Origin of the sequence: Bacteroides finegoldii DSM 17565 (assembly GCF_000156195.1) — a bacterium.
Lineage (GTDB): Bacteria > Bacteroidota > Bacteroidia > Bacteroidales > Bacteroidaceae > Bacteroides > Bacteroides finegoldii.
Genome location: NZ_GG688323.1, coordinates 20,463 through 78,133, shown reverse-complemented (window position 1 = coordinate 78,133; position 57,671 = coordinate 20,463). Strand labels below are relative to the sequence as shown.

The following is a 57,671-nucleotide window of genomic DNA, read 5'->3' as shown; positions in this document are numbered from 1 at the left end:
GAACGTGTTATGAGCCGGATAGTATTCAGAAAGTGCATCAGAGTTATGGACGTCCCTATCAGTTGCCGAATAGTACTGCTCACAATGAAACGTGTGCCAATATCGGTAATATGTTGTTCAACTGGCGGATGCTAGAAGTGACAGGGGATGCGAAATATGCCGATCTTGTGGAGACTTGTCTTTATAATAGTGTATTGAGCGGTATTAGTCTGGATGGAAAGAAGTATTTCTACACGAATCCGCTTCGTATCAGTGCCGATCTTCCTTACACGCTTCGCTGGCCGAAGGAACGGACAGAATATATCAGTTGTTTCTGCTGTCCTCCGAACACATTGCGTACGCTGTGTCAGGCACAAAACTATGCATATACATTGAGCCCGGAAGGGATTTATTGCAATTTGTATGGGGCAAATACATTGACAACGACTTGGAAAGAGAAGGGAGAAGTAGCTCTGACGCAGGAAACGGATTATCCTTGGGATGGAAATATACGTGTAACGTTGGATAAAGTTCCTCGTAAGGCAGGTACTTTCTCGCTCTTCTTACGCATCCCTGAATGGTGTGAAAAGGCTACGCTTAGGGTGAATGGACAGCCGTTGCAAGTCAATGCGAAGGCAAATTCGTATGCGGAAGTAAATCGTGCATGGAAGAAGGGGGATGTAGTGGAGTTAGTGATGGATATGCCTGTGCGTTTGCTCGAAGCTCATCCGTTGGCAGAGGAGATTCGTAATCAGGTGGTCGTGAAGCGCGGACCGTTGGTTTATTGCCTGGAAAGTATGGATATTGCAAACGGGGAAAAGATTGATAATGTATTGATTCCTGCTGATATAAAATTGACTCCGAAGAAAATCACGATTGAGGGTAGTCCGATTGTAGCGCTCGAAGGTAAAGCGCGTCTGGCACCTGCAATTTCTTGGGAAGGAGTACTTTATCGTCCGGTGGTTCAGACAGAGAAAACGGTGGATATTCGTTTGATTCCTTATTATGCCTGGGGAAATAGAGGAAAAGGAGAGATGACCGTATGGATGCCTCTTGCCAGATAATCATGATACAGAAATGAAGAAATCAGGAGGAAAAATAAAGAAATGAGGATGAGAAAGTTATTTTTAACGGCTATATGTATTTTGTGTAGTCATTGGTTATGGTCCGGTGAGATATGGGTTTCTCCCAAAGGTAATGACTTTAATGATGGAACCCGCCAGTCTCCCAAAGCAACGCTGACTGCTGCTTTACGGCAGGCACGTGAATGGCGGAGGACGGGAGATGACCGTATGCAGGGAGGAATCACTGTTTATATGGAAGGGGGAACGTACGCTCTGTATGAGCCGGTTTTTATTCGTCCGGAAGATAGTGGGACAAAGGAATCCCCGACTGTGATCCGTTCGGCGATCAATGAAAAGACTGTGATCCGTTCGGCAGCCGATGAAAAGGCGGTGTTGAGTGGGGGAGTCCGTATCAAGAATTGGAAGAAACAAGGAAAGCTCTGGGTAGCAGATGTACCGGTATTTAATGGACGTCCATTGGATTTCCGCCAGTTGTGGGTGAATGGAAAAAAGGCAGTTCGTGCCCGTGATGTGGAGGATTTCGAAAAGATGAATCGCATTTGCAGTGTGGATGAGAAGAATGAAATTCTTTATGTACCTGCAGTTTCCATTCGCAGACTTATTGATAATAAAGGGAATTTGAAAACTAAATATGCCGAGATGGTATTACATCAGATGTGGTGTGTTGCCAATCTTCGGATTCGTTCAGTTGAAGTGCAGGGAGATAGCGTGGCAATACGTTTTCATCAACCGGAAAGCCGGATTCAGTTTGAGCATCCCTGGCCGCGTCCGATGGTGACGACGGACGGACATAATTCTGCTTTCTATCTGACAAATGCCCGCGAATTGCAGGATGTACCCGGAGAATGGTATCATGATATAGATGCCCGTAAAGTATATTATTATCCACGGGAAGGAGAGAAGATGCAGGAGGCGGAAGTGATCGTGCCTGCTGTTGAGACATTAGTACGGGTGGAAGGAACTTTGGATCGTCCTGTGTGTCATATTCGTTTTGAGAAAATTACTTTTTCCTATACTACGTGGATGCGTCCGTCAGAAAAAGGACATGTACCTCTTCAGGCAGGTATGTATCTGACAGATGGTTACCGGATTGATCCGAAAATGCAACGGAACTACTTGAATCATCCGTTGGATAACCAAGGATGGTTGGGACGTCCCGCAGCTGCTGTTCGTGTGGTTGCTGCAAGGCAGATTGATTTCGAACGTTGCCGATTCGAGCATTTAGGCTCAACCGGATTGGATTATGAAGAAGCGGTGCAAGGCGGTGTTGTTCGTGGCTGTCTCTTCCGCGATATTGCCGGAAATGGTCTGTTAGTCGGCAGTTTTTCTCCGGCTGCCCATGAAACGCATTTGCCATACGATCCTGCTGATCGTCGGGAAGTATGCACACAGCAACAAATCAATAACTGCTATTTCACGGAAATAGGCAATGAAGATTGGGGATGTCTTGCCATTGCTGCGGGATATGTAGGGGACGTCAATATCGAGCATAATGAAATCAGTGAAGTGCCTTATAGTGGCATCAGCCTTGGTTGGGGATGGACGCAAACTGTGAATTGTATGCGTAATAACAGAGTACATGCCAATCTGATTCATCATTATGCGAAACACATGTATGATGTGGCAGGTATTTACACACTCGGTTCGCAGCCGAAAAGTTATGTAACGGAGAATTGCGTGCATAGTATTTATAAGCCGGGGTATGTACACGATCCTAATCACTGGTTCTATCTTTATACGGATGAAGGTTCTTCCTTTATTACTGTACGTGATAATTGGACAGAAGGAGAGAAGTATCTGCAAAATGCCAATGGTCCGGGAAATGTATGGGAAAACAATGGCCCGAAAGTGGATAGTGTTATTCGTGAACGTGCAGGACTGGAAGCAGGATATAAGGATTTACTAAATATTCAGTAGGTATTGACAAGTCATTTAACTGTAATACGTGATTCGTTCCACAGATATGGAACTAAAGGAAAACAATTGTAGAACTAAAGGGAAACAGATGTGGAACTAAACGTCAACCACTGTGGAACGAATTATTTCTTATGATTCAGTTTGTTAGTAATAGAAAGAAAAATGAAAAAGAAATATATGATATTGCTTAGTGCCTTGTCTTTGGCAAGCAGCACATTTGCCCAGACTTGGATATGGTATCCGGGAGACTACGAAATCTGGTTGGGAAATCAAATGAATAACCGTCGTACGGAACGAGGTGCATTTTTCCCTCCTTTTTGGAAAACGGACAGCCATTATGTTGTCGTAGAATTCAGCAAGCAACTGAATCTTTCCGAGCCGGAAGAAATCTTTATTGCTGCCGAAGGAAAGTACAACGTCAAACTGGATGGAAAGCTCCAGTTCGGTATGCCGGAAACCATGTTGCTTCCGGCCGGAAAACATAATCTGAACATTAAAGTCTGGAATCAGGCTACTCCTCCCACAATTTATGTGAAGGGAAAAACAGTGAATTCAGACTCTTCCTGGCGTGTGACTTACGAAGATAAAGAATGGATTGACGAGAGCGGAAAAGCCAGTGACACATCTGCCACTATCTATATGGATGCCGGATGCTGGAACTTTGACGGAGCTACCCAACGTCCTTCCCAATTCAGTCTGATGCGTGAACCGCAGCAACCTGTTACGAAGTCAGAACAGTCCGAAGGAGGTATCCTTTATGATTTTGGAAAAGAAACATTCGGATTCATCACATTGAAAAATCTTTCCGGAAAAGGAAAAATAGAAATTTATTATGGTGAAAGCCCGGAAGAAGCAAAAGATAAAGCATATTGCGAAACTTTGGACAAACTGTTGTTAGAGCCGGGACAAATGACTAACCTCGCCATCCGCAGCACTTCTCCCTTAAATAGTTCTGATAACGAATATACGTTGGAGAACAGTAAAGCTTTTCGATATGTCTACGTTACCCACGAACCGGGTGTACAAATAGGAGAAGTATCCATGCAATATGAATATCTTCCTGAAGAGTATCGTGGAAGTTTCCGTTGCAATGATGAAGAATTGAACCGTATTTGGGAAGTGGGGGCCTATACCATGCATCTCACTACCCGCGAGTTCTTTATTGACGGTATCAAACGCGACCGCTGGGTATGGAGTGGTGATGCTATTCAAAGTTATCTGATGAATTATTATCTTTTCTTCGATAGTGAATCCGTGAAACGTACAATCTGGCTGCTTCGTGGCAAAGATCCTGTGACCAGCCATAGCAATACGATTATGGACTATACTTTCTATTGGTTTCTTAGTGTATATGATTATTATATGTATAGTGGCGACCGCCACTTTGTCAACCAACTGTATCCACGTATGCAAACGATGATGGATTATGTATTGGGACGTACAAATAAAAATGGCATGGTGGAAGGTATGACCGGTGACTGGGTATTTGTGGACTGGGCGGACGGCTATCTGGATAAAAAAGGAGAACTTTCTTTTGAGCAGGTTTTATTTTGCAGAAGTCTGGAAACAATGGCTTTGTGTGCTGATTTAGTTGGGGATGAGATTGAGAAGCAGAAGTATGAGAAGCTGGCCGCTGCTCTGAAAGCAAAGTTAGAACCTACTTTCTGGAACAATCAGAAACAGGCATTTGTACATAATCGTGTGAATGGTCGGCAAAGTGATGCTGTGACGCGTTATGCCAATATGTTTTCTGTATTCTTCCAGTATCTGAACGCAGATAAGCAGCAAGCCATCAAGAAGTCTGTTCTTTTGAATGACAGCATTCTAAAAATCACAACACCTTATATGCGTTTTTATGAATTGGAAGCTCTTTGTGCTTTGGGTGAACAGGAGGCTGTCATGAAGGAAATGAAAGCTTACTGGGGTGGTATGTTGAAGGAGGGTGCTACCTCTTTCTGGGAAAAATACAGCCCTGAAGAAACCGGAACACAACATCTTGCCATGTACGGCCGTCCATACGGCAAGAGTCTATGTCATGCCTGGGGAGCAAGTCCTATCTATTTGCTCGGCAAATATTGTTTGGGTGTGAAACCTGTGAAAGAAGGGTATAAGGAGTTTGCTATTGCTCCTGTATTGGGAGGACTGAAATGGATGGAGGGTACTGTACCCACTCCGAATGGCGATATCCATGTCTATATGAATGGCAAAACGATGAAAGTGAAAGCTACAGAAGGGGAAGGGTATTTGACGATCAATAGTCATCGTCCACCCAAAGCAAATATCGGAACACCGGAGAAAGTATCGGAAGGAGTATGGCGTCTCTGGATTGATTCACCCGAAGAAAGAATTGTTACCTATCATTTATAATTCATGGTTAATTAGTGGAGTACTGCTATTCATTTCGCAGGCTATAACCCTCTCAAACTGTCGGACAATAGACCAATTAGCGGTGATTCTTCGGAGTTGCCGCTAATTTTATATTTATACTAAAATAGTAAGCCCCTTGTTCTCTTGATTTAAAAAGGAGGTAATATGAAAACAGTAGAAGTGATTGTAGAACATGCAGGAAAAAATTTGAGTGCCTATATTGAAGGTGCTCCGATTATCACTGTAGGCAATGGCATGAAAGAGATTGAGGATAATATGAAGGAAGCAATTGAGTTGTATCTGGAAGATAATCCTAATCCTTGTGAAGTGTTGTCTGGGGAGTTTGAATTGAAGTTCAAAATAGACGCTGCTACATTTATCAACTATTATAGTAGTATCGTAAAAGATAAGATTATTACTGAGCTAAAAAACATTATTGACTGTCTTGTCATTTTTTTAAATCAACAGAAAGACCAGGTGTGGCAAACATTATTAAAAATCTCCAAATGAACAAAGAAAAACTCCATAGGCTATGAAGTTGTAGTGTATCTAAAAGTATTTTTCAAAATCAATTTGTAAATTAATTCATTCTTTATAATTTGTATTACGACGAGTGACAATGATAGTAACTTATGGCAGAACGCAGTAATTAGCACAGTTGCCAAGTCATTACCTCAAAAACGGGTAATTCTCCCAAAGTCCTTTGTATAAGACACTAAGAAAAATCTTCTAGAATTACCAAAAAACAATTGATGTACGAGTCAAACGTACTGACTTCAGTAAATATATACCGGCTTGCATACATGATTTACGATCCATACCAAAATCAAAAAACAAGCAATTCATTAAATACCATACGTACAATACCATAAATGATACTTTACTAAAAAAATACTTCACCAATGGGGAGATGGCTTTGCAATACATTATCCGGTATAAAGAAAAAGAGATAATTGCTGGAAAGACGAAAGTGGAAGTATGGTGTCGAAAAATGAAAAAACAGACAAATGAGTACAAACAGAGGATTATTTCGTCTTTCTCTTAGTGAAGAAGTGAATTATATAATCTATAATATATATCAGAAGAATGAAAAATACCAGATTATTCATGTTTGCGGCATGCACACTTTTTTTGGCAGCGTGTGGCAGGCAAACCGTGAAGATTATGACTCCGCCGGATGCGTCAAATCGTGTTTTGTTTGGTGCGGAGCAGTTACAGACTACCTTGGATAAAGCCGGTTATCAGGTAATGATGCAACAGGGAGACACGACATTCTCCGATCCCGAAATCAAAACGATTCTCTTGACGGAAGTAAATGACACGACGCTCAAGAAAGAAGGTTTTCATATTTCGACGACGGGCAATCTGACCAGAGTGTCCGGCAGGGATGGGAGTGGTGTCATTTACGGATGCCGTGAACTGATTGACCGTGTGAATGATTCGGATGGTAAGTTGAACTTCCCGGAGGAACTGAAAGACGGTCCTGAAATGGTATTGCGTGGCGCATGTGTAGGATTACAGAAGATGACCTACCTGCCGGGACATGGTGTATACGAATATCCGTATACGCCGGAAAGTTTCCCCTGGTTTTATGATAAAGAACAGTGGATTAAATACTTGGATATGCTGGTTGCCAACCGCATGAATTCACTGTACCTTTGGAACGGTCATCCGTTTGCGTCATTGGTGAAACTGGAAGATTATCCGTTTGCACTGGAAGTAGATGAAGAAACGTTCAAAATGAACGAAGAAATGTTCTCTTTCCTCACAGAAGAAGCGGACAAACGCGGTATCTTTGTCATACAGATGTTTTATAATATCATTCTTTCCAAACCTTTTGCTGAACATTACGGACTGAAAACACAGGATCGTAACCGCCCCATTACTCCTCTGATTGCCGATTATACACGCAAGAGTATTGCCGCTTTCATTGAAAAATATCCCAATGTAGGATTACTGGTTTGTCTGGGTGAAGCGATGTGTACAGTGGAGGACGATGTGGAATGGTTTACTAAAACAATTATTCCGGGAGTGAAAGACGGATTACAGGCATTGGGACGTACGGATGAACCGCCTCTTTTGTTGCGTGCGCACGACACGGACTGCAAACTGGTGATGGACGCTGCCTTGCCGCTCTATAAGAATCTTTATACGATGCATAAGTATAATGGTGAATCGTTGACTACCTACGAACCTCGTGGTCCCTGGTCGAAAATTCATACGGATTTGAGTTCGTTGGGTTCCATTCATATCAGTAACGTACATATCCTGGCAAATTTGGAACCGTTCCGCTGGGGTTCTCCGGATTTCGTACAAAAGGCGGTCACTGCCATGCACAATGTACACGGTGCCAATGCGTTGCACCTTTATCCGCAGGCCTCATATTGGGACTGGCCTTATACGGCGGACAAATTACCAAACAATGAACGTGAATTCCAGTTGGATCGCGATTGGATCTGGTATCAGACCTGGGGACGCTATGCGTGGAACTGCCATCGCGACCGTACAGATGAAATGGGTTACTGGGACCATCAGTTGGGCAAGTTCTACGGAACCTCTGACGAAAATGCAAGTAATATCCGTGTAGCATACGAAGAAAGCGGAGAGATTGCTCCGAAGTTGTTACGTCGTTTCGGTATTACAGAGGGAAATCGCCAAACGTTATTACTGGGTATGTTTATGAGTCAGCTTGTCAATCCATACAAATATACGATCTATCCGGGATTCTATGAAAGCTGCGGACCGGAAGGAGAGAAGCTGATAGAGTATGTAGAAAAAGAATGGAAAAAGCAACCTCATGTAGGTGAAATGCCTTTGGATATTGTTGCTCAAGTAATAGAACATGGAGATAAAGCAGTAGCGGCTATTGATAAAGCAGCTGGTTCCGTCTCTTCAAATAAGGATGAATTTGCACGTTTACAGAATGATATGCATTGTTATCGTGAATTTGCGTATGCGTTCAACCTGAAAGTGAAAGCTGCCAAACTGGTATTGGATTATCAATGGGGAAAAGAGATTAAGAATCTTGAAGAAGCTATTCCTTTGATGGAACAAAGCCTGGAACACTATCGCAAATTGGTGGAACTGACGGACGAACATTACTTGTATGCCAACAGTATGCAGACTGCCCAACGTCGTATTCCTATCGGTGGAGATGATGGAAAGAACAAGACTTGGAAAGAACTGCTGGTACACTATGAGAAGGAATTGGAGAATTTCAAAGCCAACCTCGCTTTGTTGAAAGAAAAACAGAATGGAAATGCAGTGACTGAAACTGTCGAGATTGCTGCCTGGACTCCTGCAAACGTGAAACTGATCTCTAATTATCCGACAGTGAAAGTAGATGAGGGTATTTCTTTATTTGTGGATGTTCCAGGTAAGATAGAAGCAATAGCTCCGGAATTGAAAGGAATGAAGGCGCTCCGCTTCAATGGAAATGAGCAGAGAGAGAAAGGCACAAGCATCACTTTCGAAACGGATGCTCCGGTGAAATTGTTAGTCGCTTATTTCAAAGACGACCAGAAAAAATATGCAAAAGCTCCGAAACTGGAAATCGATGCGTCAGCCAATGACTACGGTCAGGCGGAACCTGTATTGACGAATGCTGTCCGTATCAATGGAATGCCTTTGGCAAATGTGCATGCATATAGTTTTCCGGCTGGAAAGCATACGTTGATGTTACCCAAAGGCTATCTGCAAGTGTTGGGATTCACGGCTGCGGAAACGAAAGTTCGTAATGCCGGGCTTGCCGGGGATGAAGAAACAATGGATTGGTTGTTTTATTAATGATAATTTATATTTCACCACAGAGGACACGGAGGACACAGAGTTCTTCTCTCTCTCTTTTCCGCAAGTAAAACAGAGCGATACATACGATTATAAATACGTAAGACTCTTTGTTACTCTATAGTGGATAAAAATGTGTCCTCTGTGGTGAAATATTAAGTATTAAACGATTAGAAAAAGTATCATGAAGAAGTTATTGCTGGCAGTTTTTAGTATAACCACCACTTTCTCTCTGTATGCGCAACGGGAAGTTCCGCAGGAACGAATGGAGCAGATTTATGAGGAAGTAAAGACACCATACAAATACGGGCTTGCAGTTGCCCCGGCAGACAATTATCATAAGATTGATTGTCCTACCGTTTTTCGCCAGGGAGACAAGTGGCTGATGACTTATGTGGTTTACAACGGTAAAGGTGGAACCGATGGTCGTGGTTACGAAACGTGGATAGCAGAAAGTGATAATCTGCTCGAATGGCGCACTTTGGGACGGGTTCTTTCTTATCGGGATGGAAAATGGGACTGCAATCAGCGTGGCGGATTTCCTGCATTGCCGGATATGGAATGGGGTGGAAGCTATGAGCTTCAGACTTATAAAGGTCGCCATTGGATGACTTATATCGGTGGTGAAGGAACGGGTTACGAAGCTGTAAAAGCCCCGCTTTATGTCGGACTGGCATGGACGAAAGGAGATATTTCTACGGCACATGAATGGGAATCTCTGGACAAACCGATTTTGAGCATCCATGATAAAGATGCCCAATGGTGGGAAAAACTGACTCAATATAAGAGTACTGTTTATTGGGATAAAGATAAAACATTGGGGGCTCCGTTTGTGATGTATTACAATGCGGGCGGGCGTCATCCGGAAACGGATTTAAAGGGCGAACGTGTCGGCATTGCGCTTTCCAAAGATATGAAAACATGGAAACGCTACTCCGGAAATCCAGTCTTTGCGCATGAAGCAGATGGAACCATAACAGGAGATGCGCATATCCAAAAGATGGGAGATGTGTATGTGATGTTTTACTTCTCTGCTTTTGAACCTTCGCGTAAATATAAAGCATTCAATACATTTGCCGCCAGTTATGATTTGGTGAACTGGACTGATTGGAAAGGGGCCGACCTGATTATTCCCTCCAAGAACTACGATGAACTGTTTGCTCATAAGAGCTATGTGGTAAAACATGATGGAGTGGTTTATCATTTCTATTGTGCGGTAAACAACGCAGAGCAACGTGGCATTGCCATTGCTACCAGTAAGCCGATGGGACGTTCGACTGTCCGTTTCCCGAAACCGGAAATCAAGAACCGCCGGCAGATCACTACATTGAATGAGGGTTGGAAAACCTGGATTACAGAGGCAACTCATTTGAAAGGTAATTTTATGATGCGTGCGAAAACGGTGAACATTCCTCATAACTGGGACGATTATTATGGATACCGCCAGTTGACACATGGAAACCTGCATGGAACAGCTATGTATGTGAAAGATTTCACGGCAGATGTAAAATCCGGGAAACGGTATTTTCTTCGTTTTGACGGAGTGGGTACATACGCCACCATTACAGTGAACGGAAAGAATTTCGGTCGCCACCCCATAGGGCGCACCACATTGACTTTGGATGTCACAGATGAATTAAAACAGGGAGTAAATCGCTTGGAAGTGAAAGCCGAGCATCCTGAAATGATCGCCGATATGCCTTGGGTATGCGGGGGATGTTCGTCGGAATGGGGATTCAGTGAAGGTTCCCAGCCGTTAGGTATCTTCCGTCCTGTGGTATTGGAAGTAACAGATGAGATTCGTATAGAACCTTTCGGTGTACATATTTGGAATGACGAAAAAGCTGCTAACGTATTTGTTGAAACAGAGATAAAAAATTATAGTAAAGCAACAGAAACGGTAGAGTTAGTCAATAAACTAAGCAATGCCAATGGAAAACAAGTTTTCCGTTTGGTTGAGAAAGTTACTTTAGCTCCGGGAGAAATGAAAGTGATTCGCCAGCAGGCTCCTGTTGAGAATCCTGTCTTGTGGAATACGGAAAATCCATATCTCTATAAATTGGCCAGCATGATAAAGCGTGATACGAAGACGACGGATGAAATTTCGACACCCTTCGGTATTCGTACCATTAGCTGGCCGGTAAAACGAAACGATGGAGACGGACGTTTTTACCTGAATGGAAAGCCGGTGTTTATCAATGGAGTATGCGAGTATGAGCATCAGTTCGGACAAAGCCATGCGTTCAGCAATGAACAGGTTGCTGCAAGGGTAAAACAGATACGTGCGGCCGGTTTCAATGCATTCCGGGATGCTCATCAGCCCCATCATCTCGATTATCAGAAGTACTGGGATGAAGAGGGAATCTTGTTTTGGACACAATTTTCCGCTCATGTGTGGTATGACACTCCGGAGTTTCGTGAGAACTTTAAAAAGTTGCTTCGTCAATGGGTGAAAGAACGTCGTAATTCTCCGTCAGTGGTGATGTGGGGATTGCAGAATGAAAGCACTTTGCCTCGTGAGTTTGCACAAGAATGCAGTGATCTTATCCGGCAGATGGACCCGACTGCCAAGACAATGCGTGTCATAACAACCTGCAATGGCGGTGAAGGTACAGACTGGAATGTGATTCAGAATTGGAGTGGTACGTATGGAGGAGATGTGACGAAATACGGTCGTGAGCTCTCTCAAGCGAACCAATTGTTGAATGGAGAATATGGAGCGTGGAGAAGCATCGACCTGCATACGGAGCCGGGAGATTTCCAGGTGAACGGAGTGTGGAGTGAAGACCGTATGTGTCAACTGATGGAAACTAAAATCCGTTTGGCAGAACAGGCTAAAGATAGTGTTTGCGGACAATTTCAGTGGATATACAGCAGTCATGACAATCCCGGACGTCGTCAACCGGATGAAGCGTATCGCAAGATAGATAAAGTAGGTCCGTTCAATTATAAAGGATTGGTTACTCCGTGGGAAGAACCATTAGACGTATATTATATGTATCGCGCCAACTATGTTCCGGCTGCAAAAGACCCGATGGTTTACCTGGTATCACATACATGGGCCAACCGCTTTGAAAAAGGACGTCGCCGTGCCACTATCGAGGCTTACAGCAATTGTGATTCTGTATTGCTATACAACGATCTGACAAATGAAAAGGCAACCTTCCTCGGACGTAAAAAGAACAACGGAACAGGCACTCATTTTATGTGGGAAAACCGGGATATTCGTTATAACGTACTTCGTGCAGTAGGATATTATAAAGGTAAACCGGTAGCAGAAGACCTGATCCTATTGAATGGTCTGGAGCAAGCCCCTAACTTCGAACTTCTTTATCAGGATGATAAAAAGATATTGAAAGGAGAGGCAGGATATAATTATCTGTATCGTCTCAACTGTGGAGGGGATGATTATACAGATAGTTTCGGACAGCTCTGGTTGCAGGACAATACGAATTATTCCCGTTCATGGGCGAAGAATTTCAAGGAACTGAATCCTTATCTTGCCAGTCAACGTACCACCAATGATCCGATTCGTGGCACTCGTGACTGGACGTTATTCCAACATTTCCGCTTCGGACGTCATCAGTTGGAATATCGTTTCCCTGTGGCAGACGGAACATATCGTATTGAACTGTATTTCACGGAGCCGTGGCATGGTACGGGCGGAAGCGCTTCTACCGACTGTGAAGGACTGCGCATATTCGATGTTGCCGTGAATGATTCTGTTGTATTAGACGACTTGGATATTTGGGCTGAAAGCGGTCACGACGGAGTTTGTAAGAAAGTGGTATATGCCACAGTGAAAGGTGGAATGTTGAAAATTCATTTCCCGGAAGTGAAAGCAGGACAAACCTTGATTTCGGGCATTGCTATTGCCAGCACAGATCAGGAACTGAAACCGACGATATTCCCTGCATCCGGTTGGAGCTGGGAAAAAGCGGATAAAGAAGTGATGGAAAAGACTCCGAAAGAATTGCTTCCTGAAGATAAAAATACTCGTGTCAGTATATCATACGAAGCGGAAATGGCTGTACTGAAAGGCAAATTCCAAAAGAAAGAACATCGCAAACAGATCGGAGTGTTTTTTGGTAAAGGAAAAGGCAACAGCATTGAATGGAATGTTTCTACCGGGTTGGCACAAGTGTACGCCCTTCGCTTTAAATATATGAACACTACCGGAAAGCCAATACCTGTCTTGATGAAATTCATTGATTCAAAAGGAGTGGTATTGAAAGAGGACATATTGAACTTCCCGGAAACACCGGATAAATGGAAGATGATGAGCACCACTACCGGAACCTTTATCAATGCCGGACATTACAAAGTATTACTTTCAGCAGAAAATATGGACGGAATTGCTTTTGATGCATTGGATATTCAATAAATAAAAAACGGGACACTTGGAAGTATACATAACTTTTCAGTGTCCCATTATTATTTCTTTCTTTATTTGGTAAGTTTTATCCCATTTATTTGCCAATCTTTTTTGGCTGTTCCTTCCGTGAAATTGAATAATTTAGTTTTGAGAGGTAATGGTTTGAAAGTTAGGGAAAATTCGGCTTCTCCGCTTTCAGGCAGAAAGAAATGCTCACCGGGAGTAATGCCGTCAGCTTTTTGTAATGTGTATGATACACCTTGCTCGTCTACTAATTGGGCGTTTGCACTTACTTGTATCCAGTATTTGGGTATGTAATATGCATAGAAATGAACGATAGTGGCTGTGTCAGTTAATTCTACCTGCTTCACTTCAAGAATATCAGTATTGGTCGATTCAAAACTTGGATGGTTAACGACTTTTCTATTGGTGTCCCCGGTGATACTCATCTCACGCTTTGGCGCATCCAAATATCTACGCATCTTTAATTTCAGGCTGCCTTGACCATAACCCGACCACATTTTCACTATTTTACCTTCAGGAGAGATAAGAACATAATTCGGAATACCGTTGACATCATACACAGCATATAGTCCTGCAGTTTGTTTCAGATCACTTAAGTTTTGCCAAGTCATTTCATGTTGCGCAGAAGCAGCTTTCCATCTATTTTGCGTATCCGAACTCAAACTGATGATAGTGAGTCGGTCTTTATATTGCTCCTGAATCTCTTTCATTTCAGGTAAAGCCATGATGCAGGGACCACAACCACTGCTCCAAAAATCAAGTAACATATATTTCCCTTTGAAGTCAGCCAAATGATGAACTTTTCCATCTAAATCAAAAAGATCGGCATCTGCCATGTCATCTCCTTCTTTCACCGTTTTAGGAGGGAAGAGATTAACCTTGATTTCTTGTCCTTCAATGGAAGCTTTCTGTTCTTCGTTTAATCTGTCATACAAAGCCAATATTTCTTCTTTATGGGTAAACTTGGGATTGTATTTCAAAGATATACTCAAACGGAGCAATTTTTCCATCCAGACACTGGAAATAGGGACTTCCTTCATCAAATTCAATTCCCGCTGGCTGATAATAGCTAATATACTATCACTCTTTGTTTGAAGTGCTTCCCGTTCCGCTTCGGAAGCCGATCGCATGCCACTCTCTTTGATTGCTATACGTTGAAATTCGTCCCATAAATCACGAGAATCCTCGATAAATCTATTATGTTCTTGTTGCTCTTTTACCGGACTGTCTACCCTCCATGTATAAATCAGAGGGTTTGTGCCCGTTACTTTTATTTTTGCGCCCGGAGTTGCATAAACATCTAACGCCATTGGAGGAAAATCCGTATCGCGACACATGAGAGACAGATGATCCATACCACTTTCTCCTGCATTTCGCTTAAAAAAGAAAGTTCCATTACGTATCGTATCCGTGCCAACTACGCTTCCTACACGTCCATCCGTCAAAAATAAGGAAACATGAGTTCCGTCTTTCACTCCTTTTACCTCACCTTTAATTGTGTACTCGTGTTGTGCTTGTGAAACGAGACTGCCTAATAAAAAGAGGCTGCTAAATAGTAGTTTTTTCATCATCATAATATTAGAAGTAATTATACGCCACAAGGTAAAGCTTTTCTTTATAGAGTGTTACTCCTTTTATTGTTCTTTAATATTTCTGTAAAAGAAAGGGGTACAAAATGCCCTTTCGTCCGTCTACTTGATATGAAGAAAAAAGAACGAATGAAAATATATACTTTACTGCTTGGCGCATTGTTTGTAAGTCCTACACAGGCACAAACAATGCATGATTGGGAGAATCATCATGTTCTCCAGATCAACCGTGAACCGGCAAGAGCCGCTTTTACCCCTTTCTCTGTACAGAAAGGAGACGGCTCAATCTCTTTAGACGGAACCTGGAAATTCCGTTGGACTCCCGTTCCCAATGAAAGAGTCGTGAACTTCTATCAGATAAATTTTGATGATAAAGATTGGACGGATTTTCCTGTTCCCGCCAACTGGGAAGTGAACGGATATGGCACGCCTATCTATGTTTCAGCAGGCTATCCGTTTAAAATAGATCCTCCACGGGTGATGGGAGAACCGAAAACTGACTATACCACGTATAAAGAAAGAAACCCGGTAGGGCAATATCGCCGCACTTTTGTATTGCCGACCGGATGGGAAGTGAATGGACAGACTTTTCTACGGTTTGAGGGCGTAATGAGCGCCTTTTATGTTTGGATCAACGGTGAGCGGGTAGGGTATAGCCAAGGCAGTATGGAACCGAGCGAATTTAATGTCACGAAGTATCTGAAATCCGGAGAAAATCAGATTTCACTGGAAGTCTACCGATATAGTGACGGTTCTTATCTGGAAGATCAGGATTTCTGGCGTTTTGGTGGTATTCATCGTAGTATTCATCTGATACATACACCGGATATTCATGTCCGTGATTATGCGGTACGCACTCTTCCCGCATCTGTGGGTGATTATAAAGACTTTATTTTGCAGATTGATCCGCAATTCAGTGTATATCGAGGGATGACCGGAAAAGGGTATGTCTTACAGGGAGTATTAAAGGATGCTTCAGGCAAAGAAGTTGCCACATTGAAAGGCGATGTGGAAGATATTCTTGATTTGGAGCATAAAGCAAGCCGGATGAATGAATGGTATCCGCAGCGTGGCCCGCGTAAGATGGGACGCTTGTCAGCTATTATAAAATCACCGGAAAGATGGACGGCAGAAACGCCCTATCTCTATAAATTACACTTAACTCTCCAAAATGAAGAAAGAAGAGTCGTAGAACAGATAGAACAGGCCGTGGGCTTCCGCTCTGTAGAAATCAAAAAAGGACAACTGTTAGTGAATGGTAATCCGGTTCGTTTTCGTGGAGTGAACCGTCACGAACATGATCCACGGACGGCACGTGTCATGAGCGAAGAACGGATGCTTCAGGATATTCTTTTAATGAAACAGGCGAATATAAATGCCGTACGCACCAGCCATTACCCCAATGTCAGTCGTTGGTACGAGCTATGCGACAGCTTGGGATTGTACGTGATGGACGAAGCGGATATAGAAGAACACGGATTGCGTGGAACACTCGCAAGTACCCCCGACTGGCATGCAGCATTTATGGACCGTGCGGTTCGTATGGCGGAACGTGATAAGAATTATCCATGTATTGTAATGTGGAGCATGGGAAACGAAAGCGGTTACGGACCGAACTTCGCTGCTATTTCGGCATGGCTGCATGATTTCGATCCCACTCGCCCTGTACACTATGAGGGGGCGCAGGGAGTGGACGGAAATCCTGACCCGAAGACGGTAGATGTTATCAGCCGCTTTTATACCCGGGTGAAACAGGAATATTTAAATCCCGGTATTGCAGAAGGAGAGGATAAAGAACGCGCTGAAAATGCACGTTGGGAACGGTTGCTGGAGATTGCGGAACGCACCAATGACGACCGTCCGGTAATGACGAGCGAATATGCACATTCCATGGGAAATGCATTAGGAAATTTCAAGGAATATTGGGATGAGATATATAGTAATACCCGTATGCTGGGTGGTTTTATATGGGATTGGGTAGATCAGGGAATCTACAAGACTTTACCCGACGGTCGTACCATGGTGGCTTATGGTGGTGACTTTGGCGATAAGCCGAACTTAAAAGCTTTCTGCTTTAATGGATTACTGATGAGTGACCGTGAAACTACGCCTAAATATTGGGAGGTAAAGAAGGTATATGCACCGGTTGAGTTGAGAGTTGAGAATGGAGAGTTGAGAGTAACCAACCGGAATCATCATATTGATTTATCACTTTATCGTTGCCTGTGGACATTATCAGTGGATGGTAAGGAGAAAGAACGGGGAGAAATAACATTGCCGGAAATAACTCCAGGCGAAAGTAAAACGATTGATTTGCCGGCTTTCCGATCATTAAAAGATATTTATTCTCTTTCCGATTGCCAACTGAAAGTAAGCATTGTTTTAAAATCGGATGCTCTTTGGGCAAAGGCAGGAAATGAAGTAACTTGGGAACAATTCTGTTTGCAAAAAGGAGATTTAGCTTCTGCTGATTTAATTAATAAAGGAACGCTTCAAGTGGAAGAGGATGATAAATCTTTATTGATTAGCGGACGCGGTTTTTCTGTTCAGTGGGAAAAGAAAGTGAACGGAAGTATGACCTCCCTTATATATAAGGGCAAAGAAATGCTGGCTCACTCCGATGATTTTCCGGTTCAGCCTGTCACTCAAGTTTTCCGTGCTCCGACAGATAATGACAAGAGCTTCGGAAACTGGTTGGCTAAAGACTGGAAATTGCATGGAATGGATCATCCGCAGATAAATCTGGAATCTTTCCACCATGAAAAACGTGCAGACGGGGCGGCCATTGTCCGGATTCAAACAAGTAATTTATATAAAGAAGGAAAAGTGGTGACTACTTCTGTCTATACGGTCTTTTCAGATGGAACGATTGATCTGGAAACAACTTTCTTGCCACAAGGAGTTCTTCCTGAAATTCCCCGTTTAGGTATCGCATTCTGTCTGGCGCCTGCTTATGATACATTTACCTGGTATGGCAGAGGGCCACAGGATAACTATCCTGACCGCAAAACATCTGCTATGATAGGGCTTTGGAAAGGAAGCGTTGCAGAACAGTACGTACATTATCCACGTCCGCAGGATAGTGGGAACAAAGAGGAAGTGCATTATCTGACCCTGACCGACAAACAGAATAAAGGTATTCGTGTTGACGCGGTAGAAAACGTATTTTCTGCATCTGCCCTGCATTACACCGTACAGGACATCTATGAAGAAACTCACGATTGTAATTTAAAACCACGTACGGAAATCATTCTTAGTATGGATGCTGCCGTACTTGGATTAGGAAACAGTAGTTGCGGACCGGGTGTATTGAAGAAATATGCCATAGAGAAAAAAGAACATACGCTGCATATCCGCATCAGTAGTAAACAATGATAGCAATAAATAACTAACACTATTATAAAAGTAACAATGAAAAAAGTAACCACTTTATTATCGACCTTAGCGTTGGCAACTACCCTGGCTGCTCAAAACCTTCCACAAACGGAAAGGCAATATCTCTCCGGTCACGGATGCGACGATATGGTTGAATGGGACTTCTTTTGTACCAACGGACGCAATTCCGGCAAATGGACGAAAATTGGTGTACCTTCCTGTTGGGAATTGCAAGGCTTCGGCACTTATCAGTATGGGATCACTTTCTATGGAAAACCATTTCCTGAAGGTGTTGCTGATGAAAAAGGTATGTATAAGTACGAATTTGAAGTCCCGGAAAAGTTTCGCGGCAAACAGGTCAGTCTTGTATTTGAAGCTTCAATGACAGATACAGAAGTAAAAGTGAACGGACGTAAAGTTGGTTCCAAACATCAGGGAGCCTTCTATCGTTTTTCGTACAACGTCACGGATTTCCTGAAATATGGCAAAAAGAATTTACTGGAAGTCACTGTTGCCAAAGAGAGTGAAAATGCCAGTGTGAACCTTGCCGAACGTCGTGCTGATTATTGGAATTTCGGCGGTATCTTCCGTCCGGTGTTCTTGGAGGTGAAACCAGCCGTAAACCTGCGGCACATTGCCATTGACGCAAAGATGGATGGAACTTTCCGTGCCAACTGCTACACAAATATCTCTAATAACGGAATGAGCATCCGTACACAGATTTTAGATAAAAAAGGGAAAAAGATAACGGAAACCACCGTACCCGTAAAAGCTGGAGGCGACTGGACTTCCCTGCAACTGAATGTATCTAATCCCGCATTATGGACAGCGGAAACTCCGAATCTTTATAAAGCGCAATTCTCTCTATTGGATAAGGCTGGTAAGGTTTTGCATAGTGAAACGGAAAATTTTGGTTTCCGCACGATTGAAGTACGCGAAAGCGACGGACTTTATATAAACGGAGTACGTATCAATGTACGTGGTGTCAATCGCCATAGTTTCCGTCCTGAAAGTGGCCGTACGTTGAGTAAAGAGAAGAATATAGAAGATGTTCTTTTGATGAAAAGCATGAATATGAATTCTGTCCGTTTGAGCCATTATCCGGCTGACCCGGAATTTTTGGAAGCCTGTGATTCTCTCGGACTTTATGTGATGGACGAATTGGGAGGCTGGCATGGCAAGTATGATACCCCCACCGGAGTGCGTCTGATTGAAGGCATGATAGAACGTGACGTGAATCATCCGTCTATTATTTGGTGGAGTAATGGTAATGAAAAAGGATGGAATGCCGAATTGGATGGAGAGTTTCATAAATACGATCCCCAGAAACGTCCGGTTATTCACCCGCAAGGTAATTTCTCCGGTTTTGAAACTATGCATTACCGTTCTTACGGAGAAAGCCAGAACTACATGCGCTTACCGGAAATCTTTATGCCTACGGAATTCTTGCATGGTTTGTACGATGGCGGCCATGGTGCCGGATTATACGATTATTGGGAAATGATGCGCAAGCATCCCCGTTGTATCGGTGGCTTCCTTTGGGTATTGGCAGACGAAGGTGTGAAGCGTGTAGATATGGACGGATTCATTGATAACCAGGGAAACTTTGGAGCAGACGGTATTGTAGGGCCACATCACGAAAAGGAGGGTAGCTACTACACAATCAAGCAGTTATGGAGTCCGGTACAAATCATAAATACTTCTATCGACAAGCAATTTGATGGCAAATTCTCCGTAGAAAACCGTTACGATTATCTGAATCTGAATACTTGCCGTTTCCTTTGGAAGCAAGTAAAATTCCCGTTGGCAACAGATGCTTCCAATGCCGCTGTTCAAGTACTGAAAGAAGGTGAAGTGCAAGGCAGTGACGTGGTTGCTCACTCGGCAGGCATTTTGGATATAAAAACAAATATCCTCCCCAATGCAGACGCCCTCTTCCTGACAGCAATCGATCCATACGGCCATGAACTTTGGCGCTGGACTTTCCCGGTCAACAAACTGAATCAGCAGACAGAACAGCTTTCTCCCTTGTCCAGTCGTCCTACTTATACAGAGACAGAAAATGATCTTACTGTGAAAGCGAATAAGCGTACATTCATCTTCTCAAAGAAAGACGGACAACTGAAAGGGGTATCTGTAGATAACCGTAAGATTAGTTTCGCCAATGGCCCCCGTTTCATTGGAGCCCGTCGTGCAGACCGCTCATTGGATCAGTTCTATAACCATGATGATGAGAAAGCAAAAGAAAAAGACCGTACATATAGCGAATTCCCTGATGCTGCCGTATTTACGAAACTGGACGTAAAACAAGATGGAGGTGATCTGATTGTTACCGCCAATTATAAACTGGGTAATTTGGATAAAGCTCAATGGACAATCAACCCGAGTGGGGATTTGGCTTTGGACTACACCTACAATTTCTCCGGTGTCGTAGACTTGATGGGTATTCGTTTCGACTATCCTGAAGATCAGGTAATCAGCAAACGCTGGCTGGGTGCCGGACCTTACCGTGTATGGCAAAACCGTATTCACGGTACACAATACGATATATGGGAAAACGACTATAACGATCCTATTCCGGGTGAGACTTTCACATATCCCGAATTCAAAGGATACTTTGGTAATGTTTCCTGGATGAATATCCAAACGAAAGAAGGCACTATCAGTCTAACAAACGAAACTCCCGACACGTATATAGGAGTATATCAGCCTCGTGATGGCCGCGACCGTTTGCTTTATACTCTTCCCGAAAGCGGAATCTCTGTCCTGAACGTGATTCCTCCGGTACGTAATAAAGTAAACTCCACCGATTTGTGTGGTCCCTCTTCACAACCCAAATGGGTAAATGGGCCACAAACCGGACGAGTCATTTTCCGGTTTATGTAAATGAATCATATAAAGGTATCCACATTGCGTTGGGTACCTTTTTTATTTAATCTTTTGAAGTTCGGGAATGAAAATGGCTACAAAATTCTTTTCCATAAAATAAATTTTCTATATTTGGAGGCAAGAATTCTTATTTATTGGGGGGGTACGAATTTTCTAATATTCAAGCACGATGAAACACTATTATTCCTTTCTGATAATAACCTCATTGTTATTAGCCGGATGCGGGCAAAAAGACCGGGCAAAATTTCAATTCGAATCATCTGTACAGACAGAAGAAAGTTATCCGTTAGCGAAAGAATATATTAAAGAGGCTGTTATCACAGGAAAAGTGTTGAACCGGGATTTTTATCCTCAAGAAAAGGAATTAACTCTCATCATTCCATTTTTTTGGAAAATGGAAAATCAATATCGTACCCCCATACAAGAAGATGGCTCATTTTCATTCCGCTTTCCGGTTTATGCAAAATTAAGAGAAGTTTCCATTCGCAATTATGCAGAACATTTGTATATCCACCCGGGAGATAGCATACACGTGGAAATAGACTTCAAAGATCTTTTTCATCCCAAAGTAACAGGTGATGCAGAAAAGTTGAATCAAGAAATACTGGCATTTACAGAAAGCGCCTACTATTACATACAGAATTATAGTATAAACCCGAATTTGAATATTAAAAATTTTGAGGCTGAATTAAAGAAGGAATATGATTTTCGTTTGGAGCGGAGAAATGAATATCTGACGAAGTATAAGCCAATGGAAGATGTTACGTTATTTACTGAAGAGTTACTGAAACAGGACTATTATTACGCTTTGTTATCTTATGGTAATCAATGCCAGTTTAAAACAAAAAAAGAAATGGACCGGTATCATAAACTTCTGCCTGCAATCAATAAGCTTTATAATAAAGGGATTCTTTCGGCACGTTTATATGATATTGCCGATGAGGTAGAACGCTATATAGCTTATGGAATAACTTACAAAGATAAAAAAACTCCATCTGTAGAAGAGATAATGTCGGCAGTTGGAGAGAATGAACTGAACCAGTATATATATACCAAAATGACAGTTGGCTCTTTGGGTGCTAATGACACACTTGCTTTGACAACGAGGCATACACAGTTTGATTCGATCGTAAAAATGCCGCATTTGCGTGCACAAGTGATGCAGATATATAATCAGACTAAATCTTACCTGGAAAATCCGCAACCAGTTTCCAATAATTTATTATATGGTGAGTTTCACGAAAACTTAAAGCTAAAAACATCTATGCCTCACATGGAACCCATCTATAATATACTTGAGAAGCATCACGGGAAAGTGATCTATTTCGATTTTTGGGCTAGGTGGTGTCCACCATGCCTGGCAGAAATGGAACCTTTGAAACAATTGCGAAGTAAGTATTCCACCAAAGACCTGGTCATATATTCCATATGTGTAAGTGAACCCAAGGAAGAATGGGAAGAGTGCCTGAATGAGTATTCATTGAAAAACCGGGGAATTGAATGTATTTATGCATCTGATTATTTTGGGAAAGATAACTTACAGAAAATTCGCAAACAATGGAAAATAGATAGAATGCCCTATTATCTGTTGATTAATAGAAAAGGGCAAATTGTAGATTTCGGAACTACAGCACGTCCCAGTAATCCGCAATTTGTATCTCGAATTGAGGAAGCCGTAAAGGACAGCAAATAATGTTGTAAGAGAAATAAGGCAAACAAGAAAAAGTATAACAACCCACACAAAAAACATCAAATACTTCTGATTTATCATATATTAATATATGTTGCTGTGTTGAATTAATTTAGGATAGTTCAAGAACTATCTATCAACACATTGATTCTTTCCATATTGCATCTTCGTCAAATATTTGGTGTGCAATAGGGAAGTGTTGGGACTGTTTTCAATAAGTCACGAAATTATATTAATAGTGAGTACAAAACAGACCTTTTTTCGTCTTCTTTATTGTAAAAATATAGATTGGAATGAAAAATCGACTGAAACAACGAATATTTGCACTTTCTCTATTAGCATGGACAGCCGTATGCCCTGCCGATGCACAACAAACACGCTCACTTAGGGAGCAATTTCAAAATCCGTCAGACGAAGCAAAACCCTGGACCTTTTGGTATTGGATGTATGGTGCCGTGTCTAAAGAAGGGATTACAGCAGATTTGGAGGCAATGAAACATGCTGGATTGGGAGGTACTTATCTGATGCCGATTAAAGGTATTCATGAAGGCGCCCAATACGATGGCAAGGCGCAGCAGCTAACTCCCGAATGGTGGGAGATGGTACGTTTCAGTATGGAAGAAGCAGATCGTTTGGGGCTGAAATTGGGAATGCACATCTGTGATGGTTTCGCATTGGCGGGAGGTCCCTGGATTACTCCTGAAGAATCTATGCAGAAAGTGGTTTGGAGCGATACGATTGTAAACGGAGGAAAGCTGATGGCTATTCGTCTGCCACAACCGGAAGCCTATGAAAATTATTATGACGATATTGCATTATTCGCTTTGCCGGTAGAAGACGCAGCGGATGAGATGCCGACAAAAATCACCTGTGTCAACCTAGCTACGACAGGAAACGTAAAAGCTGCTCAAACAGTGAATATGGACGCGGCAGGAGTGATCCGTTCATCCTATCCATTCTATATCCAGTATGAATACGGACAACCTTTCACTTGCCGGAACATCGAAATCGTTTTAAATGGTAATAATTATCAGGCACACCGCTTGAAAGTAATGGCCAGTGACGACGGAGTGAATTATCGTTTGGTTAAGCAGTTGGTCCCTGCCCGTCAGGGATGGCAGAATACGGATGAGAATTCAACTCATAGTATTCCTCCGACTACCGCCCGTTTCTTCCGTTTCTACTGGACTCCTGAAGGGAGCGAACCGGGAAGTGAAGATATGGATGCTGCCAAATGGAAGCCCAATCTGAAAATAAAAGAATTACGCCTGCACCGGGAAGCCCGTCTGAACCAATGGGAAGGAAAAGCCGGACTAGTATGGCGTGTCGCTCAAGCTACTAAAGAAGAGGAAGTCGGGAAACAGGATTGCTATTCACTTTCACAAGTCATTAATCTGACAGAGCAATATACCGGTCATTTGAATGGAAAAACATTGACTGCCACTCTCCCCAAGGGAAAATGGAAATTACTACGCATGGGACATACGGCTACCGGGCATACCAATGCAACAGGCGGCGGAGGAAAAGGACTGGAATGTGATAAGCTCAATCCTCGGACCGTCCGGAAACAGTTTGACAACTGGTTTGCACAGGCTTTTGTAAAGACTCATCCGGAGGTGGCACGTCGGGTACTGAAATACATGCACGTAGATAGTTGGGAGTGTGGCAGTCAGAATTGGAGTGATAGTTTTGCAAAGGAGTTCCGTACACGTCGCGGGTATGACCTGCTACCTTATTTGCCTTTGTTGGCAGGCATTCCGATGGAGAGTGCCGGACGTAGCGAAGAGATTCTGAGAGATGTCCGTACGACTATCGCTGAACTGGTAGTGGATGTATTCTATCAGGTGTTGTCTGATTGTGCCAAAGAATATGATTGCCAGTTCTCGGCAGAATGTGTAGCTCCGACGATGGTAAGCGATGGTCTACTGCATTATCAGAAAGTAGATCTTCCTATGGGAGAGTTCTGGTTGAACAGTCCCACTCATGACAAACCGAATGATATGCTCGATGCCATCAGCGGAGCGCATATCTATGGAAAGAATATTATTCAGGCGGAAGGATTCACCGAAGTGCGTGGAACATGGGACGAATATCCTGCTATGTTGAAAACATTGCTGGACCGTAACTATGCGCTAGGTATCAACCGACTTTTCTATCATGTCTACGTACATAATCCTTGGCTGGACCGTCAGCCGGGCATGACTTTGGATGGTATCGGACTTTTCTTTCAACGTAACCAGACTTGGTGGGATAAAGGAGCAAAAGCATTTTCCGAATATGCTACCCGTTGCCAGTCGTTGTTACAATATGGTCATCCGGTAACGGATATTGCTGTGTTTACTGGAGAAGAGGTTCCCCGACGTTCCGTATTGCCGGAGCGGTTGGTTTCCTCACTTCCGGGACTTTTCGGTACGGAACGGGTAGAAAGTGAACGTATTCGTTTGGCGAATGAAGGTCAACCTTTGCGTGTGCGTCCGGTAGGCGTCACTCATTCCGCTAATATGGCTGATCCCGAAAAATGGGTGAATCCGCTTCGTGGATATGCTTACGACAGTTTTAATAAGGATGCGTTACTCCGTTTGGCAAAGGCGGAGAATGGCAGAATGAAGTTGGCGGAGGGAATGGGTTATAAGGTGGTCGTCCTGCCGCTTTCACGCCCTATGAATCCGGAGCCGGTGCTTTCTCCGGCAGTGCGGAAAAAGATGGATGAATTAAAAGCCGCGGGAGTCATTGTACCTGCTCTTCCTTATACAGAAGAAGATTTCTCGGCATACGGACTGGAACGGGATATGATTGTGCCGGAAGATGTCGCTTGGATGCATCGGAGTGGCGAACTCGGTGATATTTATTTCGTTGCCAATCAGCGAGAAGAAACACGTACGTTTACGGCAAGTATGCGTATTAATGGAAGAAAGCCCGAATGCTGGAATCCAGTAACGGGGGAAATGAATACTCATCCTTCTTATCGCATCCACGACAACCGGACAGAGGTTACGCTGACGTTGGCTCCGAATGAATCCGTATTCATTGTCTTTCCGACAGAAGAAGCTGCTGATAAAGAGAGGACATCGACAGATAAGAGAGAACCGTTGAATAGGACATTGGAAACAGAAGAATATACCGTAACATTTCTGGCTACGGGAAAGACTGTGGTCAGGAAAGATCTTTTCGATTGGAGTAAAGAAGAAGACGAGCAGATCCGCTATTATTCGGGAACAGCCGTTTATAAGGCCACTTTCCGCTGGAAGGATAAACTCAAGAAAGGACAACCCGTGTATCTGAACCTGGGGAAAGTCTGCAATCTGGCTACGGTTCGTGTAAACGGAATAGATTGCGGGACTGTCTGGACGGCTCCGTATCGAGCAGACATTACGTCCGCTTTGAAAAAAGGAACGAACGAACTGGAGATAGAAGTCACCAATACATGGGCGAATGCGCTGAAAGGAGTGGACGAAGGAAAAGCACCGTATGACGGTATCTGGACAAATGCCAAATACCGAAAAAAAGAAGATACTTTGCTTCCGGCAGGTTTACTGGGCATATTGACAATAGAAAATTAGGATAGACTTGAAAACTTATATAAATAGAATGATGAGAAGTTCAGTAATTAAAAAAGGCACATGGCTGGCTAGCTTTATGTTGGCTGTTTGCTTATGCGCACATGCAGAAGTAAAGCTGCCCGCTATATTCTCCGATGGGATGGTGATGCAGCAACAGACAAAAGCGAATCTTTGGGGGACGGCCACCCCTAATAAGAAAATAACGGTTACTACCGGATGGAATGGAAAACAATATGTGGCAACAGCGGACAAGAACGGCGCATGGAAACTTTCTGTTTCCACTCCCGAAGCAGGAGGTCCTTATTCCATTACTTTCAACGATGGAAGCAAAAAAACATTAAATAATATCTTGATAGGCGAATTGTGGCTATGTTCCGGACAAAGCAATATGGAAATGCCCATGAAAGGATTCAAGAATCAGCCTGTAGAGAATGCCAACATGGATATTCTTCGTAGCAAGAATCCGAATATTCGTTTGTTTACGGTAAAACGTACTTCTACCTTCACTCCGCAAACGGACGTAGCCGGCACATGGAAAGAAGCCACACCGGCGAATGTCCGCGATTTCAGTGCGACAGCTTATTATTTCGGCAGATTAATCAATGAAATACTGGATGTTCCTGTGGGATTGGTGGTCGCCGCTTGGGGCGGTTCGGCTTGCGAGGCATGGATGACAGCCGACTGGCTGAAAGCGTTCCCCGACGCAAAGATACCCCAGTCCGAAGCGGATATCAAATCGAAAAACCGGACGCCGACTGTCCTCTACAACGGCATGTTGCATCCCTTGATTGGCATGACGATGAAAGGGGTTATCTGGTATCAGGGAGAAGATAACTGGAATCGCGCGCACACGTATGCGGATATGTTTACTACCTTGATTAACGGATGGCGTGCCGAATGGAAACAAGGCGATTTTCCTTTCTATTATTGTCAGATAGCTCCCTATGATTATGGAATTATTACGGAAAAAGGAAAAGAAGTGATAAATTCTGCTTATCTTCGGGAGGCGCAGGCAAAAGTAGAACATCGTGTGCCTAACAGTGGCATGGCGGTATTGCTGGATGCAGGCATGGAGAAAGGGATTCATCCCGCCAAGAAACAAATAGCAGGAGAGCGGCTGGCACTGCTGGCGCTGACAAAGACCTACGGAATAGAAGGGGTGAACGGTGAAAGTCCATATTATAAGAGTATGGAAATAAAGAATGATACGGTCATTGTGAGCTTTGAACGGGCAAAAATGTGGATTAGCGGCAAGAATTGCTTTGAATCGAAGAACTTTGAAGTAGCCGGTGAAGACAGAGTATTCTATCCTGCCAAAGCATGGATTGAACGCAGCAAGATACTTGTGAAAAGCGAGCATGTCCCGCATCCGGTAGCCGTTCGTTACGGATTCAAGAATTATGTAGAAGGAGATGTTTATTGTGACGGACTGCCTTTGGGATCTTTCCGTTCGGACAATTGGTGATCCTGCTCACCACACTGTGGTGAGCGAAACAAACTAATGAAGTGATAAATTTATGAATTATTTACGTCACATTTTTGTTCTTTTATTCGTATTTGTTAGCGTGTCAGCTCTTTGGAGTCAGCATGCTAATGTCATTTGGAACACTCCCAGTCGGAATTCCTCCGAATCCATGCCCTGCGGTGGTGGTGATATCGGCATGAATATATGGGTAGAGGAAGGTGATATACTATTCTATCTGAGTCGTAGCGGTACATTCGACGAGAATAACTGCCAACTGAAACAAGGACGTTTTAGGATTCGTCTGTTTCCTAGTCCATTCAAAGATGCAAAAGATTTCCGACAGGAACTGAAATTGAAAGACGGGTATGTAGAAGTATCGGCAGGAGGCACACAGATACAGTTGTGGGCAGATGTCTATCATCCGGTAGTCCATGTGGAAATCACCAACGCACAACCTTTGCGGACAGAAGTCTCTTATGAGAACTGGCGGTATAAGGAACGAATGATCAGAAAAGGAGAGGGGCAACAATGCTCTTACAAATGGGCACCCCCGAAAGGAGCTGTTACCACTGCCGACTTTGTTTCTTTATCTTCCAAAAGGGAACTACCAGGAATGACAAAAAAAGAAAACTTGCTTTTATTCTATCACCGCAATCCCGAACAAACAGTTTTTGACATTGTCGTAGCGCAACAAGGAATGGAAAATGTCAAATCTCAAATGATGAATCCTTTAAAGCATCTGACTTTTGGTGGCTATCTTTTCGGGGATAATCTGGAATATACAGGTACAACAGATAATATCTATGCCGGTACAGACTACCGTGCCTGGAACTTTCGCTCCTCAAAAGTTTCCCGGAAGGAGCAGTTCTGTATCGTCCTGCACACAGAACAGACGGCAACAGTAGAACAATGGGAACAAGACTTGCAAATCAATCTGCAAAGAATAGCCCCACAAGGAAAGATTTCGTCAAAAATTGTATCACAGGATAAAAAACAAACTCGCCTGTGGTGGAATGCCTTTTGGCAACGTAGCTTTATCGAACCTATTGGAGATACAGAAAACAAAAATGATAGCGATATAAAAGAAATTACCCGAAACTACACTCTTTTCCGCTATATGCTAGGTTGCAATGCTTACGGTAGTGTCCCGACCAAATTCAATGGTGGATTATTTACCTTTGATCCCTGTCATATAGACGAAAAACAGGCGTTCACTCCTGATTACCGCAAATGGGGAGGAGGTACAATGACCGCACAGAATCAGCGACTTGTATACTGGCCGATGTTGAAAAGCGGAGACTTCGATATGATGTCTTCCCAATTCGATTTCTACAACCGAATGCTAAAAAATGCAGAACTCCGTACCCAAGTATATTGGCAACACAATGGAGCATGTTTCTGTGAGCAAATAGAGAACTATGGTTTGCCTAATCCTGCGGAGTATGGCTTCAAACGTCCGGAATGGTTTGACAAAGGAGTGGAATATAATGCATGGCTGGAGTATGAGTGGGATACTATACTGGAATTCTGTCAAATGATATTGGAAACCAAGAATTATGCAAATGCAGACATTACTCCATATCTGCCTTTAATTGAAAGCTCGCTGACATTCTTTGACGAACATTATCGCCAACTTGCTTCCCGTCGAGGACGGAAAGCGCTGGATGGTAACGGACAGCTTGTCCTGTTTCCGGGCTCTGCCTGTGAAACATATAAGATGACTAACAATGCCAGCAGTACAATTGCCGCTTTGCGGACTGTATTGGAAAATTATGGGAAGAAAGATGAAATGCTGAAAACGATTCCTCCGATTCCATTGCGGTACATAGAAATCAAGGATTCCTTGAATCCCACAGCTTCACCCGAACTGAAGCAAACGATTTCTCCTGCTGTAAGCTGGGAACGAATCAATAATGTAGAAACTCCGCAATTGTATCCTGTATTTCCCTGGCGCATCTACGGAGTAGGAAAAGAAAATCTTGAATTGGCCCGTAATACTTATTTCTATGATCCGGAAGCAATCAAATTCCGTTCTCATGTCGGGTGGAAACAAGATAACATTTGGGCAGCTTGTCTGGGATTGACCGAAGAAGCCAAGAGGTTGACCCTCGCCAAACTGTCAAACGGACCACATCGTTTTCCTGCTTTTTGGGGACCGGGATATGACTGGACACCCGATCACAATTGGGGAGGTAGCGGTATGATAGGACTTCAAGAAATGTTATTGCAGACGAATGGTGAGCAAATACTCCTTTTTCCCGCATGGTCTAAAGAATGGGATATACATTTCAAACTTCATGCACCAGGTGAAACGACAGTAGAAGCAACCTTGAAAGACGGAAAAGTTACAGACTTGAAAGTTCTTCCCGAAAGCCGGAAAAAGGACATAATAATAATGATTTAAAAAGTCTACATCCCTATATTATGAAATGAAAGAAGCCATAAATAAAAGTATTATGAATAAAAGACTGTTTTTAATTTTATCAGCTTTTCTATTGTTATTCTCACTGATAGAGAAAGGGTGGACAATAGAAACTTACCGCCCCGAAACATCAGTTGCCGGATTCATTCAGCTCCCCGGTAGCGGACGACAAGTGTATAACTTCAATCCGGGATGGAGATTTTTCAAGGGGGACATTTGTGGAGCCGAATCCGTTGATTTCGACGATTGTTCCTGGACAATTGTTTCCACCCCTCATACAGTAGAGTTAATGCCTGCCGAAGCTAGCGGCTGTCGTAACTATCAAGGCCCTGCCTGGTATCGCAAGCATTTCGTACTTCCTGCGGAAACCAAAGGAAAACAGGTCCTGCTCCACTTTGAGGCAGCGATGGGAAAGCAAATCCTTTACTTAAACGGAAAGCGTATTCAAGAACATATTGGCGGTTATCTTCCTTTTACTTTGGATTTGACAGCCAATGGTGTACAGGCAGGAGACTCTTGTCTGCTTGCCGTTTTTGTAGACAATAGCAATGATAAATCCTTTCCTCCCGGCAAGCCCCAATATACGTTGGATTTTGCCTATCATGGCGGTATCTACCGTGATGTATGGATGATAGCTAAATCACCGGTATCCATTACTGACGCAATAGAGTCCCAAACTATTGCAGGTGGTGGAGTTTTTGTTCATTTCGACAAGATCAGTGAAAAGAGCGCACAAGTTTATGTAAATACGGAACTACAAAATAAGGATCAGCATTCCGAAACCGTTACTGTGGAAACGGCTCTGACAGATACTGATGGAAAGGTTATCAGACGAGCTTCCGGCAAGCTTTTCCTAAAACCCGGAGAAAAGAAAACGATCCGGCAGCAGATAGAGATAAAGAACCCTAAACTGTGGTCACCCGATTCACCTTATTTATATAGAGTGCAATCACGGGTTAAAAAAGGTAATCAGTCCATTGACGGAGGCATCACACGTATCGGAATCCGCCAAGCGGAATTTCGTGGTAAGGATGGTTTCTGGCTGAACGGAAAGCCCTTCGGTCAATTAGTAGGCGCCAACCGCCATCAGGACTTTGCATACGTAGGCAATGCCCTGCCTAATTCTCAGCAATGGCGGGATGCAAAACGCCTGCGGGATGCCGGTTGCACAATTATCCGGGTAGCACACTATCCACAAGATCCTGCTTTTATGGATGCTTGCGATGAACTCGGTATGTTTGTTATCGTAGCTACTCCGGGATGGCAATATTGGAACAAGGATGTGAAATTCGGAGAATTGGTTCATCAAAACACCCGCGAAATGATTCGCCGTGACCGTAATCACCCATCTGTTTTGATGTGGGAACCTATTCTGAATGAAACCCGCTATCCGCTCGACTTTGCCTTGAAAGCACTCGAAATAACCAAAGAAGAATTTCCTTATCCGGGACGTCCCGTAGCTGCTGCCGATGTGCATTCCGCCGGTGTGAAAGAACATTATGACGTAGTTTACGGTTGGCCGGGAGATGACGAAAAGACTGATAGGCCGGAGCAATGTATTTTCACCCGTGAATTCGGAGAGAATGTAGACGATTGGTACGCTCACAACAACAATAACCGTGCGAGCCGCAGTTGGGGGGAACGTCCGCTGCTCGTACAGGCGCTGTCTTTGGCTAAAAGTTATGATGAGATGTACCGTACTACCGGTCAGTTTATCGGTGGAGCACAATGGCATCCGTTCGATCATCAGCGCGGTTATCATCCCGATCCTTATTGGGGAGGTATATATGATGCTTTCCGACAAAAGAAATATGCCTACGAAATGTTCCGTAGTCAATCACCCGCCAATCTTCACCATCCGCTGACAGAATGTGGACCAATGGTATTCATTGCTCATGAAATGTCACAGTTCTCCGATAAAGATGTAGTGATATTCAGTAACTGCGACTCGGTGCGTCTTTCTATCTATGATGGGACGAAATCATGGACTAAGCCTGTAATTCATGCCAAAGGGCATATGCCGAATGCACCTGTTATATTCGAAGATGTATGGGATTTCTGGGAAGCACGCGGATATAGCTATACACAAAAGAACTGGCAGAAAGTAAATATGGTTGCTGAAGGTATCATTGACGGAAAAGTGGTGTGTACACAAAAGAAAATGCCTTCCCGTCGGTCTACCAAACTTCGTTTGTATGCAGATACTCAAAAAGTAAATTTGATAGCGGACGGTTCGGATTTCATTGTGGTAGTTGCCGAAGTGACAGATGATAGCGGTAATGTGCGTCGTCTGGCAAAAGAAAATATTGTGTTCACTGTAGAAGGAGAAGGACAAATTATTGGTGACGCTACCATTGGCGCCAATCCTCGTACTGTAGAATTCGGTTCGGCTCCTTTGTTGGTCCGGTCTACTCGGAAAGCCGGAAAGATTAAAGTGAAAGCTCATGTACAATTTGAAGGAACACAGGCTCCTATGGCTGCCGAATTGGAGTTTGAAAGTATCCCGGCCGAATTTCCTTTCTGCTACAAAGAACAAACAATCACTTCACCTACAATGAAAACCGGTTTGTCGGAAAGGAAATCGGAAGGAAAGCTACAGCTCACCGAAGAAGAACGCCAACGAGTATTGGACGAAGTAGAACGCCAACAGACCGAATTCGGAACTGAAAAATAGCACAAGAAACAATAAGAAGATAGTGATTCCAGTCACTATCTTCAAAAAAAAGACTACCTTTGGGAGCATTAAAACCTCTATTATTATCATAAATGAGAAAACGGAATATTCTAATACTATTATTATCGTTGGCGGGTGTATGTGCTTTTGCCTATCCAAATATGATTGTAGAACATTATACGGCTGAACGTGGTTTGCCCAATAACATCGTCAACTGCACTTTAAAAGGGACAGATGGATTTGTCTGGTTTGGCACATGGTACGGATTATGCAGCTTTGACGGAGCTAAATTCCGTTCGTATGATAATCGGGACGGTTTTTATTCTGCAGATATTCCTCCTCGCAAGATTCAGCGTATTGTAGAAGATAAGAATGGTTTTCTATGGCTCAAGACTATTGACCGCAAACTATATTTATTTGACAAGAAGCATGAAACTTTTCATGCCGTCTATGATGATGTAAAAGAATACTCCGAGAATATTCAGATTATCAAGATTCAAACGACAGAAGACGGAGACGTTCTACTGTTGACTAAAGATAAAAGTTTGTTGCGTGCACATACCGATAAAACAGGCAAGATTACAATGAAGCAGTTGCACGACTCACGCCCCAATGTGAACGTATATGATATGCGTTTGAAACATAATGTGTTTTGTGAAACTGCTGAATTTATTAATTGGATAGGTATGGATTACCAGATTCTGTCTCTTAGAAAAGGAAGTGCCTTGAAAGATAAACCTTCCGATTTTATACAAAAAAAAGTTTCTGCCGATCCCAAATTGTTCACTTGCGCTTCTTATAATTCCAAGTTCCTGTGGCTGGGAGATCAAAACGGGCATATCTATAGCATTGATCCTCAAAATGGGGTTGTGAATCGTTACGAGATACCGGAGATCAAACAGGCTATCTCTCGTTTACTGGTCACCGAGTCCGGCTTGATGTATATAACTACCAATGACGGAGCATACGAATACAACATCGGTTACAAACAGCTAACCAAACTACCGTTTACAATCCCCCAAGAGGATAGTGGCATCATATTCTATGACAAATATGATAAAATATGGTTTCAGGAAGGCAATCACGCATTGATATATTATGATCCTCTGAATAAAAGTAGTCATCGTTTTACTTTTCCCAATCAGAATACCATTGGCAATTTTGAGATGCAGGATGCAGGTGAGCAAGGAATGTTTTTTCTCACTCCGGGCGGAGAAATTCTTCTTTTCGACAGGGATAAGCTGGAAATGACCCGTATCAATCAAATGAAACCTTTCTCTGAGGATCTTCCCAATCAACTTTTTTTTCATTTGTTATTGGATAAAGATGGAATCCTTTGGTTAGCATCTACCGGTAGCGGGGTGTATCGAGTGAATTTCCCCAAAAAACAATTCCAGTTACTGACCGATATATCTCCCGTTCCAGTTTCTACAGAAAAACAGACATCCTGGAATCAAGGAATCCGTGCTCTCTATCAGGCACAAAACGGAGATATTTGGGTAGGAACCCGATGGCAGGCTCTATACCGTCTTGATCGTAACGGACAAGTGAAGCAGATTTTCTCGGACCATAACTACCTGTTGGGAGCAGTCTATCATATTATGGAAGATAAAGACGGAAATCTATGGTTCTCTACCAAAGGTAATGGATTGGTGAAAGCTGAACCGGATATGAACTCACCTCATGGACTGCGTTTTACCCGTTACAAGAATGATCCGAAAGATTCAAACTCCATTAGTAATAATGACGTATACTTTACTTACCAAGATAGTCAGGAACGCATTTGGGTAGGATTATTGGGAGGAGGATTAAATCTGATTGCCGAAGAAAACGGAGAAGTTGTTTTCAAACATAAATACAACGGACTGAAACAGTATCCTCCTTATGGACTATATATGGAGGTACGCACAATGACAGAAGATGAAGACGGTCGGATATGGGTAGGAACAATGGATGGTTTAATGTCTTTCGACGGACATTTTGCAACACCCGAACAGATACAATTTGAGACTTACCGTCAAGTCAGCGAACGATCCAATGTCGCTGATAATGATATTTATGTGCTATATAAGGACACTGACTCGCAAATCTGGGTAAGCGTATTTGGTGGAGGTCTGAACAAACTTATTCGATATGATAAAGAAAAGCATGAACCGATCTTTAAATCATACGGCATACGTGAAGGAATGAATAATGACGTAGTCAAGTCAATTGTAGAAGATAAAAACGGAAATCTCTGGTTTACAACAGAAATCGGTTTGTCCTGCTTTAATAAAGCTACCGAACAGTTCCGCAATTATGATAAATATGACGGTTTCCTAAACGTAGAATTGGAAGAGGGAAGTACACTTCGTACATTAAACGGAGATTTATGGCTCGGTACACGACAAGGTATATTGGCATTTTCTCCGGATAAGTTGGAAACACAACACATGGACTATGATACACGTATTGTCGATTTCAAAGTATCCAATCGCGATCTGCGGAGTTTTCAGGATTGCCCCATTCTAAAAGAATCCATTATTTATACCGATGCGATTCAACTGAAATACAACCAGTCCATGTTCACAATAGAATTCGCTGCTCTGAATTTTTATAATCAGAACAGGGTATCTTATCGTTACATACTTGAAGGATATGAAAAAGAATGGCATTATAATGGAAAGAACCGGATTGCTTCTTATACTAATGTGCCTCCCGGTGATTATACTTTCCGTGTAGAAACGCTGGATGAAGCCAATCCCGAACTTGTTTCGAGCCGAACTTTAGCCGTTACGGTTCTTCCACCCTGGTGGCTGAGTTGGTGGGCAATGATTATTTATGTCATACTTGGATTGGCAGCTCTTTATTTCGGTTTGCGCCTGGCTTTCTTCATGATCAAAATGAAGAATGATATCTATATCGAGCAAAAAGTATCGGAAATGAAAATTAAGTTCTTTACCAATATTTCCCATGAACTTCGCACTCCCTTGACATTGATAAAAGGACCTATACAGGAACTGAAAGAACGGGAAAAATTATCCCCGAAAGGATTGCAGTATGTTGATCTGATGGAGAAGAATACCAATCAAATGTTACAATTGGTGAATCAGATATTGGATTTCCGGAAGATTCAGAATGGCAAGATGCGCTTGCATGTTTCTTTGATTGATTTTAATGAAATGATAGCTTCTTTCCAGAAAGAATTCCGTGTACTTTCAGAAGAGAATGAAGTTAGTTTCACTTTCCAGTTACCGGACGAATCTATTATGGTATGGGCAGACAAGGAAAAATTAAGTATTGTCATCCGCAACATTATATCCAATGCGTTTAAGTTCACGCATTCCGGTGGAAGTATCTACGTCACTACCGGATTGACGGATGACGGAAAACGCTGTTTCGTACGGGTAGAAGATAATGGAGAGGGCATTCCACAAAGTAAGCTGACTGAAATATTCGAACGCTTCTCACAAGGAGAAAATACTAAGAATCCATACTATCAAGGTACAGGCATTGGTCTGGCACTTTCTAAAGAAATCGTAAACCTGCATCATGGTTCTATTTATGCTGAAAGTCCCGAAGGACAGGGAGCCGTATTTACAGTTGAACTTCTGATGGATAAGGAACACTATCGTCCGTCGGAAGTCGACTTCTATGTCAGCGACACGGAAACTGCTCCAACCGCTTCCGAAGAAGAAGCTGTTACGAATATTTCTTCGGTAGAAACTACAGAAGAAGAACCGGAAATAGACTCTTCACTACCGACCCTGTTATTAGTAGAAGATAACAGAGATCTTTGTCAACTGATAAAATTGCAATTAGAAGACAAATTCAACATCCATATTGCCAATAATGGAGTAGAAGGTTTGAAGAAAGTCCATCTTTACCATCCGGACATTGTGGTGACAGATCAGATGATGCCTGAGATGGACGGGTTGGAAATGTTACAGTCTATCCGTAAAGATTTCCAAATCAGCCATATTCCTGTAATAATACTGACTGCAAAGAATGATGAAGGTGCCAAGACAAAAGCCATAACTTTGGGTGCCAATGCTTATATAACTAAACCATTCAGCAAAGAATACCTGTTGGCACGAATCGACCAGTTATTGTCTGAGCGAAAATTATTCCGTGAACGTATCCGGCAGCAAATGGAGAACCAGACAACGACGGAAGAGGATAGTTATGAACAGTACCTGGTAAAGAAAGATGTACAGTTCCTCGAGAAAATCCATCAAGTGATCGAAGAGAATATGGATGATAGTGATTTCAATATAGATACAATAGCTTCCGGTATAGGTTTGAGTCGTTCGGCATTCTTTAAAAAGTTGAAGAGCCTAACCGGGTTAGCCCCCGTAGATTTGGTTAAAGAAATTCGTCTGAACAAATCTATTGAATTGATTAAGAGTACGGATTTAAGTGTCTCTGAAATTGCTTTTGCTGTCGGATTCAAGGATTCCGGCTATTATAGTAAATGTTTCCGGAAGAAATATAACCAAACTCCCCGCGAATATATGAATGAATGGCGGAAAGGAGAGAAATAACCGGTTACAAAACGCTTTCTTAATCGTCTTTTTAGAAAACCTATTAAGATTCGAAAGAATGAACAACATCAAGAAAGTATTATCAGCATGGATGCTGGTTGCCTGTATATTACCTGTGGCAGCGCAGTATCCGGTGATTCCGGACTCTGTAAAGGCAAGAGGGGCAAAACAAGAAGCCGAGTTTGAACATCAATCAAATGTAGCATGGGAAAAAGCTCTGCCGACAGTTTTGGAAGAGGCACAAAAAGGACGTCCCTATAAACCGTGGGCTTCAAAACCGGAAGATTTGGTAAAAAGTAATATCCCCGCTTTTCCCGGTGCGGAGGGAGGGGGAATGTATACTCCCGGTGGTCGTGGAGGGAAAGTAATCGTAGTCACATCGCTCGAAGATTCCGGTCCCGGAACATTCCGTGAAGCTTGTGAAACGGGGGGGGCACGTATTATCGTTTTCAATGTATCGGGCGTAATACATCTCAAGAGTCCTATCAGTGTACGTGCACCGTATGTGACCATTGCCGGACAAACGGCTCCGGGAGACGGCATATGTGTGGCAGGACAGTCTTTTCTGATTGATACACACGATGTTGTTATCCGTCATATGCGTTTCCGTCGTGGTGCACAGGATGTTGCCTTTCGTGATGATGCGGTAGGCGGAAATGCAGTCGGGAATATCATGATAGACCACTGTTCGGCAAGTTGGGGACTGGATGAAAATATGTCTATCTACCGACACGTATACAATAGAGGTGCAGATGGACACGGACTGAAACTTCCGACTGTAAATATCACTATTCAGAACTCTATATTCTCCGAAGCGTTGGACACTTACAATCATGCTTTCGGCGCTACCATCGGCGGGCATAACAGTATGTTCTGCCGTAATCTATTTGCTTCCAATATCAGCCGTAACAGTTCGGTAGGGATGGACGGAGATTTCAATTTTGTTAATAATGTCGTATTTAATTGGTGGAATCGTTCTGTGGACGGAGGAGATAATAAAAGTTTCTATAACATGATTAATAATTACTTCAAACCGGGCCCCATTACTCCATTAGACAAACCGATCTCATATCGTATCCTTAAACCGGAAGCCGGACGTGACAAAAACCGTCCTTTATCTTTTGGAAAAGCTTATGTCAACGGAAATATCATTCATGGAAATGCAAAAGTGACAAAGAACAATTGGGATGGCGGTGTACAGCTTAAGGATGGCGTAGACTCAGAAAAGTTCCTTCCGCAAATTAAATCGGACGAAGCATTCAAAATGCCTCCTGTCACTATAATGGATACTCCAAAAGCCTATAGCTTTGTATTGGACAATGCAGGAGCTAACTTTCCAAAACGTGATGCAGTCGATTCCCGTGTGATCAAAACAGTACGAATGGGTAAAGCCATTTATGTAAAAGACGCTCCGGAATTTGTGTCACCATATGTAAAGAGACGTTTACCGGCAGACTCTTATAAACAAGGAATTATTACAGACATCCGTCAAGTAGGCGGACTTCCCGAATATAAAGGAGAACCGTATGCCGATACAGATAATGACGGGATGCCGGATGTTTGGGAAGTTGCTAACGGGCTGAATCCGAACGATCCTTCCGACGCAGTGAAAGATTGTAATGGGGACGGCTATACTAACATTGAGAAATATATCAATGGTATCGATACAAAGAAGAAAGTGGATTGGACAGATTTGAAAAACAATCATGATACACTTTCTAAAAGGAAAAGTCTGTTTTAGCCAAATAAATTGATAATAAAGTTTATTGTAATGAATATACAAATAAGAACTATCCTTTTGGGATTATTAAGTATCGGGTTTGCGCAGAGTCATGCGCAAACCTTTGCTTTACAAGTAAAAGACGACCGGATTACTTACCTTAATGACGAATTGGGAAATAGGATTCTCGATTTCTCAACGTGTGGTTATCAGGCTTCGGAACAGGATATTCCCTCCGTTCGGAATGTCGTATTTGTATCTTGGAAACCCGGAGACAATACAACAAGAATTCAACGTGCCATAGACTATGTAGCCTCCTTGCCTCCTGATATTTCAGGTTTCCGCGGTGCTGTGTTATTGGATAAAGGCGAGTTTTCCCTGTCCGGAAGTATCCGCATTGCTACATCCGGAATCGTATTACGGGGAATGGATAAAGAAAGTACAATATTATTAAAGAAAGGAGTGGATCGGGGTTCTCTTATCTATATGGAAGGAGAAAACGACTTGGTAATAAAAGATACATTACAAGTACTCTCAAACTATGTTCCGGTGAATACAAAAACGTTGGAAGTCGCTTTGGGGACTTCTCTGAAAAAAGGAGACCGGATTATGGTAACCCGTCCTTCCGGTAAGGAGTGGATTGCTTCTTTAGGTTGTAACATCTTTGGAGGAGGAATCAGCGCCTTAGGATGGAAAGAAGGGGATATGGATTTAACATGGGACCGGGTTGTTAGCGATATTAATGGTAACCTGCTTACCTTAGATGCACCGTTGACTGTGGCATTGGATGCCAAATACGGTGTATCTACCATTATGACATACCAATGGAACGGACGTATTGAAAACTGCGGTGTAGAGAATCTGACATTGGTCTCAGATTATGATAAACACTATCCGAAAGACGAGGATCATTGTTGGACAGGGATTTCCATCGAAGCTGCAGAAAACTGCTGGGTAAGGCAAGTTAATTTCAGGCATTTTGCAGGAAGCGCTGTAATCGTTCAACGGACCGGTTCTAAAATCACTGTCGAGGATTGTATTTCGAAAGATCCCGTTTCCGAAATAGGAGGGATGCGCCGTTGTACTTTCCACACATTGGGACAGCAGACTTTATTCCAACGTTGTTATTCGGAACAAGGCATTCACGATTTCGCGGCCGGATTCTGCGCTGCCGGCCCTAATGCTTTCGTTCAATGCGATTCGTACCAATCTTTAGGATTCAGTGGTTCTATTGATGCTTGGGCGTGTGGTTTACTGTTTGATGTCGTCAATATCGACGGACATAATCTCACTTTTAAAAATTTAGGGCAGGATAAGAATGGAGCCGGTTGGAATACAGGCAACAGTCTGTTCTGGCAATGTACCGCTGCAGAAATAGAATGTTATACTCCGGCAAAAGATGCACAAAATCGTGCGTATGGTTGCTGGGCACAGTTCTCGGGAGACGGAGAATGGGCACAGTCCAATAATCATGTCCAGCCGCGCAGTATATTTTATGCCCAATTAACGGAACGCCTGCAAAAAGAATGCGCAGAACGGGCACGTATCCTGCCTAGAAACACAAGTGCAACAAGTAGCCCTACCGTAGAAGTAGCTATGGCATTGGCAAAAGAAGCTTATAATCCTCGTTTGACATTGGAGCATTGGATCGAAGAAAATAAATTTATCCCTTCAGTCGTGCCAACAGGAGTCAAATCAATCGATGATATTAAAGAGAAAAAGACTATTTCAAACAAACAACGGACACAACCGGAAATAAGTATCGTCAACGGACGTATTCAAATGGATGGTGTATTGCTTGTAGGAGGCAGTCATACAACTCCTTGGTGGAATGGAAAACTTAAAACCAACTTTTTGAAAAAAGCAAGCCCTGCCATCACCCGCTTTGTGCCGGGACGCGAAGGATTGGGACTGACTGACCGTATCGACTCTGTAGTCAGCTTCATGAAACAGAAGAACATACTTGTTTTTGACCAGAACTATGGACTGTGGTATGACCGCCGTCGGGATGACCATGAACGTATCCGCCGCCGGGATGGAGATGTATGGGGTCCTTTTTACGAACAGCCATTCGGACGTAGTGGTCAGGGAACAGCTTGGGAAGGTTTAAGCAAATATGATTTGAAACGCCCCAATGCCTGGTACTGGTCGCGCTTGAAAGAATTTGCAGAGAAAGGAAGCAAAGATGGACTGCTTCTATTCCACGAAAACTACTTCCAGCATAATATTCTGGAAGCCGGAGCACATTGGGTGGACTGTCCGTGGAGAAGCAGTAATAATATCAATGAGACCGGATTTCCGGAACCCGTTCCATTTGCCGGAGACAAACGTATTTTCGTAGCAGATATGTTTTACGATATCAGTCATCCGGTACGCCGCGAGTTGCATAGGCAATACATTCGCCAATGTCTCAATAACTTCTCAGATAATTCGAATGTCATTCAACTGACAAGTGCAGAATTTACAGGGCCATTGCACTTCGTACAGTTCTGGTTGGATGTCATAGCCGAGTGGGAAGCTGAAACCGGAAAGAAAGCTAAAGTAGCATTGAGTACGACAAAGGATGTGCAGGATGCTATTCTTGCAGACCCTAAACGGGCTGCTGTGGTAGATGTTATTGATATTCGTTATTGGCATTATAAGAAAGATGGAATCTTTGCGCCGGAAGGTGGGAAAAACATGGCTCCCCGCCAGCATATGCGTAAGATGAAAGTAGGAAAGATAACCTTTAATGAAGCTTATAAGGCAGTGAGCGAATACCGCCGGAAGTTTCCTCAGAAAGCAGTAACTTTCTATGCGCAAAATTATCCTTCTATGGGATGGGCAGTATTCATGGCAAGTGGCTCGTGTCCTGTTATTCCGTGTAAAGACAAGGCTTTCTTAAAGGATGCGGCAGTTATGGAAGTGGAAGAGACCAATACTGATCAATATAAGAAATTGGTAAAATCTGATACAGGAAATATCATTTATTCCAAGTCTGGAACAGAAATTCCCATTCATTTATCGTCCGGAAAATATGTATTAAAGTACATTCACCCTGATTCCGGGGAAGTGAACACAATAAATAAATCGCTGAAAATAAAAGGACTATATACTTTAAAGGTACCAGATAAGAAAGAAGGCATTTATTGGTTTCATAAGCTATAAGATAGAAAATCCCGTTGAATGATCTTCAACGGGATTTTTGTTTTATATAGGTAAATTCTAATAAAAGAGTGTTATAAAACATGATACTTATTTTTTCAATCCACAAACCAGATTTTACCTAAGGTTGTGACGGATACTGCCTAGTTTTGCAACATCAAATCAATCGAATTAATGCTATGATGGGACAAACTAATAATTCAACCGAAACTTTATTCGCTTCATTTCAAGCGGGGAATATGGCAGCTTTTTCTCAGCTATATGATTTATATATCAATATCCTTTTTAATTATGGGCTAAAGCTAACTTTGGATAAAGAGTTATTGAAAGATTGCATCCATGATGTTTTTGTGAAGCTTTATACTAAGAAAGATGAACTAGGAACTATTGATAATCTGAAATCCTATATGTTCATCTCATTAAAGAACAAGTTGTGCGATGAACTTCGTAAACGTATGTATATGTCCGATACAGCTATTGAAGAAGTCAATATGCTGGCTCCTACAGATGTAGAAAATGATTATGCGGAAAAAGAACAGCGCAAAAATGAGTTTTTCCTTATTAAGCGTTTACTAAACCAACTATCCCCCCGCCAGCGCGAAGCACTCACTCTATATTATATAGAAGAAAAGAAATATGAAGATATCTGCGAAATTATGAACATGAATTATCAGTCTGTACGCAACTTGATGTATCGCGGATTGACAAAGTTACGTGATTTGGCAAGTTAATTATGGTAAAAAGAATGCTTTATTGAGTACATATACAGGATAACACCGTCCTATTTACGTAAACGCTTAAAAAGGATGTGATATGTATTCTAAGGTAAAAGATTTTTTGACGGATGATGACTTTATCAACTATGTGCTGGGGGTGGTTCCACAGTCAGCCTCCAAATGGGAGGCTTATTTCAAGGAACATCCGGATGAACTGGCAGACGCGGAAGAAGCCAAGGCAGTATTAATGGCTCCGACAGATGTTGCCTGTGATTTTACAATGGCTGAAAGCAAAGAATTAAAAGATAGGATTGTTAGTAGTATAAAAGATTTTTCGGGTATTTTATAATTAGGTTAGGTAGTTGCTATTTTTTTTGTACTTTTGCGCCCAATTAAAAATATCACATTCATGAAGACAAGCGAATCTTTATTATCGATAGGTAAATTTATAGCAGAATATTCGGCCCATTTAATGGGCGCAGGAGTACATACTTCGCGGGTAGTGCGCAATTCCAAACGTATTGGAGAAGCTTTCGGACTAGATGTAAAGTTAGGCGTATTTCATAAAAACATCATTTTGACAATTGTAGATAAAGAGACGAATGAAGCTTGTAATGAAGTTATCGATATCCCCGCACATCCCATTAGTTTTGAACACAACTCAGAGTTAAGCGCATTAAGTTGGGAAGCGGTAGACAATCATCTGTCATTGGAGGAACTGACAGCCAAATACAAGAAAATCGTTTCCGCCCCGATGATACATCCTCTCTTCGTCTTATTGTTAGTCGGATTCGCCAATGCATCATTCTGCAAATTGTTCGGTGGCGATTTAATATCTATGGGAATTGTCTTTTCTGCTACCATCACAGGATTCTATCTGAAACAACAGATGCAGAAGAAAAAGCTGAATCATTACATTGTTTTTATCGTTTCAGCTTTTGTTGCTTCCCTTTGCGCTTCTACAGCCTTGATTTTCGATACAACTTCAGAGATAGCAATGGCTACCAGTGTACTTTATCTTGTTCCCGGTGTTCCTTTGATTAATGGAGTGATTGATATAGTCGAAGGATATGTACTGACCGGATTTGCCCGTCTGACAGAAGCCTCCTTGCTGATTGTCAGCATTGCTATCGGACTTTCTTTCACATTACTAATGGTAAAAAACAGTTTAATTTAATATGATAGCACTCGACATTTTTACTGACGGATTTTTTGCAGCAGTGGCAGGTATAGGATTTGGTGCGATTTCCGATCCTCCTTTGCGGGCATTTAAGATGATTGCCTTATTGGCGGCATTGGGACACGCTTGCCGTTTTTGCCTGATGACTTATTTAGGGGTAGATATTGCTACAGCTTCTTTATTTGCCGGCTTAGTGATCGGTTTTGGTAGTTTATGGTTAGGGAAAAAAGTATATTGCCCGATGACAGTACTTTATATTCCGGCTCTGCTTCCGATGATTCCGGGCAAATTTGCATACAACATGGTATTTTCACTTATCATGTGTTTGCAGAACGTGAATGACCCGGAAAATCTGGATAAGTTCATGTCAATGTTCTTCTCCAACAGCCTGGTAGCAAGCACGGTTATTTTCATGTTGGCAGTAGGAGCCACTTTCCCGATGTTCCTATTCCCACATAGAGCTTTTTCATTAACAAGACATTAAAACTACTTTTATGGAGATTTTTTGGAGAACAATTGCATATTATAATTCAGCTACTTGGCTTTTACAGACAGTCATCATTCTGATTGGTATTGCATTGACCGGATTGCTTATCAGTAAACCGCGCACATGGGTGAAGATGGCGATGAAGTTTTATATGATAGGACTTTATACATGGATTTCGGTAATCTACTATTATGTCTATTGCGAAGAACGTAGTTACAATGGAGTGATGGCTATGTTCTGGGGAGTAATGGCTATTATTTGGATATGGGATGCGATTACGGGATACACGACTTTCGAACGTACCCACAAATACGACATCCTGTCCTATGTCTTGTTGGCAATGCCATTCATATATCCTTTAGTATCATTAGCGCGCGGACTTTCCTTTCCGGAAATGACTTCTCCGGTAATGCCTTGTTCTGTGGTTGTGTTTACCATTGGGCTATTATTGCTGTTTGCTCACAAAGTGAATATGTTTCTAGTCCTTTTCCTTTGCCACTGGTCATTGATCGGATTATCCAAAACTTATTTCTTCCAGATTCCGGAAGATTTCCTGTTGGCAAGTGCCACAATTCCCGGCCTGTATCTTTTCTTCAGAGAATATTTCCTGAACAATCTGCATGCCGACACCAAGCCGAAAGCCAAATATATCAATTGGCTATTGATAAGCGTTTGCATCGGACTGGCTGTGTTGCTGACTACTACCATGTTTTTAGAATTAGTTCCGAAGAATTGATCTAGAACACATAGAAGATATTCAAATCAAAAAAGTCTTTCTAGCTTTAATGGCTATGAAAGACTTTTTGCATTACTTCAGGATAACAGTCATTTTCTCCCGCCAATCTTCACCATTCTTCGGCTGGAAAGTTTCAAATCCCAGTCCTTTACCGATTTGGATATTCGAGGCGCCGTCATCTACAAATAAAGTTTCAGAAGGAATGATATTGCAATCATTCACCATATAATCGAATATTTCCGGTGCAGGTTTTGTGTGACCGACTTGATAAGACAGATATAGTTTATCACAGTAATCATTCAACGGCTTTTTCCTTGACGAGAAATCAGGGCTGCATGCCCATGACATAACGAAAGGATTAGTATTACTTAAAATATACACATGATATGATTTTCTCAATTCTAATATATAATCGAGTTTATTTAGATTCACCTCATTGAAAAATCCCAGCCATGCCTGTTTGGTTTCCTCCATCGTCAATGAACGGCCACATAAATTCCCCAGTTGTTTTCGAAACTCATCCGCACTTAGCTTACCTTCTTCCAGTTCTTGAAAGATGCCAGTCTGGTGATATTTATCCAGACGGGTGTCGGCATCTGCCAGTCCCAGTTTGATAAATGCTTGAACCGCTTTGTCACGGTCAATATCCACAATCACACCACCAAAATCAAATACAATGTTTTTAATCATGATATATCATTTTTAATTTACTACAAAGATATTATAAAATCATTAGAGACTTCTTCATTTTAGTACAGAAATAGTAACCTTTTATGCAATCGGGTAGTAGTCCCGTTATAACATGACAATAGTCACCTTATAGGATGACAAATGGCACGTTACAAGGTGATATTTGTCATTCTGCAAAATGACTATTTATTTTCAGAAAGATGAGGAACTTTAAATATACGAAATTAAATAGTAAAAAACAAGAGTGGCACTTACTTTTCCTAATGCCCCAATGAGCTTTTCATAGTTGGTATATTTTCGTTTAAACAAGCACTTTCAGTAATTCGGGTATAATAATCTGTAATATATATAGTTGAAAAATAAGTTTCCTTGATTAACTTTGCAAAGTTAAAACATCATCAAGTTTAATTCTGACGATGTAGGACATTGACATTTAGATCTAACTACTATAAATTGAAAATTAATTAGTTTATGCTACGTACTATCAGACTTACAGCCGCCATTGTGTGCTTTACACTTATTACCCTGCTTTTTCTCGACTTCACGGGTACATTGCACACATGGTTCGGATGGTTGGTGAAAATTCAATTTCTGCCGGCTTTATTAGCCTTAAACATAGGTATCGTATTGTTTTTAGTTGTACTTACATTTCTGTTCGGACGTATCTACTGCTCTGTTATTTGTCCGTTGGGAGTGTTTCAGGACATTGTTTCGTGGGTATCCGGCAAACAAAAGAAAAACCGGTTCCGTTATTCACCAGCAATGAAATGGTTGCGGTACAGCGTTTTAGGAGTATTCATTATCATGATGGTTGCAGGTTTGAACTCTTTGGCTATCTTGCTGGCACCGTATAGTGCTTATGGCCGGATAGCTTCCAATCTTTTTGCACCGGTCTGGCAATGGGGAAACAACCTGTTGGCGTACTTCGCCGAACGAATGGATAGTTATGCTTTTTATGAGGTAGATATATGGATAAAGAGTCTTTCAACGATGCTGATTGCCATTGTTACCCTTGTTGTTCTTTTCATTTTGGCATGGCGCAACGGACGAACCTATTGTAATACGATCTGCCCCGTAGGTACTGTATTAGGGATTATATCCAAATATGCGATCTTCAAACCTATAATTGATACTTCCAAATGCAACAACTGCGGTTTGTGTGCCCGCAATTGCAAAGCATCGTGTATTAATCCGAAAGCTCATGAAATAGATTATAGCCGTTGTGTGACTTGTATGGATTGCATCGGAAAGTGTAAGCATGGAGCCATTACATACACAAGATGGAAACCTAAAAACGAAACAGCAACGAATGAAGATACAAAAGCAAAGACTGCCACAGCCGGACAGGTAGATAACGCCCGTCGCAGTTTTCTTTCAGCATCAGCCATTTTTGCTACAACTTCTGTACTGAAAGCACAAGAGAAAAAAGTAGATGGAGGATTGGCTACTATCGAAGATAAAAAGATTCCCAAAAGAGAAAATCCTATCTATCCTCCCGGTGCATTAAGCGCACGCAATTTCACTCAACATTGCACAGCCTGCCAATTATGTGTCTCTGTTTGCCCTAACCAGGTATTGCGCCCATCGGACAACCTATTGACATTGATGCAACCGGAAATGTCATACGAACGTGGGTATTGCCGTCCCGAATGTACTAAATGTTCGGAAGTTTGTCCTGCCGGTGCTATTCATCTCACCAGTCTTGCCGAGAAATCAGCTATTCAGATCGGACATGCCGTATGGATTAAAGAGAACTGTGTACCTTTGACAGACGGAATGGAATGTGGCAACTGTGCCCGCCATTGTCCGACAGGTGCCATACAGATGGTAGCTTCCAATCCTGAAAAAACAGATTCTCCAAAGATTCCGGTAGTAAATGTAGAAAAATGTATCGGTTGTGGGGCGTGTGAGAACCTTTGTCCGTCCCGTCCTTTCAGCGCTATTTATGTGACAGGACACCAGATGCATAGAATTATTTGATCTAAATCAGTATAAGATTATGGAAGATAAAAATAAGAAAGATATAAATAGAAGAGATTTCATTAAGATTGTAGGTATTAGTGCTGCCACGTCGACAGGGCTATTATACGGATGCTCTTCAAAAGGTACTTCCTCTTCAAGCAGCGCAACAGGAGAAGGAGAGGTGCCTACCGATAAAATGACTTACCGCACGTCTCCGACTACCGGTGACCGTGTTTCACTCTTGGGATATGGTTGTATGCGTTGGCCTCTCAAACCTACTCCCAACGGTAATGGTGAAGTAATCGACCAGGATGCCGTGAATGGACTGATTGATTATGCAATCGCTCACGGAGTAAACTATTTCGATACATCTCCGGCATACGTACAGGGCTTTTCCGAAAAGGCAACGGGTATTGCATTGAGCCGTCATCCCCGTGACAAATATTATATTGCCACCAAGTTATCCAATTTCTCTCCCGATACATGGTCTCGTGAAGCATCGCTCAAGATGTATCATAAATCGTTTGCAGACCTGCAGGTAGATTACATTGATTATATGCTGCTTCATGGCATTGGCATGGGAGGAATGGAAGCCCTTAAAGGACGCTACCTGGATAACGGAATGCTTGACTTTCTGGTGAAAGAACGGGAGGCAGGACGTATCCGCAATTTGGGATTCTCCTATCACGGAGATATCGAAGTGTATGATTATCTGCTTTCACGGCACGATGAATTCAAGTGGGACTTCGTACAGATACAATTGAACTATGTAGACTGGAAACATGCCAAAGAAACCAATACCCGGAATACGGATGCTGAATATCTGTATGGAGAACTGCATAAACGAGGAATTCCATCTATCATCATGGAACCGCTTTTAGGAGGTCGTTTGTCTAAATTGAATGACAACCTGGTGGCACGGCTCAAACAACGCCGTCCGGAAAGCAGTGTCGCTTCCTGGGCTTTCCGTTTTGCCGGTTCATTCCCGGACATTCTGACTGTGTTAAGCGGCATGACTTATATGGAGCATCTGCAAGATAATCTCCGTACTTATTCTCCTTTGGAACCATTGACAGATGAAGAAAAAGAGTTTCTCGAAGAAACGGCACAATTAATGTTGAAATATCCAACGATCCCTTGCAACGACTGCAAATATTGTATGCCATGTCCGTATGGGTTGGATATACCCGCTGTGTTGTTACATTACAACCGTTGCGTCAATGAAGGGAATGTCCCCAGGAACGGGCAGGATGAGAATTATGCAAAAGCCCGGCGTGCTTTTCTAGTCAGATATGACCGTAGCGTGCCCAAACTTCGTCAGGCAAGCCATTGTATCGGTTGTAACCAGTGTGTGGCACACTGTCCGCAGAACATTGATATTCCGAAAGAGCTGCATCGGATAGATCAGTTCGTAGAACAATTAAAACAAGGTACTTTATAAAAGAAAAGATGGAAGGATTAATCAATTTACTACATACGGGAGGATATTCCTGTACTATTGCCAACAAAGGAGAAATCCGCACTTTCACTCAACGCGGTGTGACTGATATCTATGATTTACTGACCCAGGAACCGGAGTTTCTTAAAGGAGCTTCGATTGCTGATAAGGTGGTTGGGAAGGGAGCTGCCGCCCTGATGATTCTGGGAGGTATCAAAGAGTTATATACTGATATTATCAGTACCAAAGCTCTGGAGTTGCTTCAGAAATCAGATATAAAAGTTAGTTTTACAGAGAAAGTACCTTTTATCCGGAACCGTAACCATACAGGAGGATGTCCTGTAGAAACAATGTGCAGCGAAGTGGAATCAGCAGAGGAGATATTACCGCTAATTGGTGATTTCCTCGAAAGAATCAGAAGTAAAAATAGAAGAGTAATTTGAACTTAAAAAACAATAAACATGGAAACAACTACTGTAAAGTTCTATTCACTAAATTACAACGATGTGAAAACCTATTGGGCAGCCTTGTTATTCATCGTTGGTAATATTCTTTTCCCACAATTATTCCATCTCATGCCTCAAGGAGGAATAATCTGGCTACCAATCTATTTCTTCACACTGATTGGAGCTTATAAGTACGGATGGAAAGTCGGCTTATTGACAGCTATTCTTTCACCTATTATCAATTCCTTATTTTTCGATATGCCCGCCCCTGCAGTATTACCCGCAATTTTACTGAAATCCATACTACTTGCCATAACTGCCGGTTGGGCTGCACAACGTTTCGGACGTATTTCTATCCCGGTATTGATTGGTGTAGTACTTATTTATCAGGCCGTAGGTACTTTAGGAGAATGGATATATAATGGTAATTTTTACAGTGCTATTCAAGATTTCCGTATCGGAATTCCCGGGATGTGCCTGCAAGTATTAGGAGGCTATACATTCATCAAGTATCTGATTCGCAAATAAATCAATCGGTCGCCTCTTCCTCTTCGGGTTCATCTTCTACTACAACAACAGAGGAGAGGCTTTTCCCTTCTTTAGCGTACGTGCTAGGACTCATTCGATAATATTTTTTAAATACTTCCCGAAAATACTTTGTTTCCGAGAAACCACTCATATCTGCTATTTCTCCGATATTATGTTCACCTTCTTTTAATAATCGTGCTGCATATTTTAAACGAGTCACCCGAATTAATGCTGTCGGAGATTGTCCGGTCAACGCTTTCAATTTACTATATAAACTAGTACGGCTCACGCCCTGTAATTCACAAAGCTTGTCAACGCAAAAATCAGTATTATCGATATTCTTTTCAATATTTTTCTTGACCTCCGATATGAATTTCCAGTCGAGACTATTCATTCCATTTGCTGATGGTACAGGCTCGGAGTCTATTTCAAGATTAGCATACCGCTGACGCAATAAAGCACGGTTGGACAAAAGGTTGGCAATATTCGCCTTCAATAACTTCACACTGAAGGGTTTGACGATATATTCATCTGCACCGATTGTGAGTCCATCAAGAATATTTTTCTCATCCCCCAAAGCTGTAAGTAATAATACCGGAATGTGTGAAGTTTCAACATCCTTCTTAATAGCAGCACAGAGTTCATCTCCTTGCATTTCAGGCATCATAACATCGGAAAGAATAAGTTCCGGCCAGAATTCTTTTACTATCACTAAAGCCTCCCTGCCATTACAACAGGCTTGCACATAATATTGGGGAGAAAGCAGACTAACCAAGTAAGAACGTAATTCATCATTATCTTCTACAATAAGGATACGTTGCATTTCTTTCTTGGCTGTGACAACTTCTGTATTTGCTACATTTGAAAAAACATTCGGAACTGTTAGTTCCGGTGTTTGTAGCTGAATCTTAGGGGAGGAAGCCGAAGTTGCCTCCTGAGTACTCTTATTGTTTTTGGGAAATATAATTTGAACAGTCGTCCCTTGATGTTCCACACTTTTAATCTGAATCTTACCCTTGTGCAGACGAACCAACTTTCCAACCAACATTAGTCCTATGCCACTGCCCGTGACTTTAGAATTGATGGCATTACTGGCACGGAAATGAAGTTTGAACAACTTCCGTTCTTCAGAGGCAGGAATACCGATACCTGTATCACTAATAACCACCTTCCAAAAATCATTCATATCAGAGACAGAGACACTGACCTTGCCATTTTCTGCTGTATATTTCAATGAATTCGATATAATATTTTTCAGTATAGAATCCATTTTCTCTTTATCAAACCATACATTCAAGTAGTTGAAATTACTCTCATAAGTAAAATCTATATGTTTGATAGTAGCATACGAAGAGAAACTATTACATACATCCTTCAAATATGTGTTCAATTCATATTCTGAGATGCTCAACTCGGAAGAATATACGTCAGCACGTTCAAAGTTGATAAGATTAGTCGCCAATCGCAAAAGGGAGTCTACATTCCTTAATGCAGCCTTTGTACGGGTTATTCCGGTGTCAGTAAGCGGTTCTTCGTCTAGAAGTTCTTCCAAAGGCGCTTTTATCATAGTAAGTGGAGTCCGTATATCGTGAGCTGTATTAATAAAAAATTGGGTTTTCTCATCTGATATGTTCTTTTGTTTCCTGAGATTTATCACACGTAAAATAAAAGAGAATCCCCAAATAACCAATGGTACATAACATAGGATAGCCCACCAACTCAACCAAAAAGGGTGTGCGATAATGACTTTCATTGTACGTTCTTCAAAAATAACATCATGCTCTTCTCTGGATATAGCGCGTACGTGTAAAGTATATTTTCCCGGAGGCAGATTGGTGAAACGTATCAGACTATTTGTTCCCGGCTGTGTCCATTTTTCATAGAACCCTTCCAACTTCCAGGAATAAAATGTATTACCCGGAGAATCATAATTGATAGTGGAGACTTTTAGAGAAAAGGTATTTTGGTCATGTTTCAGTTTCAATACATCTGTTTCGTCTATACATTCTTTTAAAGGAGAGTCTTTGCCGTCCGGATAAACAGGCTGATAAGATACATGAAAATCACTGAATATCATTCTGGAAAATTTATAAGAAGGGAACTTTACATTCTCCGGAACTTCAATAGCCCCGTCCGTACTACCAAATACAAAACTTTTATTCATACGTAATGTACCCGAAGAAGCATTAAAATAGGCAGGTAACAATCCTTCTCCTCTAGTCCAATTATGAAAATGTTTCTCTTTTACAAAAAAACAAGTAATACCATTTTCCGTACTCATCATAATACGACCGTCCACTTCAGGTAAAATTGTAAAAATCCGATTGGAAACTAATGCGGAATTGTCTGTATAATAGTGCTCAAAAGACTGTTTCTGTATATTGTATACAAATACTCCTGCTCCATTCGTGCCAATATATAGCAATCCATCATTTGCCTGGTAAAGTGAATTGATATATACACCTTCCAACTCTGATCCAGCATATTGATATTTACCGGAATTTCTATCCAATAAGTATAATCCGGAGGCTGTTCCAATCCACATATGATCTTTGTCATGTTCAACAATTGAAGTGACAGATGACACTCCCGGATATAGGCGTACCTCATTCGTTTCTAAATCAAAGCACTTTAGATTATAATATCCCCCGGACCATATATTTCCTTTCGAGTCTTTTATCATATCACGGATATATTTATCGGGGCGCATATTAACGGAAGTAAGCAGGTATGGAGAGAAATATTCAACGGACAATTTATGCTTGTTTATTTTATAAATTCCCGAAGTATAGCCTCCTGCCCAGATTATGCCGGGAGAAACTTCACACAAAGTAATAAAGATATGATTTTTATCTTTTAATTGACGGTCAAAAGAACTTAGGAATGAATGCCATTGTCCTGTGGAGGAGTGGTATAAACTAATTCCATTGCTGGTTCCAAACCATAAGTCTCCATCGCTATCCTCAATTACCGCATGCACCTGATCATTGATTAATGATTGTTTATTACCCATTGAATGTTTCATCCAATGATAATTTTCATACCGATAATCTATAACAGTGATTCCGGTAGGGTAGTTGGAAAGCCAGATTCTCTTTTCTTCATCGACAAAAACATTATTAATATTATTACCATTCATTTCATTATAGCTTTGATAGTTGGCTACAATGTATTGCTCCATCTGGCAGGTATTTATATTAATCTTATAGACTCCCATGCCTTCAGTTGATATCAATAACTGTGATTCATCCAATGGTGCCATGCAGGTAATACTTACATCACTTAAATCAACTTCGGGCTTTATTATTTCCCGGTTATTCATATCATATACAAATAGACCTCTCTCAAACGAACCGATAAGCAGTCGTTTTGATGCTTGATGGTAATATAATTCGTTTACCTGCACATGGAAATAATCCAATGTTTCGGCAGGAATAATTTTCAAAATACCATTTTCCAATTTAAGATATCGAACACCAGTCTCCGTTGATATAAAAAAATGATGGTCGTCCACTTGTTCGATTGCAGTGATGTTGCTGTGTAGAATATTGGTAAATTGAAGTATCTGAGCATTTTCTGTGTTATACAATAATATGGAGTGTTTACGGCATAACCAAATATTATTATTCCGGTCCATATAGCCGTAACTAATGGTTTCCAGACTATTCGGCAACTTATATACCAGCTTGAAATCATCATATTTCCTTTCATATTGGAAGACACGTCCTTGTTTGCCAATCACCCATGTTCCTATATGGGGATTGGTATATATCCATCCTAAATGAATAGGAGATTCCAGAGAATTATCATCTTTATTCAGTCTATAATGTTTGATATCCTTGCCATTGTAGCGATCCATGCCTTCATTGGTAAGAAACCACATATATCCTTCAGCGTCTTTTTGTATACTGAATATCCTTCGATTGCTCAAACCTTCTTCTATCCCTATATATTTGTATGTTTGTGCAGTGACCCAAATAGGAAAAAAGAGGAGAATATAGATGATGTATTTCATATAGGCATTTGTTTTTAACGACTTCTAATAAGCATTGGGAAATAAAAGTTAACAAACTTATACAAAAGCAATGAGAAAAACAAAGAAATATAGAATATTCTATTAAAAACTTTCATTTAGAAAGTTTTTTGTTACTAAAGTTGTTTTTTTGACTTGCTAAGTTGCTTTTATAGACCCATATGCTAATAATGAAATAAACAATCGTCTGAATCCACAAAGTTATATATTCCGGTTTTATGTCTGCCATATCGGCACCCATAGAGTTTAGCTTTACAAAGGCAAGTGTACCCGGTGCAGCCGGAAGAATATAGTGTACTATTTTCCAATACCACGGCATTAATTCCATAGGATAAGAAACTCCGGAAAGAAATATTAATCCAACCGAAAAAAAAGCAATCATGAGTAATGGAGCTTCCGAATCTGTAAAATATCGCGAAGCAGCCAATCCTAAAAAAGAAGTGGCCATCAGATAAGGTATTAACAATAATATAATGTAAAATCCATTTCCAATATTAGGAATACTAAAGAAATAGGGAAGGAGTCCTAATAAGAAAAAAGAAAAGACTGCATATAAGGCACAATATACAAAAGTTTTTCCCGTCACCAAACGAATGGCAACTCCCCAGCCATACCCAAAAGGTGTATAAGCACGAATTCCTCTGTTGGCATGTTCGTCACCGGTCAACATACCTATCACCATTAGCAAAGTCTGGAAAATAATGATCATCATGACTGCCGGAATCAGATAAGAGCCATATCCTTCCGTATAATTATAGAGTACAGTTCCCACTACATTTATCGGTTTTGCCATAGCTACTGCCAATAATCCTTGAGGGGGTAAAAAAACAGCACCATCCGACCGATATTTATCATTGATAGCTAACATGACACGTGAAGAAGCGCCTTGTAATGCTTCAAAATAGAGGAAGGCATCGGTCGTTGCATATAAAGAAAATACAGCTTCATCTCCGCGAAATACCCGCTCCTCAAAATCATGCGGCAAGTAAAGTATTCCTTGCACTTTTCCTTCTTTCATCCACTCTTTGGCTTCATGATAGTCAATTGCCTGATCATAAATTTCCGCTTGAGGGGTCGCATCCAGCCATCGAATAAAATTACGACTCAATTCGCTGTGGGAATTATCAACAACGGCAACAGGAACATCCGTTACAATATTAGGAGCGTACATATAATTATAAAGCAATCCATACATGAAAATTCCTCCCATCAACACCAGTAAAACAGCATAACTAGTACTTATGGCAAGAAACTCCCGACGGATAACAAATGATAGCTGTTGTAATTTACTTAATGTTTTCATATTTATGACTTTCTATAGCTCGTTTTAAATGGGGTAGTAATGACAAAGCCAGCAAGGGGAAGATGCAGAGTATCACCATTGACGGCCAAAGATAGATGAATCCACCACCTCCGTAAAGCATGGTTTGTATCATCTCTGTAAAATGACGGACAGGGAACAGATAAGAGGCATCTCTTACTAACGGATACATATTAGAAACCGGAAAAGTTACTCCAGATAAAGTAGCCCCCAATGAACCTACCATAGAAACAACACTTATTACCAGAGAGACTGCCGGGAACAGGGAAAATATGAATAATCCGAGAGCCTGTGTAGCAATAACAAAGAGTACGGTTATCATGTTTATCAGCCACCAGCTTCCTTGAAAAGGAATATGCAGGATACCGAACATGACATAATTACCCAGCCATCCTATCAGAATATATATAAAGGTATAGGGGAGTAGTTTACCCAAAACGGCAGTTATCATATTGCCTTTAGCAGTAGCCAGCCAATCTGTAGCTGTGCGGAACTTGATTTCAATTCCGACTGTATATACGGTAGTCAGGAGAATCAATACCTGAAATAATACGAAAAAAAACGGCTGGCTCAGATAAACGGAATAATCCAGGCTCGGATTATATATCGGGTGGTTGTTGGCTTGTACCGGTAACAGGAATGTAGTAATTTGCTGTTGGTCTGCCCCAAGAGATACCGCTTCCATTATAATGGGAGATAAGGATACGGGAGCCAATGACGTTTCAAAGGCAGCCATGAGCTCACCACCTACTGACAACAAGGCATAATGATAATAATAGGAAAGAGTTGCATTCTTTCCGGTGATAGCATTCTGTTCAAATCTCGGAGGTATGGAAAGATACCCGTAGATTTCTTTTTTCTGTACGGCCTCGCGGGCTGCAGCCTCATTTATATAATGTTTTACTACCTTAAAAGTGGGCACTGCAGAGATATTCCGTGTAATAGCCCGTGAAGTAGCAGTATTGTCTTGGTCGATAATGCCTATCGGGATATTCTCCATCTGCCCGTTACCGAAAATGGTAGCCATAAAAAAGAGAGTAAACAACGGCAGGACAATACAGACACCGAAATAAAGGCGTCGTGACGTCATTCGCCGCCACTCTCTGAGCAGTACGGAGCGAAAAGGTGAATATGTTTGTGATAAATCCATTCTATGATTAATTTTATTTGCCGATTAATTTAGCGTTAGCAACACAGACATACCGGGACGCAGATCATCTACCTTTTGCATCGGACGAGCATGAATCTCAAATGTGCGCAAATCATAACTTCCGGTTTGCTTGGTTGATTTCCACGTGGCGAAGCTACCTAGCGGACTAATATAGTATATCTTAAATTCAACATCTTTTTACCGTATAGCAGGTATATCTGCGATGAAAGTTTCCCCCATTCTTAAACTGCGGCATCAGATCTTCACGCACATTGAGAACAACATGTACATCATCCATTACTACCAAATTCATAATAGGAGTACCCGGTGCAACCAACTCTCCACGTTTTGGGAAGATGCTTGCTATTTGCCCGTCCTCCGGTGCTGTCAGCCGTGCATC

At 41.9% G+C, this 57,671-nt stretch carries 30 protein-coding genes and 1 pseudogene (1 of these 31 only partly in view); 25 read left to right on the top strand and 6 right to left on the bottom strand.

All coding sequences use genetic code 11. The features are described 5' to 3' along the window. The 6 genes from BACFIN_RS10475 to BACFIN_RS10495 form a co-directional block, all read left to right on the top strand. Window positions 1–1,043, top strand: partial view of an aceric acid hydrolase gene (locus tag BACFIN_RS10475; protein WP_007752919.1) — the final stretch only. Its footprint begins 1,060 nt before the window's first position; the window shows 1,043 of its 2,103 coding nt (coding positions 1,061–2,103); its start codon lies off the left edge, out of view; its stop codon occupies window positions 1,041–1,043. Between the two features lie 48 nt (window positions 1,044–1,091). After that, window positions 1,092–2,981 carry a right-handed parallel beta-helix repeat-containing protein gene (locus tag BACFIN_RS10480; RefSeq protein WP_032839566.1) on the top strand — a complete coding sequence of 630 codons (1,890 nt, stop codon included), beginning with the start codon at window positions 1,092–1,094 and terminating at the stop codon, window positions 2,979–2,981. Window positions 2,982–3,143: 162 nt separating this feature from the next. Further along, entirely contained in the window at window positions 3,144–5,348 is a 2,205-nt protein-coding gene (locus BACFIN_RS10485; RefSeq protein WP_007752909.1) for an alpha-L-rhamnosidase-related protein, read from the top strand. Window positions 5,349–5,513: 165 nt separating this feature from the next. Further along, on the top strand, window positions 5,514–5,858 hold the full coding sequence (locus tag BACFIN_RS0219840; RefSeq protein ID WP_007752904.1) for a hypothetical protein: 345 nt from the start codon (window positions 5,514–5,516) through the stop codon (window positions 5,856–5,858). Window positions 5,859–6,434: 576 nt separating this feature from the next. Then, window positions 6,435–9,134, top strand: a complete 2,700-nt coding sequence (locus BACFIN_RS10490) for an alpha-d-galacturonidase (protein ID WP_007752902.1) — start codon at window positions 6,435–6,437, stop codon at window positions 9,132–9,134. A gap of 184 nt (window positions 9,135–9,318) precedes the next feature. After that, on the top strand, window positions 9,319–13,518 hold the full coding sequence (locus BACFIN_RS10495; protein WP_007752901.1) for a beta-d-glucuronidase/beta-L-arabinofuranosidase: 4,200 nt from the start codon (window positions 9,319–9,321) through the stop codon (window positions 13,516–13,518). Between the two features lie 62 nt (window positions 13,519–13,580). Here BACFIN_RS10495 and BACFIN_RS10500 read toward each other — a convergent pair whose 3' ends face one another. Then, window positions 13,581–15,107 (bottom strand): TlpA disulfide reductase family protein, encoded by a 1,527-nt coding sequence (locus tag BACFIN_RS10500; protein WP_007752900.1) that lies wholly within the window; start codon window positions 15,105–15,107, stop codon window positions 13,581–13,583. Between the two features lie 144 nt (window positions 15,108–15,251). Between BACFIN_RS10500 and BACFIN_RS10505 the strand changes: the two genes are divergently transcribed. The 15 genes from BACFIN_RS10505 to BACFIN_RS10575 all read left to right on the top strand — a co-directional run bounded on the left by BACFIN_RS10505 (window position 15,252) and on the right by BACFIN_RS10575 (window position 45,703). Next, on the top strand, window positions 15,252–18,497 hold the full coding sequence (locus BACFIN_RS10505; protein ID WP_032839565.1) for a glycoside hydrolase family 2 TIM barrel-domain containing protein: 3,246 nt from the start codon (window positions 15,252–15,254) through the stop codon (window positions 18,495–18,497). A 36-nt stretch (window positions 18,498–18,533) separates the two neighbouring features. Then, entirely contained in the window at window positions 18,534–21,383 is a 2,850-nt protein-coding gene (locus BACFIN_RS10510; protein ID WP_007752896.1) for a glycoside hydrolase family 2 protein, read from the top strand. 172 nt (window positions 21,384–21,555) lie between these two features. After that, window positions 21,556–23,079 (top strand): TlpA family protein disulfide reductase, encoded by a 1,524-nt coding sequence (locus tag BACFIN_RS10515; RefSeq protein WP_007752892.1) that lies wholly within the window; start codon window positions 21,556–21,558, stop codon window positions 23,077–23,079. A gap of 290 nt (window positions 23,080–23,369) precedes the next feature. Beyond that, window positions 23,370–26,636, top strand: coding sequence for a glycosyl hydrolase (locus BACFIN_RS10520; RefSeq protein ID WP_007752890.1), 3,267 nt, complete (start codon window positions 23,370–23,372; stop codon window positions 26,634–26,636). 31 nt (window positions 26,637–26,667) lie between these two features. Continuing rightward, window positions 26,668–28,101: a sialate O-acetylesterase gene (locus tag BACFIN_RS10525; RefSeq protein WP_032839576.1), complete on the top strand. Its 1,434-nt coding sequence runs from the start codon at window positions 26,668–26,670 to the stop codon at window positions 28,099–28,101. 52 nt (window positions 28,102–28,153) lie between these two features. Then, complete coding sequence (locus BACFIN_RS10530) at window positions 28,154–30,505, top strand: DUF5703 domain-containing protein (RefSeq protein ID WP_032839564.1); 2,352 nt, start codon at window positions 28,154–28,156, stop codon at window positions 30,503–30,505. Window positions 30,506–30,557: 52 nt separating this feature from the next. Beyond that, complete coding sequence (locus BACFIN_RS10535; RefSeq protein ID WP_032839575.1) at window positions 30,558–33,197, top strand: glycoside hydrolase family 2 protein; 2,640 nt, start codon at window positions 30,558–30,560, stop codon at window positions 33,195–33,197. A gap of 92 nt (window positions 33,198–33,289) precedes the next feature. Beyond that, complete coding sequence (locus BACFIN_RS10540) at window positions 33,290–37,720, top strand: hybrid sensor histidine kinase/response regulator transcription factor (protein WP_007752869.1); 4,431 nt, start codon at window positions 33,290–33,292, stop codon at window positions 37,718–37,720. A 58-nt stretch (window positions 37,721–37,778) separates the two neighbouring features. Beyond that, a complete protein-coding gene (locus BACFIN_RS10545) occupies window positions 37,779–39,461 on the top strand; it encodes a polysaccharide lyase (RefSeq protein ID WP_032839574.1) in 1,683 nt (560 codons plus the stop codon). Window positions 39,462–39,491: 30 nt separating this feature from the next. Further along, window positions 39,492–42,587 carry a DUF6298 domain-containing protein gene (locus tag BACFIN_RS10550; protein ID WP_007752865.1) on the top strand — a complete coding sequence of 1,032 codons (3,096 nt, stop codon included), beginning with the start codon at window positions 39,492–39,494 and terminating at the stop codon, window positions 42,585–42,587. 176 nt (window positions 42,588–42,763) lie between these two features. Continuing rightward, window positions 42,764–43,315 (top strand): RNA polymerase sigma factor, encoded by a 552-nt coding sequence (locus BACFIN_RS10555; protein WP_007752863.1) that lies wholly within the window; start codon window positions 42,764–42,766, stop codon window positions 43,313–43,315. An 82-nt stretch (window positions 43,316–43,397) separates the two neighbouring features. Then, a complete protein-coding gene (locus BACFIN_RS10560; RefSeq protein WP_007752857.1) occupies window positions 43,398–43,649 on the top strand; it encodes a hypothetical protein in 252 nt (83 codons plus the stop codon). A gap of 60 nt (window positions 43,650–43,709) precedes the next feature. Beyond that, window positions 43,710–44,477 (top strand): threonine/serine exporter family protein, encoded by a 768-nt coding sequence (locus tag BACFIN_RS10565; RefSeq protein WP_007752854.1) that lies wholly within the window; start codon window positions 43,710–43,712, stop codon window positions 44,475–44,477. Window position 44,478: 1 nt separating this feature from the next. Further along, the gene (locus tag BACFIN_RS10570; protein ID WP_007752846.1) at window positions 44,479–44,964 is read left to right on the top strand and encodes a threonine/serine exporter family protein; all 486 of its coding nucleotides are present in this window, start codon (window positions 44,479–44,481) and stop codon (window positions 44,962–44,964) included. Between the two features lie 10 nt (window positions 44,965–44,974). Next, on the top strand, window positions 44,975–45,703 hold the full coding sequence (locus BACFIN_RS10575) for a DUF6064 family protein (RefSeq protein WP_007752844.1): 729 nt from the start codon (window positions 44,975–44,977) through the stop codon (window positions 45,701–45,703). A gap of 72 nt (window positions 45,704–45,775) precedes the next feature. Here BACFIN_RS10575 and BACFIN_RS10580 read toward each other — a convergent pair whose 3' ends face one another. After that, window positions 45,776–46,393, bottom strand: coding sequence for an HAD family hydrolase (locus BACFIN_RS10580; RefSeq protein WP_007752842.1), 618 nt, complete (start codon window positions 46,391–46,393; stop codon window positions 45,776–45,778). Window positions 46,394–46,864: 471 nt separating this feature from the next. Between BACFIN_RS10580 and BACFIN_RS10585 the strand changes: the two genes are divergently transcribed. The 4 genes from BACFIN_RS10585 to BACFIN_RS10600 are packed head-to-tail and all read left to right on the top strand — an operon-like array spanning window position 46,865 to window position 50,767. After that, the gene (locus BACFIN_RS10585) at window positions 46,865–48,373 is read left to right on the top strand and encodes a 4Fe-4S binding protein (RefSeq protein ID WP_007752840.1); all 1,509 of its coding nucleotides are present in this window, start codon (window positions 46,865–46,867) and stop codon (window positions 48,371–48,373) included. Window positions 48,374–48,392: 19 nt separating this feature from the next. Beyond that, window positions 48,393–49,796, top strand: a complete 1,404-nt coding sequence (locus BACFIN_RS10590) for an aldo/keto reductase (protein ID WP_007752838.1) — start codon at window positions 48,393–48,395, stop codon at window positions 49,794–49,796. An 8-nt stretch (window positions 49,797–49,804) separates the two neighbouring features. Continuing rightward, the gene (locus tag BACFIN_RS10595; protein WP_007752835.1) at window positions 49,805–50,236 is read left to right on the top strand and encodes a DUF1893 domain-containing protein; all 432 of its coding nucleotides are present in this window, start codon (window positions 49,805–49,807) and stop codon (window positions 50,234–50,236) included. An 18-nt stretch (window positions 50,237–50,254) separates the two neighbouring features. Beyond that, window positions 50,255–50,767, top strand: coding sequence for a hypothetical protein (locus BACFIN_RS10600; protein WP_007752832.1), 513 nt, complete (start codon window positions 50,255–50,257; stop codon window positions 50,765–50,767). A 1-nt stretch (window position 50,768) separates the two neighbouring features. Here BACFIN_RS10600 and BACFIN_RS10605 read toward each other — a convergent pair whose 3' ends face one another. From BACFIN_RS10605 to BACFIN_RS20745, 4 genes and pseudogenes are all read right to left on the bottom strand, one after another. After that, window positions 50,769–54,782 (bottom strand): hybrid sensor histidine kinase/response regulator transcription factor, encoded by a 4,014-nt coding sequence (locus BACFIN_RS10605; RefSeq protein WP_007752831.1) that lies wholly within the window; start codon window positions 54,780–54,782, stop codon window positions 50,769–50,771. Between the two features lie 112 nt (window positions 54,783–54,894). Continuing rightward, window positions 54,895–56,103, bottom strand: coding sequence for an ABC transporter permease (locus tag BACFIN_RS10610; RefSeq protein WP_007752830.1), 1,209 nt, complete (start codon window positions 56,101–56,103; stop codon window positions 54,895–54,897). Then, window positions 56,087–57,271 carry an ABC transporter permease gene (locus BACFIN_RS10615; protein WP_032839561.1) on the bottom strand — a complete coding sequence of 395 codons (1,185 nt, stop codon included), beginning with the start codon at window positions 57,269–57,271 and terminating at the stop codon, window positions 56,087–56,089. The genes BACFIN_RS10610 and BACFIN_RS10615 overlap by 17 nt, the downstream gene beginning before the upstream one ends. 24 nt (window positions 57,272–57,295) lie before the next feature. Continuing rightward, window positions 57,296–57,671 (bottom strand): annotated as a pseudogene (locus tag BACFIN_RS20745) (HlyD family efflux transporter periplasmic adaptor subunit); the annotation flags it as partial.

Bases quoted from the DNA above. Each gene is read 5' to 3' on its own strand.
- BACFIN_RS10610 (WP_007752830.1), bottom strand. From the start codon at position 56,103: ATGAAAACATTAAGTAAATTACAACAGCTATCATTTGTTATCCGTCGG.
- BACFIN_RS10565 (WP_007752854.1), top strand. From the start codon at position 43,710: ATGAAGACAAGCGAATCTTTATTATCGATAGGTAAATTTATAGCAGAA.
- BACFIN_RS10525 (WP_032839576.1), top strand. From the start codon at position 26,668: ATGAGAAGTTCAGTAATTAAAAAAGGCACATGGCTGGCTAGCTTTATG.
- BACFIN_RS10555 (WP_007752863.1), top strand. From the start codon at position 42,764: ATGATGGGACAAACTAATAATTCAACCGAAACTTTATTCGCTTCATTT.
- BACFIN_RS10530 (WP_032839564.1), top strand. From the start codon at position 28,154: ATGAATTATTTACGTCACATTTTTGTTCTTTTATTCGTATTTGTTAGC.
- BACFIN_RS10500 (WP_007752900.1), bottom strand. From the start codon at position 15,107: ATGATGATGAAAAAACTACTATTTAGCAGCCTCTTTTTATTAGGCAGT.
- BACFIN_RS10510 (WP_007752896.1), top strand. From the start codon at position 18,534: ATGAAAAAAGTAACCACTTTATTATCGACCTTAGCGTTGGCAACTACC.
- BACFIN_RS10585 (WP_007752840.1), top strand. From the start codon at position 46,865: ATGCTACGTACTATCAGACTTACAGCCGCCATTGTGTGCTTTACACTT.
- BACFIN_RS10515 (WP_007752892.1), top strand. From the start codon at position 21,556: ATGAAACACTATTATTCCTTTCTGATAATAACCTCATTGTTATTAGCC.
- BACFIN_RS10550 (WP_007752865.1), top strand. From the start codon at position 39,492: ATGAATATACAAATAAGAACTATCCTTTTGGGATTATTAAGTATCGGG.
- BACFIN_RS10505 (WP_032839565.1), top strand. From the start codon at position 15,252: ATGAAAATATATACTTTACTGCTTGGCGCATTGTTTGTAAGTCCTACA.
- BACFIN_RS10575 (WP_007752844.1), top strand. From the start codon at position 44,975: ATGGAGATTTTTTGGAGAACAATTGCATATTATAATTCAGCTACTTGG.
- BACFIN_RS10535 (WP_032839575.1), top strand. From the start codon at position 30,558: ATGAATAAAAGACTGTTTTTAATTTTATCAGCTTTTCTATTGTTATTC.
- BACFIN_RS10580 (WP_007752842.1), bottom strand. From the start codon at position 46,393: ATGATTAAAAACATTGTATTTGATTTTGGTGGTGTGATTGTGGATATT.
- BACFIN_RS10495 (WP_007752901.1), top strand. From the start codon at position 9,319: ATGAAGAAGTTATTGCTGGCAGTTTTTAGTATAACCACCACTTTCTCT.
- BACFIN_RS0219840 (WP_007752904.1), top strand. From the start codon at position 5,514: ATGAAAACAGTAGAAGTGATTGTAGAACATGCAGGAAAAAATTTGAGT.
- BACFIN_RS10605 (WP_007752831.1), bottom strand. From the start codon at position 54,782: ATGAAATACATCATCTATATTCTCCTCTTTTTTCCTATTTGGGTCACT.
- BACFIN_RS10560 (WP_007752857.1), top strand. From the start codon at position 43,398: ATGTATTCTAAGGTAAAAGATTTTTTGACGGATGATGACTTTATCAAC.
- BACFIN_RS10590 (WP_007752838.1), top strand. From the start codon at position 48,393: ATGGAAGATAAAAATAAGAAAGATATAAATAGAAGAGATTTCATTAAG.
- BACFIN_RS10540 (WP_007752869.1), top strand. From the start codon at position 33,290: ATGAGAAAACGGAATATTCTAATACTATTATTATCGTTGGCGGGTGTA.
- BACFIN_RS10570 (WP_007752846.1), top strand. From the start codon at position 44,479: ATGATAGCACTCGACATTTTTACTGACGGATTTTTTGCAGCAGTGGCA.
- BACFIN_RS10520 (WP_007752890.1), top strand. From the start codon at position 23,370: ATGAAAAATCGACTGAAACAACGAATATTTGCACTTTCTCTATTAGCA.
- BACFIN_RS10545 (WP_032839574.1), top strand. From the start codon at position 37,779: ATGAACAACATCAAGAAAGTATTATCAGCATGGATGCTGGTTGCCTGT.
- BACFIN_RS10600 (WP_007752832.1), top strand. From the start codon at position 50,255: ATGGAAACAACTACTGTAAAGTTCTATTCACTAAATTACAACGATGTG.
- BACFIN_RS10485 (WP_007752909.1), top strand. From the start codon at position 3,144: ATGAAAAAGAAATATATGATATTGCTTAGTGCCTTGTCTTTGGCAAGC.
- BACFIN_RS10595 (WP_007752835.1), top strand. From the start codon at position 49,805: ATGGAAGGATTAATCAATTTACTACATACGGGAGGATATTCCTGTACT.
- BACFIN_RS10615 (WP_032839561.1), bottom strand. From the start codon at position 57,271: ATGGATTTATCACAAACATATTCACCTTTTCGCTCCGTACTGCTCAGA.
- BACFIN_RS10480 (WP_032839566.1), top strand. From the start codon at position 1,092: ATGAGAAAGTTATTTTTAACGGCTATATGTATTTTGTGTAGTCATTGG.
- BACFIN_RS10490 (WP_007752902.1), top strand. From the start codon at position 6,435: ATGAAAAATACCAGATTATTCATGTTTGCGGCATGCACACTTTTTTTG.